General features: G+C 63.3%; 48 protein-coding genes (2 of these 48 running past the window's edge). 23 read left to right on the top strand and 25 right to left on the bottom strand.

Annotation, left to right across the window (positions count from 1 at the left end; all coding sequences use genetic code 11):
* From GA615_RS03440 to GA615_RS03430, 3 genes are all read left to right on the top strand, one after another.
* A protein-coding gene (locus tag GA615_RS03440) for a cyanophycinase (protein ID WP_161602147.1) crosses the window boundary here: on the top strand, positions 1–575 show its final stretch. Its footprint begins 1,078 nt before the window's first position; only the last 575 of its 1,653 coding nucleotides appear in the window; its start codon lies off the left edge, out of view; it ends in the stop codon at positions 573–575.
* 11 nt (positions 576–586) lie between these two features.
* Entirely contained in the window at positions 587–1,042 is a 456-nt protein-coding gene (locus tag GA615_RS03435; RefSeq protein WP_152049865.1) for a hypothetical protein, read from the top strand.
* 237 nt (positions 1,043–1,279) lie between these two features.
* Positions 1,280–2,590 (top strand): hypothetical protein, encoded by a 1,311-nt coding sequence (locus GA615_RS03430; RefSeq protein WP_152049864.1) that lies wholly within the window; start codon positions 1,280–1,282, stop codon positions 2,588–2,590.
* 53 nt (positions 2,591–2,643) lie between these two features.
* Here GA615_RS03430 and GA615_RS03425 read toward each other — a convergent pair whose 3' ends face one another.
* The 5 genes from GA615_RS03425 to GA615_RS03400 form a co-directional block, all read right to left on the bottom strand.
* Positions 2,644–4,080: a sigma-54-dependent transcriptional regulator gene (locus GA615_RS03425; RefSeq protein WP_152049863.1), complete on the bottom strand. Its 1,437-nt coding sequence runs from the start codon at positions 4,078–4,080 to the stop codon at positions 2,644–2,646.
* Between the two features lie 145 nt (positions 4,081–4,225).
* Positions 4,226–5,779, bottom strand: a complete 1,554-nt coding sequence (locus tag GA615_RS03420; RefSeq protein WP_152049862.1) for a trypsin-like peptidase domain-containing protein — start codon at positions 5,777–5,779, stop codon at positions 4,226–4,228.
* 215 nt (positions 5,780–5,994) lie between these two features.
* The gene (locus tag GA615_RS03415) at positions 5,995–7,227 is read right to left on the bottom strand and encodes a hypothetical protein (RefSeq protein WP_152049861.1); all 1,233 of its coding nucleotides are present in this window, start codon (positions 7,225–7,227) and stop codon (positions 5,995–5,997) included.
* 125 nt (positions 7,228–7,352) lie between these two features.
* Positions 7,353–8,972 (bottom strand): tetratricopeptide repeat protein, encoded by a 1,620-nt coding sequence (locus GA615_RS03410; RefSeq protein WP_152049860.1) that lies wholly within the window; start codon positions 8,970–8,972, stop codon positions 7,353–7,355.
* Between the two features lie 986 nt (positions 8,973–9,958).
* Positions 9,959–10,672, bottom strand: a complete 714-nt coding sequence (locus tag GA615_RS03400; RefSeq protein WP_152049859.1) for a hypothetical protein — start codon at positions 10,670–10,672, stop codon at positions 9,959–9,961.
* Between the two features lie 284 nt (positions 10,673–10,956).
* Here GA615_RS03400 and GA615_RS03395 point away from each other — a divergent pair, with 284 nt between their 5' ends.
* The 5 genes from GA615_RS03395 to GA615_RS03375 all read left to right on the top strand — a co-directional run bounded on the left by GA615_RS03395 (position 10,957) and on the right by GA615_RS03375 (position 17,256).
* The gene (locus GA615_RS03395) at positions 10,957–11,940 is read left to right on the top strand and encodes an SDR family NAD(P)-dependent oxidoreductase (RefSeq protein ID WP_152049858.1); all 984 of its coding nucleotides are present in this window, start codon (positions 10,957–10,959) and stop codon (positions 11,938–11,940) included.
* 99 nt (positions 11,941–12,039) lie between these two features.
* Complete coding sequence (locus GA615_RS03390) at positions 12,040–13,038, top strand: DHH family phosphoesterase (protein WP_152049857.1); 999 nt, start codon at positions 12,040–12,042, stop codon at positions 13,036–13,038.
* Positions 13,039–13,312: 274 nt separating this feature from the next.
* On the top strand, positions 13,313–13,846 hold the full coding sequence (locus GA615_RS03385; protein ID WP_152049856.1) for a QcrA and Rieske domain-containing protein: 534 nt from the start codon (positions 13,313–13,315) through the stop codon (positions 13,844–13,846).
* On the top strand, positions 13,839–15,944 hold the full coding sequence (locus GA615_RS03380; RefSeq protein ID WP_161602146.1) for a cytochrome b N-terminal domain-containing protein: 2,106 nt from the start codon (positions 13,839–13,841) through the stop codon (positions 15,942–15,944). The genes GA615_RS03385 and GA615_RS03380 overlap by 8 nt, the downstream gene beginning before the upstream one ends.
* Before the next feature lie 541 nt (positions 15,945–16,485).
* A complete protein-coding gene (locus tag GA615_RS03375) occupies positions 16,486–17,256 on the top strand; it encodes a gamma-glutamyl-gamma-aminobutyrate hydrolase family protein (protein WP_152049854.1) in 771 nt (256 codons plus the stop codon).
* A gap of 187 nt (positions 17,257–17,443) precedes the next feature.
* Here the strand turns inward: GA615_RS03375 and GA615_RS03370 are convergent, their stop codons facing one another.
* Complete coding sequence (locus tag GA615_RS03370; protein WP_152049853.1) at positions 17,444–17,650, bottom strand: hypothetical protein; 207 nt, start codon at positions 17,648–17,650, stop codon at positions 17,444–17,446.
* 212 nt (positions 17,651–17,862) lie between these two features.
* A complete protein-coding gene (thiC, locus tag GA615_RS03365) occupies positions 17,863–19,206 on the bottom strand; it encodes a phosphomethylpyrimidine synthase ThiC (RefSeq protein WP_315851640.1) in 1,344 nt (447 codons plus the stop codon).
* Positions 19,207–19,655: 449 nt separating this feature from the next.
* On the opposite strand from thiC, the gene GA615_RS03360 reads away from it, so the two are divergent.
* Entirely contained in the window at positions 19,656–20,513 is an 858-nt protein-coding gene (locus tag GA615_RS03360) for a DUF1571 domain-containing protein (RefSeq protein ID WP_161602145.1), read from the top strand.
* A gap of 37 nt (positions 20,514–20,550) precedes the next feature.
* On the opposite strand, the gene GA615_RS03355 is transcribed toward GA615_RS03360, so the two are convergent.
* Positions 20,551–20,964 carry a DUF1499 domain-containing protein gene (locus tag GA615_RS03355; RefSeq protein ID WP_201750097.1) on the bottom strand — a complete coding sequence of 138 codons (414 nt, stop codon included), beginning with the start codon at positions 20,962–20,964 and terminating at the stop codon, positions 20,551–20,553.
* A 155-nt stretch (positions 20,965–21,119) separates the two neighbouring features.
* Here GA615_RS03355 and GA615_RS03350 point away from each other — a divergent pair, with 155 nt between their 5' ends.
* The 3 genes from GA615_RS03350 (at position 21,120) to csrA (ending at position 23,731) form a co-directional block, all read left to right on the top strand.
* A complete protein-coding gene (locus tag GA615_RS03350; protein WP_152049849.1) occupies positions 21,120–22,454 on the top strand; it encodes a DUF6807 domain-containing protein in 1,335 nt (444 codons plus the stop codon).
* A gap of 378 nt (positions 22,455–22,832) precedes the next feature.
* Positions 22,833–23,303 (top strand): flagellar assembly protein FliW, encoded by a 471-nt coding sequence (gene fliW, locus GA615_RS03345; RefSeq protein WP_152049848.1) that lies wholly within the window; start codon positions 22,833–22,835, stop codon positions 23,301–23,303.
* Between the two features lie 158 nt (positions 23,304–23,461).
* Positions 23,462–23,731 (top strand): carbon storage regulator CsrA, encoded by a 270-nt coding sequence (csrA, locus tag GA615_RS03340; RefSeq protein WP_152049847.1) that lies wholly within the window; start codon positions 23,462–23,464, stop codon positions 23,729–23,731.
* Positions 23,732–23,889: 158 nt separating this feature from the next.
* Here csrA and GA615_RS03335 read toward each other — a convergent pair whose 3' ends face one another.
* Positions 23,890–24,417 (bottom strand): FHA domain-containing protein, encoded by a 528-nt coding sequence (locus GA615_RS03335; RefSeq protein ID WP_152049846.1) that lies wholly within the window; start codon positions 24,415–24,417, stop codon positions 23,890–23,892.
* 310 nt (positions 24,418–24,727) lie between these two features.
* On the opposite strand from GA615_RS03335, the gene GA615_RS03330 reads away from it, so the two are divergent.
* From GA615_RS03330 to GA615_RS03315, 4 genes are all read left to right on the top strand, one after another.
* Positions 24,728–26,515 (top strand): hypothetical protein, encoded by a 1,788-nt coding sequence (locus GA615_RS03330; RefSeq protein ID WP_152049845.1) that lies wholly within the window; start codon positions 24,728–24,730, stop codon positions 26,513–26,515.
* 109 nt (positions 26,516–26,624) lie between these two features.
* On the top strand, positions 26,625–27,971 hold the full coding sequence (locus GA615_RS03325) for a DUF1800 domain-containing protein (RefSeq protein ID WP_152049844.1): 1,347 nt from the start codon (positions 26,625–26,627) through the stop codon (positions 27,969–27,971).
* A 62-nt stretch (positions 27,972–28,033) separates the two neighbouring features.
* The gene (locus GA615_RS03320) at positions 28,034–29,290 is read left to right on the top strand and encodes a DUF1501 domain-containing protein (RefSeq protein WP_152049843.1); all 1,257 of its coding nucleotides are present in this window, start codon (positions 28,034–28,036) and stop codon (positions 29,288–29,290) included.
* 63 nt (positions 29,291–29,353) lie between these two features.
* Entirely contained in the window at positions 29,354–30,163 is an 810-nt protein-coding gene (locus GA615_RS03315; protein WP_152049842.1) for a ZIP family metal transporter, read from the top strand.
* A 45-nt stretch (positions 30,164–30,208) separates the two neighbouring features.
* Here GA615_RS03315 and purH read toward each other — a convergent pair whose 3' ends face one another.
* From purH to GA615_RS03295, 4 genes are all read right to left on the bottom strand, one after another.
* Positions 30,209–31,807: a bifunctional phosphoribosylaminoimidazolecarboxamide formyltransferase/IMP cyclohydrolase gene (gene purH / locus GA615_RS03310; protein WP_152049841.1), complete on the bottom strand. Its 1,599-nt coding sequence runs from the start codon at positions 31,805–31,807 to the stop codon at positions 30,209–30,211.
* A 173-nt stretch (positions 31,808–31,980) separates the two neighbouring features.
* Positions 31,981–33,639, bottom strand: a complete 1,659-nt coding sequence (locus GA615_RS03305) for an outer membrane protein assembly factor BamB family protein (protein WP_161602144.1) — start codon at positions 33,637–33,639, stop codon at positions 31,981–31,983.
* Between the two features lie 216 nt (positions 33,640–33,855).
* On the bottom strand, positions 33,856–35,016 hold the full coding sequence (locus tag GA615_RS03300) for a hypothetical protein (RefSeq protein ID WP_152049839.1): 1,161 nt from the start codon (positions 35,014–35,016) through the stop codon (positions 33,856–33,858).
* Positions 35,013–36,002, bottom strand: coding sequence for a hypothetical protein (locus tag GA615_RS03295; RefSeq protein WP_152049838.1), 990 nt, complete (start codon positions 36,000–36,002; stop codon positions 35,013–35,015). Before GA615_RS03295 ends, GA615_RS03300 begins: the two co-directional genes overlap by 4 nt.
* A 769-nt stretch (positions 36,003–36,771) precedes the next feature.
* Between GA615_RS03295 and GA615_RS03290 the strand changes: the two genes are divergently transcribed.
* From GA615_RS03290 to GA615_RS03275, 5 genes are all read left to right on the top strand, one after another.
* Positions 36,772–39,189 (top strand): DUF1549 and DUF1553 domain-containing protein, encoded by a 2,418-nt coding sequence (locus GA615_RS03290; RefSeq protein WP_161602143.1) that lies wholly within the window; start codon positions 36,772–36,774, stop codon positions 39,187–39,189.
* Positions 39,190–39,216: 27 nt separating this feature from the next.
* Complete coding sequence (locus GA615_RS27340; RefSeq protein WP_161602142.1) at positions 39,217–39,381, top strand: hypothetical protein; 165 nt, start codon at positions 39,217–39,219, stop codon at positions 39,379–39,381.
* A gap of 54 nt (positions 39,382–39,435) precedes the next feature.
* Positions 39,436–40,899: a DUF1501 domain-containing protein gene (locus tag GA615_RS03285; RefSeq protein WP_152049836.1), complete on the top strand. Its 1,464-nt coding sequence runs from the start codon at positions 39,436–39,438 to the stop codon at positions 40,897–40,899.
* 205 nt (positions 40,900–41,104) lie between these two features.
* Positions 41,105–41,749: an RNA polymerase sigma factor gene (locus tag GA615_RS03280; protein ID WP_152049835.1), complete on the top strand. Its 645-nt coding sequence runs from the start codon at positions 41,105–41,107 to the stop codon at positions 41,747–41,749.
* A complete protein-coding gene (locus GA615_RS03275; protein ID WP_152049834.1) occupies positions 41,746–42,723 on the top strand; it encodes a DUF1559 family PulG-like putative transporter in 978 nt (325 codons plus the stop codon). The genes GA615_RS03280 and GA615_RS03275 overlap by 4 nt, the downstream gene beginning before the upstream one ends.
* Positions 42,724–42,857: 134 nt before the next feature.
* Here the strand turns inward: GA615_RS03275 and GA615_RS03270 are convergent, their stop codons facing one another.
* The 7 genes from GA615_RS03270 to lysS form a co-directional block, all read right to left on the bottom strand.
* Positions 42,858–43,403: an NUDIX hydrolase gene (locus GA615_RS03270; RefSeq protein ID WP_152049833.1), complete on the bottom strand. Its 546-nt coding sequence runs from the start codon at positions 43,401–43,403 to the stop codon at positions 42,858–42,860.
* Positions 43,400–44,578 carry a pyridoxal phosphate-dependent aminotransferase gene (locus GA615_RS03265; protein ID WP_161602141.1) on the bottom strand — a complete coding sequence of 393 codons (1,179 nt, stop codon included), beginning with the start codon at positions 44,576–44,578 and terminating at the stop codon, positions 43,400–43,402. Before GA615_RS03265 ends, GA615_RS03270 begins: the two co-directional genes overlap by 4 nt.
* A gap of 57 nt (positions 44,579–44,635) precedes the next feature.
* Positions 44,636–45,094, bottom strand: coding sequence for a universal stress protein (locus tag GA615_RS03260; RefSeq protein ID WP_152049831.1), 459 nt, complete (start codon positions 45,092–45,094; stop codon positions 44,636–44,638).
* A 287-nt stretch (positions 45,095–45,381) separates the two neighbouring features.
* On the bottom strand, positions 45,382–46,251 hold the full coding sequence (ilvE, locus tag GA615_RS03255; protein WP_152049830.1) for a branched-chain-amino-acid transaminase: 870 nt from the start codon (positions 46,249–46,251) through the stop codon (positions 45,382–45,384).
* Positions 46,252–46,336: 85 nt separating this feature from the next.
* Positions 46,337–47,047, bottom strand: a complete 711-nt coding sequence (locus tag GA615_RS03250) for an ABC transporter ATP-binding protein (RefSeq protein WP_152049829.1) — start codon at positions 47,045–47,047, stop codon at positions 46,337–46,339.
* 87 nt (positions 47,048–47,134) lie between these two features.
* On the bottom strand, positions 47,135–48,541 hold the full coding sequence (locus GA615_RS03245) for an ABC transporter permease (RefSeq protein ID WP_152049828.1): 1,407 nt from the start codon (positions 48,539–48,541) through the stop codon (positions 47,135–47,137).
* Positions 48,542–48,622: 81 nt separating this feature from the next.
* Complete coding sequence (lysS, locus tag GA615_RS03240; RefSeq protein WP_152049827.1) at positions 48,623–50,137, bottom strand: lysine--tRNA ligase; 1,515 nt, start codon at positions 50,135–50,137, stop codon at positions 48,623–48,625.
* Between the two features lie 130 nt (positions 50,138–50,267).
* Here lysS and GA615_RS03235 point away from each other — a divergent pair, with 130 nt between their 5' ends.
* The gene (locus GA615_RS03235; RefSeq protein ID WP_152049826.1) at positions 50,268–50,627 is read left to right on the top strand and encodes a VOC family protein; all 360 of its coding nucleotides are present in this window, start codon (positions 50,268–50,270) and stop codon (positions 50,625–50,627) included.
* On the opposite strand, the gene GA615_RS03230 is transcribed toward GA615_RS03235, so the two are convergent.
* From GA615_RS03230 to GA615_RS03215, 4 genes are all read right to left on the bottom strand, one after another.
* A complete protein-coding gene (locus GA615_RS03230; protein WP_161602140.1) occupies positions 50,628–51,134 on the bottom strand; it encodes a DUF1569 domain-containing protein in 507 nt (168 codons plus the stop codon). It lies immediately after the preceding gene.
* Between the two features lie 123 nt (positions 51,135–51,257).
* Complete coding sequence (gene larA / locus GA615_RS03225; RefSeq protein WP_152049824.1) at positions 51,258–52,532, bottom strand: nickel-dependent lactate racemase; 1,275 nt, start codon at positions 52,530–52,532, stop codon at positions 51,258–51,260.
* Positions 52,533–52,714: 182 nt separating this feature from the next.
* A complete protein-coding gene (locus tag GA615_RS03220) occupies positions 52,715–54,643 on the bottom strand; it encodes an AI-2E family transporter (RefSeq protein WP_152049823.1) in 1,929 nt (642 codons plus the stop codon).
* A gap of 135 nt (positions 54,644–54,778) precedes the next feature.
* Positions 54,779–55,477: a hypothetical protein gene (locus tag GA615_RS03215; RefSeq protein WP_152049822.1), complete on the bottom strand. Its 699-nt coding sequence runs from the start codon at positions 55,475–55,477 to the stop codon at positions 54,779–54,781.
* Between the two features lie 270 nt (positions 55,478–55,747).
* Here GA615_RS03215 and GA615_RS03210 point away from each other — a divergent pair, with 270 nt between their 5' ends.
* Positions 55,748–56,791, top strand: a complete 1,044-nt coding sequence (locus GA615_RS03210) for an aldo/keto reductase (protein ID WP_152049821.1) — start codon at positions 55,748–55,750, stop codon at positions 56,789–56,791.
* Between the two features lie 118 nt (positions 56,792–56,909).
* Here GA615_RS03210 and GA615_RS03205 read toward each other — a convergent pair whose 3' ends face one another.
* Positions 56,910–57,671, bottom strand: the 3' portion of a protein-coding gene (locus GA615_RS03205) for an HAD-IIA family hydrolase (protein ID WP_152049820.1). 33 nt of this gene lie beyond the right edge of the window; only the last 762 of its 795 coding nucleotides appear in the window; its start codon lies beyond the right edge, outside the window; the stop codon is at positions 56,910–56,912.

Genomic DNA, 57,671 nt, shown 5'->3' with positions numbered 1-57,671 from the left:
TCCTTTATGGGCGACAGCCCGAGGAAATCGAAACGCCCGAGCAACTGGCCATGCTTCGAGAAGCCACGGGCATCTGGTTCGGTGGGGGGCGGCAATGGCGTTTTGTGGATTGCTACGAGGGAACCTCAATTGTTCCCTTGTTCCATGAGGTGTTGCGTCGAGGCGGGGTGATCGGCGGTAGCTCGGCAGGAGCAACGATCCAGGGAGAGTATCTTGTTCGAGGCAATCCGCTGGGCAACTGGGACATGATGGCCGAAGGCTACGAGCGAGGCTTCGCGTTTCTCCCCGGCGTGGCGATTGACCAGCACTTCAGCCAGCGCAATCGATTCCCGGATCTTGCGGAGGTTGTGAATCGCTTTCCCCAGATCCTGGGGCTTGGAATTGATGAGGGAACGGCGTTCATCGTTGAGGGAAAGACCGGAGAGGTGGTCGGTCGAGGGGCGGTCCACGTCCTTTCCCGAAGTGAGCGCGCGGACGATGATTCGCCCCGCACCGAAATCCTCGACGCTGGCAGCCGATTCGATCTGGTCGATCGTGTTCGAGTCGAGCCGGTCCTCGCGGACGAACGGCAATGAGGACGCCAAGGGTGAGGGCAGCCCCAGAGTCCGACCTCCTGAGCCGACTCATCCGCAATCGCCCCGAAACGCTCGCTCGGATCGCGATCATCTCGTGGTTCGTCACGGGAATTGTGGCCGCAGCATTCGTCAGGACCCGTGCATGGGCGATGTTCTGGCCGCTGATGATCCTTCCGATCGGGCTGACGATGGTCGCCTCGATGGCCTTGGTTCAGCGCGATCCGGAACGGGCGGGAATGGACGCGTTTCGGTTGGGAATGCTGGCGATGATCCCTTCCGCCCTTCTGGTCGGATGCGCGGTCCTGCGACGGTTTGAACAACCAATGACCGGTCACGTTGCGACCGCTTGCATGGCCGGCGCGGCAGTCGGCTCGGTGCTCGGTGCGCTCTGCGGGCCGATTGTGGGGTGGCTCGTGCGGGGGATTTTCCGTTCGGTCTGGGGATTGATCCCACGCAGCTCGCGCTGAAGAAGTTCGCGACGGAAACAGCCGTCAATACGACCCGCCTGCGTTTTCGGCCCGATCCGATTCGTCGAGTCCTTGGATCAGCTGGAGTGGCTCGATCCCTCACCTCGATCGCGGACCCTGGCCACCACGTGCGGAAGCCGATATGATTCGGACTGACCAGGAGCCGGCCGACGCGATCTGGGACGCGGTCTTGGATCGGCTCCTTCTGAAGCCGATGCTCGCGATCAGGAGGCGACGATGACGACCCCAATCGGGCCAGTGGCGTTCTCCTTGGTGATTCTCGGGACCCTGACATCGTTTGGAGTGGCCCAGGAGGTGAGCGCGGCGCTCCGCGACCGGGTGGCGCAGCTCGTCGAGCAACTGGGAGAGGAAGGAACCGAGACGCGCGACAATGCCGAACAGGCGTTGACGAAGCTTGGCGCTCGCATTCTGCCGTTGCTGCCCGATCCCGCCGAGGTTGACGAAGCAGACCTTCGGGACCGTCTCGCGCGCATTCGCTCGGCCCTGGAGGTCGCGAGCACCGAGAACGTCTCCGAGGCCTCTCGAATCACGATCCAGGGGGATGGAATTCGATTGTCTGAGGTCCTTCGGGAGTTGCAACGTCAGTCGGGAAACCGCATCTCCGACCTCCGGGAACTGTACGGTCAGGATGCAACCAACCCCGCCTTGGACCTGCAAATCAACGACCTTCCCTTTCTGGAGGCGTTTGATCTGATCGCCGAAAAGGCCGGGCTTGAACCGGTCTTCTACACCGGAGACGGAACCATCGGCCTGCTCACGCAAGGGGCAATGGAGTACGGAGAGGGAGAGGGAACTGGGTCGGCTCCGACGATCTACACCGGCCCTTTTCGAGTGTCGCTCAATCAGATCGCCGCACAACACGACCTGACGACCGGAGCCCGATCGACCAACGCCCAGGTGATGGTCGTCTGGGAGCCGCGCTTGCGTCCCATGTTGATGAACCTTGATGTGTCGAATGTCGAAATCGTTGATGATCGTGGTCAGGAGGTCATGCCCAGTGTTTCCGAGGAGGCTGGGACGGTGGTCCTTCGGCCTGAAAATCCCACTGCGGAATTGAATCTGAACATGGCCTCGCCCGATCGCAAGGCCCAGCAAATCGACCGTCTGAAGGTTCGGGCGACCTTGACCGTCCCGTCGGGCAACGAGGTCTTTCGGCTCGACCTGGGAACCCCGACCCCTTCTCAGGAACAAGGAGACGTGACCGTTTCCGTGGGACGGGTTGAGGTCGACGGGTTCGTCTGGAAGGTCGATGTTCGCGTCACGTACGAGGGGCAATCCGAGGCGTTTGAGACGTACCGTCAGGGCTTGTTCAACAATCGCCTCTGGCTTCAACGGCCCGATGGTTCGCGTTTTGAACAGAACGGCGGGTTCAATCAGATCGGTGCATCTGCCAATTCGATGGCGTTTCAATACCTGTTCGTGGATGCGCCGGGCAAGCCTTCGGATTATCAGCTTGTTTATGAAACCCCGGGAGCCGTGCTGGAACTCCCGTTGGAGTTTGAATTTACCGACGTGCCGTTGCCCTGATCGTTCGCAGGTGGAATGGAGTCGCCTTCGATCCGAGGATCTCGAAACTCGGATCAGTCATCCAGGATCGCAGCCGACGATCCTTCCTTGAATTGCGTCCGATCAAGCCCGTACTTGGCGAGCTTCTGGGTCACGCAACGCCGAGAAAGTCCGCTGTGGCGGGCGCATCGGGCGACGTTTCCCTTGTAGAGGGCCAGAAGTTCGGCAAAATAATCGCGCTCAACGCGAGAGATGATCGTCTCGGTCAACTCGGGCAACGGCCGGTCGAGATCAAGGAGCGTCTCGGCCGACGGGTGGAGCGTTGAGTGACGATCGGCCCGGGGGACGATCGACGGCGGAAGATTCGAGCGGTGGATCATGGTCCCGTCGGCCAGGGCCACGGCGGCCTTGATGGCATTTTCCAGTTCTCGAATGTTGCCCGGCCAGTCGTAGGTGTAAAGCGCGTGCATGGCCTCGGGGTCGATTTCCGTGACCGGAGGAGTGCTCCTCGCGGCCAGCTTGTTGAGAAAATGCATGGCCAGGAGCGGGATGTCCTCGCGACGATCGCGGAGCGGCGGCAGGTCGATCGGGACGACGCGAAGCCGGTAGTAGAGGTCGGAACGAAAGACCCCCTGACGGACCAGTTCGTCCAGTCGCTTGTTGCTCGCGGCGACGATCCGGACATCAACCTTCAGCGTTTCGGTTCCGCCGACGCGTTCGAAGTTACCGGTTTGAAGCACCCGGAGCAGCTTCGCTTGCATGGCAGGGCTCACGTCCCCGATCTCGTCGAGGAACAGCGTGCCTCCGTCGGCGGCTTCGAACCGCCCGATCCGCCGTCGATCGGCTCCGGTGAAGGCCCCTCGTTCGTGGCCGAACAGCTCGCTTTCGAGCAGTGAGTCACTCAGGGCCGCGCAGTTGACGGGAACCCATCGTTGGTCGCGTCGACCACTGGCGGCGTGGATAGCCTGGGCAACCAGTTCCTTTCCCGTCCCCGTTTCGCCGTGGATCAGGACCGTCGAGCCGAGGGGGCCGACCTGCTCGATGAGGTCAAACACCTGGCGCATGCGGTCGTTCTTCGAGACCATGTTCAGGAAGCTGTAGTCCTCACGCATTTGCTGGCGGAGGTGTTCCAGCTCATCCCGCAACTGGCGTCGTTCCAGGGTTCGGTTGACGAGAAGACGAAGCCGATCGGGTTCGAACGGCTTGGTCACAAAATCGTCGGCCCCGGCTTTCATCGCTGTCAGGGCGATCTGAGGGTCACCGTAGGCCGTCACCACGATGACCCCGAACGGCAGTCGTTCGGAACGGACCCGAGAAAGTAGGTCCATTCCTCCCGTCTCGGGCATGTAGAGGTCGGTGATCAGCAGGTGGATCGGGCGTGATCGAGCGATCTCGAGCGCCTCGGCGGCTCCTGGAACGGCCTCGACTTCGTGACCGTCCATCGTCAGTAAGAGGCTGAGGTACTCTCGGGTAGATTCCTCGTCATCAACGACCAGGATACGGCTTTTCATGCGGGGGCACTCCTTGCCGGGTGGACCGATTGGGATTCGGCCGTTCCCGAGTCCGATCGTCTGGTTGAGCAACGAGCCAAGGGAGTTGACAACGACAAGGCCGAAAGACGGCTCGCCGGGAATCTCCGGGATTCAAAAAAAAGGGTCAATTCAGCGTTCCGTCACTCCCGGAAGGAGAAGGATCTGGCGAGCGGTCTGGCACGGAGCCGAGATTGCGAAGAATCACCCGGAATTCCGATCGCCCGCGATGCTGGATGCGGAGGATCAGATCCCGGTCGACCGGGACAAGGGCCACCGCTTTTCGAAAATCGGCCAGGGATCGAATGCGGTGATCGAGGACGTCTGTCACGACCATTCCCGGCTCCAGTCCCCCGAGATCCGCGGGGCCTCCGGGGGTGATTCCCACGATCACCATTCCCGAGACTTCCGGTTCCAACCCAAAGCGTTGGGTCAGAGCTGAGGAAGGCTCCTCGAGACGGAGGCCGAGGCTGGGAAACCGGGTCGGATCACGCGAGGTGGCCGGTTCCGGGAGTCGAAGGCGAGGTGTCGGATCATCGATACGAGGCGGATTCGGCTCGACCGGAGCCGGGACGCTCCCCATTGGGCCTGAGCCTCGATCAAGGGCTGTGAGTACCGGTTCCGGCTGGACGTTCAACGTCATGCGTTGCTCGTCTCGGAGGACTCCGAGAACCAACGGTTGATCGTCCGAGGCGAATTCGACGCTTGCAATGAGATCGGCAGGGGATCCAATGGGCTGTTCATCCACAGAGAGGATCAGGTCGCCAGCAAGCAATCCGGCCCGGTCTGCGGGGCCATCAACCACCACTGTGTCGATCCGAACCGCGCCGGTGGGTTCCAGCATTGCGGCCTGCTCCTGATCGATCCCGGCGACCCGCACCCCGATCGCCATGCGGCGAACCTGGCCTCGGTCGGTCAGGTCCGATGCAATTCGTCGGGCCCGATCACTCGGAACCGCGAACCCGATCCGGTCGAAACGATCCGAGACGCCGGGAACGACCAGCGTGATTCCCACCAGTCGGCCCTGTCCATCAACGAGGGCGCCGCCTGCGCTTCCTGGAGCGATCAGAGCGTCGGTCTGGATCAGATCACGGTGGACGCTCGAACCGGACGAGCGTCGCAGACCGCTGACGACCCCGAGGCTGACCGTGCCAGAAAATCCCCATGCCTGGCCGACGCTCAGAACCAGGTCGCCCGGCTCCAGCGTCTCGGAAGATCCCCACTCCAGGGCGAGCAGATCCAGACCCGTCGGATCAATCTCGATCAGGGCCAGATCGCTGGCCGGATCTTGCCGCAGGTCAACAACCGGCCGCGAGCGGCCATCGGGCAAGGTCACCCGAAGGGTCTGCCCCGGGCGAGTGCTCGCTTCCTCGACGACCGAATTGGCCGTGAGGATCAGACCACGACCCGCGTCGATGACCACACCCGATCCTCCCGAAACGGTAGGCATCGAGCGTTCCAGGCTGAGCTGGCTGACAGGATGGTGTCCACCCACGACCACAACACCTGGCAAGACCCGAGCGGCTGCGTGTCGGAACTCGGATGCAATGGATGCCAGGTCCGGTGCATCCTGTCCTGGCATGCTCGGAGTGATGAGCAGGACGATCAGACCCACGGAGACCGTTCGGGCGATCCCTGAGCTACCGATCCGGTCGCGTCGGGGGTCGTCGGCTCGTCGCATCGTTGGGAATCCTTCCGACTCAGGGTCGATCGTCCTGGTCGATCGCGACTCAGCCCGATCCTCGGGCAAGGGCGAGACACCAGAGGTGAGAACCGGCAAGGCTCACATCTGGTTCGAATTCTCACTATAGCGGAGCCTTCCGGCTGATCCAAGAGTCTGCCCGAGCGACCGGAGAGAGGCTGCCGGTCAGAACCTTCCGTGTCGGGGGTGGAGCCTCAGCGAGGCTCCGAGGGTTCCGGGGTCGAGCCTTCGGGAGGAGTGCCCGAGGTCAAGGGTTCTTCCGGATCCTCCACAATCATTACCTTGGGAACCACGTAGGGTAAGACCTCCGTTCGTCGCCCCCCTTCGAGGATGACCTCCACGGGCATCGGGTTGCTTGGATTGATGGCGAAGGTCTGCACCCGCTCCTCGGCCCCTCCTTCGTGAGTGATGATCTCAAGCGTGGCCGCGGTGATGGGCTCATCAGGGTCACTGACGATTGTTTCGACCCGGAAGCGGTAGGTGCCGTCGAAGCCTCGGGGACAGACGTAAATCTCCTCGGCGTCGGACCCTCGGCCGTTCTTGATCAAGGCGCCACCGAAGACGGTTCGAGGGGTCGAGAGGCGGGCCGTGGCTCCCAGGGGTTCATCGACGAGCAGATCCAGATCACCGAAGCCGTTCCAGCTCAGTCGAGCGTAAAGATCACGAGGTTCAGCAGCTTCGAGACGAGCGATGAGCATGTCGGCGTCCGAGGTTCGACCAGCCTCCCGGAGCCGCCTGGCCAGCGCGATGGCCCGGAGTCGGCATTCGTTGCGCCAGGCGTCATCGACGCCGGGCCAGCCGAGTTCCATCAAGCCCTCGACCGCTCGGGCCATGCGGTCGGCATCGAGTTGCCGCTCGGCCAGATCAAGCGACTTGATCCACGGATCGGCTCGGCCTGGCAAGCGTTCGGCGGCGTGGTCAAGCAGTTCCGCGACCCGGATCGTCCGGCTTCGGCCGTTTCCGAGCGGCACCTCGATCTCGAACACGTCTCGGGCGGCCATCAGATCCACAATCGTCAGAAGGCTCTCCGGGGTTCCCTCTTCCCCGGGACGATCGGCCACCATTGCCGCATAGCCAAGCGCCTGCTGGACGAAGGCGGGGTCCGCCTGGTTGTAGTCGAAGATGACCGCGAGCATTTGATACATCCAGGCTTCCTTCGGCACATCCGGCCGATCCAGGTAGCCCCTCAAGGCGGCTTCGACCTCCGCCATCTGCCCTTTGCTCTTGAGACGAACGACCGTCTCAAGCAGGTCCCTTGCCGATGTCTCCCGGTTCTTGAAATGGGCGGCCCAGGTCGCCAGCTCCTGGTCGGTCGGCTGGCGGCGGATCAGCGGAGCCTCCTCCTCGGCAGCCTTCTCGGATCGTGACGAGACTTTCGGACCCTCGGCCCCCGATCGGCGTCCCGGAGAGTCCCGTTCCTGGACCATCGCAACACGAAGCAGGCCGAGTCCGCCTCGGTCTTGACGACCATAGGCGGCTCGGCCTGCTTGAAGATCCTGAAACTGGGCGGTCTGGGTCGGATTAGAATCGTCCGACCCAGACTTCAGCGGGTTCAGTTGCTTTTTTTTTCCTGGGGAGCAAGTGCATCTCCGGTCGACTCGGGAGCGACGGGAATGGACATCATGCCACCTCCCATCATGCCGCCCATGCCGCCGCCCATGCCGCCCATGCCGCCGCCCATACCGCCCATGCCCATGCCACCCATGCCGCCGCCCATACCGCCCATGCCCATGCCGCCCATGCCGCCGCCCATACCCATGCCGCCGCCACCGCCGCCCATCATCAGGGACATGGGGATGATCGCCAGGTCGGCCACGGGGTAGACGCGGATGAGGGTGCCACGACGTTCGGAGCCCTTCGCGGTAATCTCCAGGAGGTCGTCGTAGACGGTGTAGGAGAGGTCAAGCTGGTCGAGCATGAGCCGCAGGGTCGTCTTGAGCGGAATGCCGTCCAGGTTCATCTTGATCGGGGACTGGAGGCTTTGCTCAGCTTCCTGAAGGCCGATCTCGTCAACATAGATCGGAATGCCGTTGATCAGCTTCTCGTCGGCGGTCGCCTGGCGAATGTATTCCAGGGCGTCCGACAGCGGGGTATCGGTATCAAACGGCATCGAAATCGGTTGTTCGAGCCGACGCTGAATTTCCAGCGTCAGTTCCGAACGCTCGGCCAGGTCCGCGACCTCGTATCGGGCGATTCGCTTTTCCGAGATTTCGCGGAAGACATCGGCAGGCGGATACTCGATGGTGATCAGGTCGGGGAAGGGAACCGAGGCCCGGTCGACGTCGAGCATGGTCGCCATGTAGCGGAATTCCTTCAATTCCTCGTAGGCACGAGTTTGTGAAAGGAATCCGAGAGAGGTCGAGACGAACATCCCGGCCCTCGGCGCCGTCTCGCGAGGCAGCAGGGCGTTTGCCGACTGTGCCAGCAGACGAGCATCGAAGAACGGCTGAGAGTTCTCGACAATGTTTCCGGTTCCCCGGTTGTCGAGGACGGCAAAGACGCCCTCGTTCATCAGGGTGTTGAACTGGATCATCAGTTCCCGGACGGTCGCCTGAGTCCGAAGGAGAGCCGAGACGGCATCCATCTCTCGCTGAGCGGCGGATTCCAGGCGGATCAGCTCCGCTTGCCGCTGAGCGAGTTCTTCGGAACGTCGGATCGTTTGAAGCAACTCGATCCGGAGTTCACGACCTAACTGGTCGACGACCGAATCCGGAACCTGATCGGCGGTTTCCAGGGCGGTCAGGGCCAGACGGAGGGTGGTTTCCGCGGCCTCCGGCTGGTTCTGGCGGAGCAGGGCTCGGGCTCGGTTGATCCGACCTCGGATATCGGCATTGAGCTGATCGACCAGGACTTGCTGAAGTCCCTGGGCTCGTTCAATGCTGGCTCCGGCTTCGTCACCCAGTTGCGGAGCGACCGCATCCTGGAGACGAAGGGCCACAAGCTTGACGCCCTCATTGGCCTGGGTGCTGGTCGGGTCCAGTTCCAGGGCCTTACGGAAAAAGCGGTCGGCCTGGTCGAGCTGGCCCTGGGCTTCGGCCTGATGACCCAGATCGATCAATTGACGGGAGAGGCCCTCGGGCGAGGTTCCACCCAGAGCCATCGAACCAGTCAGCAGGCAGCCGAGCAGGGTCGCGGGCCCGGCCCCTTTCCACGATCGCGCGGTTCGGGACATGAGTCTAAAATTCTCCGGTGCTTGAGATGCCGGTGTGTTCGGGACCGGTAGGGGCGCGATGGGACCATCCTGAAGAATTCGGGATCACCGAGATTCGAGCCACGCCGGGACCTTGGAAACCCGAGCGGCCTTCTCGGCAGAATCGAGCGAAGGGCGACCCCGGCCCGACTCGCACCGCCGTCGCGCCACGCTCCGTCGGGGGTCGCCGCTCGTCTGTTGACCATTATGCCACACGGGTCAGAACCTCGCGCGTTGCTTCAGCTCACCAATCCGGTTTCCGGGTCAATCGTGTCGGTTTGACAGGTGTCGCCGATCGACCTAGATCTCCCTCAGAGGACAAAACACCAAGGAATCATCTCCGAAGTCGGATGATGCAAGCCGGTCGTGGTCCAGGAGAAAAAATTCCTTGCCCACGGTCGACGCGACTGGATTCGGCGGTGTCCGTCCGAACGTAGGGGAGGCTCGCGGCCAATGGCCGACAATCGATCGACGTTGGGAGGAGGGTCCGAATTCGATTTCGAGAACTTTCCTCCCAATAGCTGCTTTCACGAACGTCGTGAGGTCCCGGAACAAGCCCGTCCCGCTCGGAAGGAGCGAAGGAGGAGAATTGATCCGACAACCTTCGAGAAACAATATACTCCCGAAGAGTTGGAATTCATGAACGCGATGCAGCAATTCAAGGTGCGAAGCGGCAAAACCTTCCCCTCGTTCGGCGAGGTCCTCGACGTGGCACGTTCACTGGGGTACGAGAAGTCCAGATCAGTCCCGGGGGAGTCCGGCACGGTCGATTCTCCGGATCGTTCCTGATCTCCAGCGCACGAGGAGGCTCATACTCATCGTGTCATTCCCAATTCCTTCGTGAACCACGAGAAACGGCCCGAGCGACAAGGAGTCGCTCGGGCCGTTTCCTCTAGGTTCGGGGCGATCCGATTCCGGCGGGCTCAACAGCGTGCCGGATCCGTCGCGATCGCGGATGAAGCCCCCATTCAGGAGGCCGGCACCGCCGCGGGACTGGCGGGTTGAATCAACGAGAACCAGGCCTGAAGGGCCTGACCCGTCAACTGAACCGCCTTGACCAATCGCGGCTCGCCAGTCGCTGTGGATTCGATCGTCTCCGGTTCCTCACCATCCCCAACGACCAGGGTCGTTGAGGCGATCAGGTCAGAGGCGTTTTCCTCCTCATCGACTGAAGACGCAAACGCCGAACCGGCCACACCGGAAATCGACGCGGTCATCAGATCGTCCCCGAATTCCAAGGCACTGTCACTCGCCTCGGCGACGAGTGTTGCCGGATCCTCCGGCTCGGACAGCCCGTCGGCCCAGCGGTTCAGGGCATCGGCAAACTCAGGACCGTAGGCGGCATCGTCAACACCCGCGACGAGTTGCGACGACGTCTCCGGTTCCCCTCGTTCCTCGATTGGCCCATCGGCCGCGAAGGCCGCGACAACATCCTCGATCACCGTGGCGAAGGCCGCATCAGCGTCCGGGACAACAGCTTCGGGCTCAACGACAGCAGCCGGGCTGGTCGAGGACGAATCCTCAAGCCCGGCCAGCGTGATCCCGTGCCTTGCCTCGAACTCCGCGGCTCTCGCGTGCCACCAAGCTCGTCCCGATTGGGCCCAGGCCTCCACGTCGATGCCTTGCGGCAAATCGAACCCAAGAGCAGCCACAGCACCCACCAGGAGGAAGCGGAAGGCCATTCAGGAATCTCCCTGTCACGGTTTAGGCCGTCGATCGTGACGATACCCTCGATTGTACCGCTCCACCCGAGAGCGGAGCGTCTCGGTATCGCATCAACTTCATCGGTCAGCATCGGCTTGGGGCTTCAGTGAATTATTGCCGATTGGGCCGAGATTCGGATTCGCGTTGGCCGTTTCGGCAATCCGCCGTAGGATGTTGCGAACTTCAGGCTCAGGACAATTCCGTCGAATTCGCTTCCGAGAGGATGCGCCCCGGTCGGCTCGGGGCAGGGGAGTGCCTAGGGATGGGAAGGACGGTCCTCGTCACCGGTGCCGGCGGATTCATCGGCAGTCATCTCGTCGAGCGGCTGGTCAGAGACGGACACACCGTGCGTGCCTTCGTCCGATACAATGGCCGGGACGATCGCGGGCATCTCGACGCATTACCTGATGAAATCAAGAGTTCCGTTGAGGTTCGCCGAGGCGATCTCAAGGACCCCGAGGCCATCCGCCGCGCCGTTCAGGGGCAATCCTGGGTCTTTCACCTCGGAGCGTCGATCGCCATCCCGTACTCGTACGAGAACCCGCTCGACGTGGTGCAAACGAATGTCACGGGCACGGCCCATGTCCTCGATGCCTGTCGGGCCAGCGAAGCACTCGACCGAGTGGTGTTGACCTCCACCTCCGAGGTCTACGGCACGGCCCAGCGAGTCCCGATCGATGAGACGCATCCCTTGCAGCCGCAATCCCCTTACGCGGCGAGCAAGGTCGGAGCCGATGCCCTGGGACTCAGCTATCACCGATCCTTTGAGCTGCCGGTGGCGATTCTCCGTCCATTCAACACGTTCGGACCCCGGCAATCGGCCCGAGCGATCATCCCGACGATTATCAGCCAGGCGCTCACCCGGCCGTCGATTCGGCTTGGAAGCCTGGAGCCGAGACGGGATCTCACGTATGTCAAGGATACCGCCGCCGGTTTTGTCTCGATCGCCTCGTGCGATCGGGCGATCGGACAGGTGGTGAACATCGGCCGGGGAGACGACGTTTCGATCGGCGAGCTGGTCGATCGCATCGGCCAGCGGCTTGGCACGCCGCTCCAGGTGGAGACCGACCCGCAACGCATCCGGCCGCCGGCCAGCGAGGTTCTCCGACTCCTCGCCGGAACCGCTCTGGCAACGGAACTCTGGGGATGGACGCCCCAGTACTCGCTCGATGAGGGTCTCGACGAGACCATCGCCTGGGTTCGAGAGAACCTCCACCGCTTCCGGGTGAATGAGTACACCACCTGATGCCGTCTCGGTGGTTCGGATGAAACGGCCGTCATTGCGAGAGCGAGGCGAGTCGTCTTACAATGCCGATTTGATCGTGGCCTGCCCCGGAGCATCGTGATGGAACTGGACTGGTCTTCCCTGGCAACGTTGATTGACACCCACCAGCGGTTCCTTCTCACCACGCATGTTCGGCCCGACGGCGACGCACTCGGCTCTGAGGTGGGGCTGGCCGGACTTCTGGAGCAGCGAGGCAAGGATGTTCGGGTGGTCAACGCCAGTCCGCTTCCCCCTCGCTACGAGTTTTTGGCTCCTCGCCCCAGGTTCTTTGAGCGTTTTGCAGAGATTCGACCGGAATCGCTGGCCGACCGCGAGGTCCTCATCATCCTTGACCTCTCCAGTTGGTCGCAGCTCGGTGAGATGGCCGAGTTCGTCCGAGGATTCAAGGGAACGAAGGTGGTGATCGACCACCATCTCAGCGAGGACGATCTCGGGGCCCTGGTCTTCAAGGATGTCTCGGCCGAATCGACCGGAACGTTGGTTCTCCGAGCCATTCGGGCCCTTGGCGCGTCCCCTTCGCCGACAATGGCGAACGGATTATTGACCGCCATCGCGATGGACACCGGCTGGTTTCGGCATTCCAATGTCACCCCCGAAACCATGAGAGACGCCGCCGAACTGGCAGAGGCCGGCGCTCCCATCCATGAGCTTTATCGAGCGCTCTTCGAACGCAACACGGCCGCCCGCATGCGGCTGGTTGGCCGGGTCCTTTCGGGGCTGACCCTGGCCCTCGATGGTCGGGTCGCGCATGCGAGTGTCACCAAGGACGACCTGGCCAAGACCGGGGCAATTCCCTCGGACACCGAGGATCTGATCGACCAGCTCGCGGCCATCAACGGCGTGGAGGTGGCCATGCTCCTCATTGAACAGCTCCGAGGAGGAGTGAAGGTTAGCCTGCGATCCCGAAGCGCCATCGACGTGGCTGAACTCGCGGGACGGTTCGGAGGCGGGGGACACCGGGCCGCCGCAGGGGTCCTGATGCCCGATCCTCTCTCGGATTCCCGAGAGCGGGTCCTCCGGGCGCTTCGACCGATGATGGGTCTTGAGGTTCGCTCCTGAGCCTCCTTGCCCGATCGTGCGCTGAATCAAAGGTTGCAGTAACCCCTGGCGGCGCCCCATCTGCCACCGTTACGATAGCGTTTACTTGAAGTCTTCGCGTGGGGAGGCGTTCGATAACCCGCCGCGCCTCGAACCCCCCGCCCGGCCGCGATCCTTACATCAGATCGTGGCCACCCGCCCCGCTCCGGCGTCGACGCCGGCTCGACTGGTCCGACCGCCCCACGCGATCCCCCCGCCTTGTCCCTCCCCGCTCGACCGGAGAGACCGCGAACCGATGAATCGTCGTCAATGGTTCCAGTTTGGGGCCGCCGCGATCGGCGCCCTGATCGGCCTGGTCCTGGCCGTGCCGGGCGTGGCCTACCTGCTTTCGCCCCTCCTGAAACGCCGAACGGATGACTCCGACTTCCGCACCCTGGCCAGGCTGGGTGATCTGGTCGAAGGGCAGCCGCGCTCGTTCTCGATTATCGAGGAACAACGCGACGCCTGGGTCAGCTATCCTGCCACGCCGGTCGGGACCGTATGGCTGGTTCGCCAGCCCGAGGGAGCTTCCGAACCGGTTCTTGCCCTGTCGGCCGAGTGTCCGCACCTGGCCTGCAAGATCAAGGTTTCGGGCGATGGCAAAGGCTTCCTCTGCCCTTGCCATGCCAGCTTCTTCGAACTTGACGGTTCGAGGGTGAACCGGATCTCTCCCCGAGGGATGGACACCCTGGAGGTCGAGCCGATCGACCCCAACGACCCCAATGCCGAGATCCGGGTCAAGTTCCACCGCTTCCGGACCGGGACCGAGGAGAAGATTCCCCTTGCGTAACCGAAGCCAGTTCTCAGAGTGGATCGATGCCCGGACCGGACTCGTCTCGCGCGTCTCCGGCCTTTCCGAGGAGCCGGTCCGAGGCGGTGCCGGGCTGCGACACGTCTTCGGCTCGGCACTGGCCGGAGCGTTCCTGATTCAGCTCATCACCGGCCTATTGCTCATGACCTCGTATGTGCCGTCCTCCTCCCACGCCTGGGGGAGCGTCTGGTTCATCGAGCGCGAGATGATGCTGGGCTGGGTCATTCGGGGCTTGCACCACTTCGGCTCCTCGGCCGTGGTCATATTGCTGGCCCTGCACCTGGTGCAAACGATCGTGCGGGCGTCCTACCGAGCCCCCCGAGAGTTCAACTGGTGGCTTGGCCTGATCATGATGTTCGCCGTCCTTGGCCTGGCCCTGACCGGCTACCTCTTGCCGTGGGACCAGAAGGGCTACTGGGCCACCCGAGTCGCCACGAATATCGCCGGCACGACTCCCGTGATCGGCCCGCTTGCGCAGCAGGTCCTCGTCGGCGGGATCGAGTACGGCAATCAGACGCTCACCCGACTGTATGGTTTGCACGTCGGCGTCCTGCCGCTGGTCATTGTCCTCGCCTTGCTTGGACACTGGGCCCTGGCTCGTCGTCATGGGTTGAACGGCAAGGATCGACCCGAGCGGACCGACACCTACTGGCCCTCCCAGGCGTTTTACAACCTGGCGGCCATCGGCCTCGTCCTCGCGATCTTGCTTGGCGTGGTGATCTATGAGGGTGGCGCAGGGCTTGAAGCCCCGGCCGATCCGACCGGGACCGATTACCCCGCTCGTCCTGAGTGGTACTTCCTCGCGCTCTACCAACTTCTCAATGAGTTCGAGAGCGATACCGAGATCATCGGCACGATGGTCATTCCGGGCGCGATCGTCACGATCCTGTTTCTGTTGCCGATCCTCGACCGACTCTTTCCGAAACGATTGATCCATTTCGGGGCCTGTGCCCTGATTTTCGGGGTGCTGGGCGGTGCTGGTTACTTGATGACCAAGGCCCTGGTGGCTGACTGGAACGACGCGGCCTTCATCCTTGCCCGCCAGGAGGCCGACGAGCAGCGCGATCGGGCCGACCAACTCGCCTCGGCCCACGGTCTTCCTCCGGAAGGAGCAGGCTACCTCATGGCCCGCGATCCCTTATCTCGGGGCATGAACCTTCTGGAAGCGAACTGCCTGAGCTGCCATGCCTACGGTGGCAAGGTTCGGGTCCAGATGCAGGTCGCGCAGCCCTCGGCGGAGGATCTCGCCGCGGCCGATCCGTCTCGCTTCGCCGACCTCGGCGAACCGCTCTCCGATTCCGTCCTCCGGGCGCTGGCGTTCGCCTTACCCGAGGACTTCGACGCCGAAGAAATCACGCGAGACGCGAGCGATGTCACCCAGACCACGGTCGTTCTCAAGGGTCGGAATGCTGGTGGTGAACGGGTCGAGGCCGAACTGGTCGAGGGCCGTTCCCATGTGATCGTCCAGACCGAGGCTATCCAGTCGGCCTCCGACCTGGAAGGCTTCGGCACGCGCGACTGGATTCGGGGCTTGCTGGAAGACCCGTCGTCTCCCAAATACTTCGGCCTCGTCCCGCAATGCTCGGGCATGACCGAATGGAAGGCCGAGTCTCAGCTCACCCCCGAGCAACTCGACGCGGTGGCCGACTTCTTCGTCGAGTACGTCATTCCGTACCGTGAAGGCATTTCGGCGGCAGCCTGGGAGCTTCAGTTCGAGGACCCCGAGAACCAGCACCCCGGCTACGAGCACTACATGAACGAGTGCGCGAACTGCCACTTCTGGGGGCTCGGCGGGGCGGACGGCACCGGTGTCGATGCCCCGAACCTGTACGGATGGGGCTCGGACACCTGGACCCGCCGCATGATTGAGGAACCCGGCGCCCGTGATCTTTATGGCTACCTGGCCGATCACGAGCAGATGCCCGGATTCGAGGGGCAGCTGACCCAGGAAGACCTGGACGTTGTCATCCGATTGCTGAAGGGAGACTTCCTCCCCCTTCGGGCCTCGGAGAACGCCTCTGCCGCGGAACCGGAAGCCGCTGCGATCGCCGTGGACGCCCCGGAACAGACCGACTGATCTCGCGATTGTTCGGTTGATCACGACCCGCTGGACCCGGTGGCCCGCTCGCTTGCGAACGAGGCCGCCGGGTCCTTCTCGTTTTGATCGGACGCAAAGAAACCCTCCGTGCGAGCGCGCTCTCCGATTCAACTCGGGGTGCGCGGTGCGGCCCGATCGGGACAAGGTCCGGGGTCGATGACCTCACCGGGAAGGGTAGACCGCGCACCTCGCTTCCCGAATTGGGGTCAGGTGCGCAATCTTCCTCAAGTGCAAGAAAAAGCGTTGGTATCGCTCGGATCGGAGCGATAGACTCCCCCTCGCTCGATCGGGCCGGTCGAGACTGATGGAACAACCCGGGACCGGCTCGTTTCCCCCGTTGCGGCTTTCTCGCGTATCTCGAACGTCGGCACGGTTTGCCCTGAGAACCTGCTCCCAACCTTGAGTCCAGGACGCAAGCTCTCGTCGCAAGCCATCGTGACAACCGTTTGGCCCACGGCCGCTCGATCGTCACGACCAGCAGGGTGCCGGCAACACCACTCCGTCATCAAGGAAGGATGCCATGACGAAGGAGAAGGATCGGCCGCTGATTGGGATCAACATGGACCTTCAAGGCACTGGCCGAGGCCAGCTGCCGCACTCCATCGTCCAGACCGGCTACTACGACGCCATTCTGACCGCGGGTGGAATCCCGGTCTTGATTCCCCCGATGTTCCGAGAGCCCGAGGTCGCTCCGATCCTCGATCGGCTCGATGGTCTGGTCCTCACCGGTGGTGACGACATGGACCCCCGCAAGCAAAATGTGGCCCCGCACCAGTCGGTCAAGGTCATGTCCGAACGTCGGGAGGCCTCCGACCGCCTGCTCTGCCGCCTCGCCGCCAAGCGACACCTGCCGACTCTGGCCATCGGCCTCGGCATGCAAGAAATGAACGTCGAGCACGGCGGCGGCCTGTACGTCCACGTCCCCGAAGACTTGCCTCGCGCCATTCCGCACCGCGATCCTCACGGCGGCGCCCATCGGCACATCGTGGTCATGGAACCGGGAACCCTGCTCGAAGAAATTTACGGCGAGGGGGAAATCCGGGTCAACAGCTACCATCACCAGGGAATTCGCAAGCTCGCCGCCATGTTCCGGCCCGCGGCCCACGCGCCGGATGGCTTGATCGAAGCCTACGAATATCACGACATGGACGAGTGGTGGTGCGTCGGCGTGCAGTGGCACCCTGAGAATGAAGGCCACATTTCGCTCGACACGCAACTCCTCGAAGCGTTCATTCAGGCGTCTGACCGTGGCTTCCGCCGGGTCCTCCCGACGAAGGTCAAAGCGGCCTGAGCCTGGTTCAACATCCTTGCCCGATCGGGGCCGCACCATCTCCCGCGGCCAGTTCGGGTGCCCTGTACTGAGGGGTTCGGCTCGGGTCGGATGCGCAAGGAGGCGCGTCTCGACCCGAGGCCGGCCCGCCTATTGAAGTCCTTCTGACCTCCGTCAGCACGGCCGATGGTCGGGCATCGACCGCCGTTCACTTCGCTCGGCCTGAATCACCTCGATTGACGATCATCAAGCCGATGCCCGAGAGGATCAGACCGGCTCCGCCGAGCATTCCATAGGCTGGGATCGGGAGTTGGACGTTCATCCACGAACTGACCATCCCCAGACTGAATGCCACCAGGCCCAGCGCAATAAACGCCAGGCCGGTCGCCGAAAGGACCTTGCGATGGTCCGACACAAGAAGACTCCGTCAAGGGTGTTCTCAACTCGGTTCAAGCACGCCGCGCGGCCATTGGCAACCGTTCGCACTCGACCTTGCGTGCCTAACCGCGCCTGAAGCCTGTTGGGGGGCTTGAGTGAGTCCGCGAATCGTGCCTTCGCGGACCCAAACTTACACGAGGAAGGCTCCTTCTCTCTCGGTTCGAGAGGTCAGGAGACCGAGCCGTCCGCTCAGGATGCGGCTGCTGCCGGTTCAGCCGTCAGTTCGATCAGGCCGGCGGCCTGTTGAGCGTGCCGGCGGATGTCTTCGCTAATCCGCATCGAGCAGAACTTCGGCCCGCACATCGAGCAGAAGGCCGCCGACTTGAACGCTTCTTGAGGAAGGGTTTCGTCGTGCATCCTTCGGGCGGTCTCGGGGTCGAGCGAAAGCTCGAACTGCCGGTTCCAATCGAACGAATAGCGGGCCCGGCTCAAGGCGTCGTCCCGGTCGCGGGCTCCCTTGCGATGGCGAGCCACATCGGCGGCGTGGGCGGCGATCTTGTAGGCGATGACCCCCTGGCGGACATCCTCCACTTCGGGCAAGCCGAGGTGTTCCTTGGGCGTGACGTAGCAGAGCATGCTCGCCCCGTACCAGCCGGCCATTGCGGCCCCAATCGCCGAGGTGATGTGGTCGTATCCCGGGGCGATGTCAGTCACGAGCGGGCCGAGCACGTAAAAAGGCGCCTCATCACACTCGTAGGCCTGTTTTTCCATGTTCATGGCGATCTGGTCCATCGGCACGTGGCCGGGACCTTCCACCATGACCTGACAACCTCGTTCCTTGGCCCTTCGGGTCAGCTCGCCAAGGGTTTTCAGCTCGGCAAACTGGGCTGGGTCGCTGGCGTCGGCCAGGCATCCGGGCCGAAGGCTGTCGCCCAGGCTCCAGGTGACATCATATTCCCGCATGATGTCGCAGAGATCGTCGAACCGGGAATAAAAGGGATTTTCCTTGTTGTGGGCCATCATCCACTGGGCCATCAAGGAGCCGCCCCGAGAGACGATCCCCGTGATCCGGTGCGCCGTCATCGCAACGTAATCGCGGAGGATGCCGGCGTGGATCGTCATGTAATCCACGCCTTGCTTGGCCTGATGCTCGATCACGTCGAGCAAACCTTGCTCGGTGATGTCTTCAGGCTTCTTGACTTGCTGAATCGCCTGGTAGATCGGCACGGTGCCGATCGGAACCGGGCTGGCGGCGATGATCGCCCGGCGGATCTCGTCGATCTTGCCGCCGGTCGAGAGGTCCATCACCGTGTCGGCCCCCAATGCGACGGACGTCCGAAGCTTTTCCAGCTCGTTGTCCACGTCGGAGGTCACGGCCGAGTTGCCGATGTTTGCGTTGATCTTGCACGCGGCCTTGATGCCGATGCCCATCGGCTGCAGGCCGAGTTTCAGGTGCTCCCGATTGGCCGGGATGACCATCCGCCCGCGAGCGACTTCCTCGCGCACGACCTCGGGTTCGAGCCCCTCTCGCCGGGCAACGAACTCCATTTCAGGACTGATGATTCCTCGACGCGCCTGTTCGATCTGAGTCATGATGCAAACATCCGGCAGCGGAACGTGTCTCGGGTCAGGACGAAGGCAAAGACGGGAGGTAAGGGGGGAGACCGTCATGGGGTTGATGATGACTCAACTCATCGTAGCCGTCTCAGGGGTGGCGGGTCAATTCAGCCGATTGGGACTCACGAATCCGGCGTGCGCTACCCCGCACGATCCGGCTGATCCGAACAATTCTCCACAAGAGTCCAGAGACTTGCAGGTCCCCTTCACCGTATGATAAAGCCGTGGACGACCAAGAGATGATCAGGACGTCATGGCCGAGTGGTTCTGACCCCCTCTCAGGATGCCGAGGTATCGGCACCGGCTTCGAGGAGCTTCGCATGGTCGCGAATCGGGCCTCCGCCTGTCTCACAACTCGCCGATGGTGGGTCGCGGTTCCGAGTCTTATGGTGCCGATGGGCCTCGTGGCAGGAGTCTGTTGGTGGTTGACTCCTTCGCTTGAGTCGCTTGAGCCAGACGTCGCTCGACGGGCGGTTCTCAAGCAATCCCCCGAGCCCTCCCTGGTGGGCCTCAACGCCGAGCCCGAGGCCTCAGACCAGCCCGATCTCCTGCCCGACTGGCCCGAGCAACGGATCGAAGGTCAGGAAGCCAAGCAGTATTTGCTCGACTTCATGGAGCACGCCGTTCGCAAGCTCGATCAGGTGGATGGGTATTCGGCCAGCTTGAAGCGCCAGGAACGGATCAAGGGTGAGCTGGGGCCCGAGCAGTCGCTTCAAATCAAGGTGAAGCACGACCCTTTTGCCGTCTATCTTCGCTTCGAAGCTCCCAAGCCCGGCAAGGAAGCGCTCTACCATGAGGGGCGTTTTGACAATCACCTGCTCGCCCACAATGGTGACTGGACCCGGCGGTTCTTTCCTCGCCTCAAGGTTGATCCGCACGGGCCGATCGCCCTGGCGGAAAATCGGCATCCGATCACCGAGGCCGGTCTGGAACACCTCGCTCGCAAGCTGCTGCACTACCGCCAACTCGACCTGAACGACCCGTTGGCGGAAACCATTCTCGACCGAGAAATCGACGAGAACGGTAAACTCTGGTACTCCTCAACGCACTCGCATGCGTCCTATGCCGACGATCGCCCGTTCGCCTACGTCGAGATCCGCTACTGCCCCGAGTTGCTCATCCCCCTCCACATTGTGAGCTACGACTGGCCGCAGCCGGGATGTGACGACGGCGAACTGCAACTGGCCGAGCGCTATCATTACGAGAACGTCGACTTCGATGTCACCTTCTCGTCGCTTGACTTCGATCCGACCAATCCCGATTACGGATTTCAGCGCTACTGACCAACCAGGACGGGAGGGGGAACGAGCGACCTCGATCTCACGACGAGGTATTGATCTCTGCCCCCTCGGCCAATCGAGCTCGGCGGTGCTGATCTTCTTTCTGAAGTCCTCGGACGAGGGCTCTGAGATTTCTCGCGTTCTGCCCCAGGTCTCCCTTGCCGATCCGGGACTGGCTTTTGGCCATCAGCAGCGATCCCCGGGAATCCGGCTCGAACACCAGATGCACATCGTCCACGAAGCGCAACAGGCGAGTCGTGTGGGTGGCGTGGATCATCGCGCGATCCTCGTAAACCGCCTCGACCTTCCAGCGCGGCCATCCGGCAATGATGCGCTGAGCCCAGGTCACCGCGTGGACCGGAGGCAACGACAGGGCGAGCGGTCTGAGATCATCATCTGAGGCATCTGGCCGAAGTTCGGCCTGGTTCTTCGTCAAGCCTTCGAGGAGGGCCATCGTAATCCTTTCGTGGTTCAGTCCCATTCACGAGCAACAAGCAAGGCTCTCCCGCCGTCGCTTCCGTCATCGTATCCTCATCGAGTGCGGCCCGTCAGGCAACCGACCGGGCGGAACCATTCCTTCTCAGATCGACCGCGGCGACGAGGACAGCCATGGAACAATTCGGACGACTGCGATCGGATTTCGGCGGGCTTGTGACCGCCCTTGCGCTTGGTCTTGGTTCCTGGAATCTGGTCCGAGCAGACGCTCCGACGTCGCGTCTCGAATTGACGGTCGATGCGGGCCGGTTCGATCGCGTACAGACTCCGGTGCAAATCTCGATCCAGAAAGACGAAATTCCTCAGGATTGGGCCGATTGGCTTGACCCGATCGCCACCAAAGGAGGGCAGGTCACGTTCAAGGACCTCGACAATCCCGGCCAGACCGTGGTTGCGCAGGTCGATCGGCCGGAAGCTCAGATCGACCATGTGCGACTGCTCTGGATTCTCCCCGCCCGTACTTCGGCCGGTGCCCGTCGGACGTTCCGTCTTGAACCAGGGACTCCGCCAACCGATCCCCCGGTTGTCTGGAGGTTCGAGACGACCTCGGAAGGACACCTGGAGCTGTTCCGAAGCGACGATCCCGTCTTCCGCTACAACATGGCGCCGGTGAGGCATCCCGATCACCCCAATCCAAACCAGCCGCGATCGGCTTACATTCATCCCGCCTTCGCCCCCTCGGGAGCACTTGTCACGGGAGACTACTCGGCCGAGTCGCACCCCCATCACCGAGGCTTCTTTCTCGCCTACACGAAGACCTCGGTCGGCGATCTCCAGCCAGACTTCTGGAATATCCAGAACGGCTCGGGCAAGATCCATTTCGATCGGCTCGGCCCCGTCACCACCGGCCCCGTCTCCGCCCGGTTCTCGACCTTCCATCGCTGGGAAGCCAGCCGCCCCGACAACGATCCCGTCGTCGTGCTTCGGGAGCGCTGGGATGTGGAGGTCTTCGACATTCCAGGTACTCCCTACCGCCTGTTCGACCTGACCAGCACCCAGCAGGCGACCGAGACCCCTTTGGTCCTGCCTCCGTACCGATACGGGGGGATGGCCTATCGCGGCCCCGATTCATTCTTGCCCCAAGGGGTCCTCGACGTGTTGACCAGCGAGGGCCTCGACCGGGTGGCAGGAGATCAGCAGCCGGCCCGCTGGGTCGACCTGACCGGCCCTGTCACCGAGGGCTCCGACCGATACGCCGGGGCTGCCATGTTCGACCACCCGACGAACCTGCACCACCCGACCCCCGCCCGGATTCATCCGACCCGGATTCCCTTCTTCTGCTTCGTGCCCAGCCACGATGAGTCAGTCACCATTGGAACGGAATCGCCGGTCGTCTTCCGATACCGTGTCCTGATTCACGATGGGCATCCCAACGAAGCGCTCAATGAACGGGGCTGGCGCGATTTTGCCGAGTCCCCAACCGTCTCTCTCACGATCCGATCCTCCTGATCCTCTCGACCGGACCCAGGTTTCTCCCGATCCGGTGGCGAACTGCGCCATGACCCGGGGGGCTCGACCGACCGTTACGACCGGGCCGATCGTCGCGGCCTTCTCAGGTGGTCGATGGTCGGCAAAAACCCCGATTCGGCGGTGGGCCGCCCGAGCCTTCAGGGTCGATAACACCGGCGGTCAGTCCCGTCATCCGACTTCGGCAGGAGCCGAGCGAGGTGCGGGCCCGTCTCCGCGGCAAGGCGTCGTGGCCGTCCGCGATCACCGACCGGACCGATCACTCTTGGGGATCGGACCTCGGACCGGCTCGATCGGGGGCGTGCCAGGATCGGATCGGGCCGGATCGCCGGGCCGTCCGACCAGGGAGGGAAACAGGAAGTGAACATCGTCACGACACGCTTCGGACCCATTCAGGTACGGGAACTGGACATCGTTCAGATTCCCGAGGGCCTGGTCGGATTCCGAGGCACCACGCAGTTTGTGCTCTGGCCCGATTCGGAGGTGGATGGGCTGGTCTGGCTCCAGTCCACCGCCGACCCGGACCTGGCCTTTGCGATGGTGATGCCGCAGGTGGCCGTCGCGGATTACCGGGTCGAGCTTCGTCCCGGCGATCGGACAGCCTTGGAGCTGGATGAAGCGGGCGAACCGCTCGTCTACGTCATCCTGAACCACGGTGAACAGGGGCTGACCGTCAACCTCCAGGGGCCCCTGGTATTCAACCTGGCTCGCCGGCTCGGCCGGCAACTGGTGTTGACCTCAAGTCGCTACGCCGTCCGGTTCCCGCTGGGGGAGCCGGAAGATTCGCCGACCCTGCTGCCCGGACCCACGGCACTTCGCGCCACTGCGTGACGCGGAGGTATCCGCCGGGCAACTGGCAAAGGGGGCATGCTCTGAAGGTGTGCCCACGGCGGGTCCGCCCGGCGGCCCCGTTGAAGTCTGCCGACAATACGGACGACGTGGCCAGGGATGGGCACGTCCGTCGCTGGCAGGAGGAAGGAGCCTAGTCCATGCTGGTCCTGTCCCGACACCGCGACGAAAGCATCATCATCGGCGATGACATCGTCATCACCGTGGTGGATATACGGGGCGATAAGGTCCGGTTGGGGATCGCGGCCCCGATCGAGATCTCCGTACACCGTCAGGAGGTGTACGAGGCCATCCAGCGCGAGAATCGGCAAGCCAGCCGCCTGGATCCCCAGGAGGCCCGCCGGATCGACCGCCTGAACGGTCCACCGCTGCGGCGAGAGTCGCGACGGCCACGACCCGAAGGGCCTTGATCCCGCCGAAACTCACGCCAGTCGGCCGCTCTCCTCGTCGTTAACCCCTCTCAGAGATGCAGCAGCGCGGGCGAGCCCCGGTTTGTACCGAGGGCTCGCCTGACCCGAAGTCGCCCGTGAGATTCCTTGATGCTCGGCACCTCCGCCGGCATCTCGGTTCATTCGAGTTCGATGAAGAACTGATTGCCGCCCGACGGCGTGGGGAGCTTTTCCCACTGTCCGTCGTCGTCTCCCATAAGCGGATGGTCATTCTGACCGTCCTCGTCGTCCACCGGAAGTTCCGGGGCATCGGGATTCGGCAGATCGGAAACCGCCTGTGCGATCGGCGGCGTGGGCGGAGCAAATCCGGTCATGATCGGTTCCGGCGCTCGGAACTGAAGCTCCGACGGGCTTGGAGCATCATCCGGCCCCAGGTAAATCCGGAACTTGTAACTTCCCAGACTTACCTTGTCTCCCGGAAGCAGCGCGGCCCATCGAACACGCTGGCCCTTAACCTTCGTGCCGTTGGTCGAGGCCAGATCGCGCAAGATCAGCAGCCCCGAGGTTCTCACCAGCACGCAATGCCGCTTCGAGATCGACGGGTGGTCGATCCAGAGATCGCATCCGTTCCGGCGGCCAACGACCGTGATGTCTCGTGTGACCGGGATCGGAGGATCGCCGTTCTCCGGGATCAATTCGGCTTTCATCGCATCCTGGGGTTCGCGGAACACAACGTTCTGGAACGCGAGGAGGTCTGCTGCCCTCCTCAAAGGACCGACACCCGATTGTGGGTCTGCTCAACGAGAAGGAACGCAAGAATTCTAACCTGATCTCAACAATCGAGCAAGGTTTATGGGTGCGTTTGCGAAACGTCCCTCATGAGAGGCTCCGGGACGCTTCCGATTGGTGTTCTTGAAACTTCCGAAGCGCCGGCCCGGTATCGATCGCCGAACATCTCGCGTTGCCCGATCCCGGCCTGGGGTCGGAGGTCAGGCTCGCACCGGGGAACGAAGCACCATGACTTCCATCATCAAACACCTCGTCGTTGGAGTGGTGGCGTCGGCCTCACTCGTCTTGGCCAATGGCGCTCCTGGGTTCGCCCGAGACGATCACGACACATCCGGCGCCGCGTTTCTTCCTCCAAACCCGCTCGTCTACCTGGAGGTTCCTCAGCCTGAGCGGCTTTTTGACCGGATTACCTCCGACCGGGTGCAAGCCTTCCTCGGCACGATTCCCGGCTATGCCGATGCGCTCGACAATCCGCAATTGAATGAGCTGCGTCAGGTTGCCACCTTCGTCGCTGGACAGCTCGGCACCACCTGGGAGGAAGGGTTACGAACTCTCATCGGTGGCGGAGTGGTTCTGGGGATCGAGGAGGCCGACCCGCCTCGGCTGGTCCTCGTCGTCACGCCGTCAGACGCCGCGTTTCTCGAAAAGGCCCATTCGACGCTCGTCTCGCTTGCCCGCGAAGACGCCAAGGGAAAAGGGGCTCCCGATCCGATCGCCGAGTTCGATCACCGAGGAATGACCGGCTACAGTCTCTCGAATGAAGAAGCCCACGCCATCGTTGATGGCCGCTTGATCCTTTCCAATAGCCGATCCGGATTGCAGGCGATCCTCGACCGCCACCTCGATGACCAGGATCGACTGACCGATTCCCCCGCCTTCGCCGATTCGAGGCCCGAGCCTGACCCCTTGGCCTGGGCCTTTGCTCGAGTCGATCGCCTCCGGGAGCTCGACCCCGATCGCTTCTCCGGCGATGAGCCCGACGCCGGTGCCATGCTCCTATTCGGCGCCTGGATCGACCTGATTCGCCAGACCCCGTTCGCCTCGGCAACCCTCGACTGGACCGACGATCTCCTGGCCCTGAATCTGACCCTCGACACCCCCGAGGACGGCCGATCGGAGGCAATGGCCCGCTTCCTCCCCCCTCAGGGCGCTGGTGCCCCGGCTCCGCTGAAGGTCGATGGACTTCTCGCCACCATTAACCTCTGGCGCGATCAGTCGGCGCTCTGGGAGGTTCGAGAGGAGTTGCTGCCCCCGGAAGCCCTTCAAAACCTCGCCCAGCTCGATTCCTTCGCCGGGACCTTTTTCGGCGGCCGAGAGTTTGGCGACTCGGTCCTCGAACCGCTTGGCCACCATTGGCAGCTCGTCGCGGCGGTCCAGGACTACGAGGCGATGGACCCCTTACCCGAATTGAAGCTTCCGGCCTTCGCCCTGGTCGTTGAGCTCGACCCCGATCGACCGGAATTCGCCCAGCGGTTGCGGGTCGCGTTTCAGTCGTTCCTGGGGCTTGTTAACCTCGGCGCCTCGGAAACCGGAGCCCCGCCGTTAATGCTCGGATCGGAGACCTACAAGAATCAGTCCATCTCCCTGGCGACCTTCATGCCTCCTCCCCCCGCCGCCGACGACGACCAGGCGGAACCGGCCGAAGTCCACTACCGGCACAACTTCAGCCCGTCCATCGCCGAGCTGAACGGCCGCTTCATTCTCAGTTCGAGCGTCGGATTGACCCGATCCCTGATCGACGCAATTCAGGCCGAACCCGATCCCGAGACGATCGACGCCACCCTCCTCATGACGGCCGACGGTCCCGCCCTGGCCGATCTGGTTCAGGTGAACCGGGAACGCCTGATCCTTCAGAATATGCTCGAACGCGGCAATGATCGCTCCACCGCCGAGCGCGATGTGACCGTTCTGGCCGCCCTGCTTCGATACCTCGGCCAGGGGGAAATGCGTCTCGTGGACACCCCCGAGCATTCCTCACTGTCCCTGCAATTCCAGCTCGGTGAGCTTGACGACTGATCGACGGTCGAAGGCGGGCTCGCGGTTGTCGATCAGCATCAGACAGCAACCGCGAGGCTCGCACCGGTTCTATCCAAGCGTTCGGTTCTGAGAGTTTGGTGGAGTCATCATGCGTCTGCGAACCTTGCAGGACGATCCCCGTCATGCCTGGACACCATTCCAGGCGTCAGACACCGATCCCTGGGACCTCGATCGGGTCGCTCATCTGCACCGGCGGGCCGGATTTTCCCCTTCCTGGGAGGTCCTTCAGCGCGATCTTGAGGAGGGGCCCGAGGCCAGCATCGACCGCTTGCTTCACGGTGAGCCGGAAGCCCTCGACGGCTCGCCCGCCGCATCGTTTGACAACCTCATGGACGCGCTGGCCAGAGGGCCGGGAGCCGCGGCTGGGCCGACCGGTTTGCAAGCTTCCTGGCTCTACCGAATGATTCACACGCCCTTTCCCCTTCGGGAACGGATGACTTTGTTCTGGCATGATCATTTTGCCACCTCCGTTGAAAAGGTGAACGAACCGTCCTTGATGCGTCAGCAAAACGAATTGCTTCGGCGGCACGCACTCGGTTCATTTGCGGACTTGCTCCGCTCGATGGCGAAAGATCCGGCCATGCTGCTCTGGCTCGACGCCACCGCCAGTAAGAAAGAGCATCCGAACGAGAACTACGCTCGGGAGGTCATGGAACTGTTCACGCTCGGACGGGGTCACTACAGCGAGCGAGATGTGCAGGAGGCCGCCCGAGCCTTCACCGGCACCTTCGTCGTTCAAGGGCGATACCGCCACGATTCCCGCGAATTCGACGCCGGTGAAAAATCCATTCTAGGTCAGACCGGGTCGTTCGATGGCGATGCGGTGGCCTCAATTCTCCTGGACCAACCGGCCTGTGCCCGGTTCCTCTGCCGGAAACTGTTCGCGCTCTTGCTCAGCGAGGTTGACGAGCCGTCCGACGCCTTGATCGACCCCTTGGCGGACGCCTATCGCAACTCCGGCTACGACACGATGGTCCCCGTGTCCATGATCCTCCATTCCCGCCTGTTCTTCGATCCCTCGATGCGACGCAAGCGGGTCAAGAGTCCGGTCGAGTTCGCCGTCGGCACCATCCGCGCTCTGGAAATTGTCTCGCCGACGGTTTCCACCAACGAACTTGCCGAAGCTTGCTCGCGAATGGGACAGCGATTGTTTGCCCCTCCCAGCGTCGCCGGCTGGGATGGCGGTCCGGCCTGGATCAATACCACGACCACGCTCGCTCGATCGAACACCATCCTTGCTCTGATGAACGACCGGCGGCGGTTCGATCCTGAAGCTCTTCCTGCCCGCCACGGTCAGGCCGATGACCCTGCGGCCTTTTACACCAAGCTGCTCGTCCAGGAGACGTTGTCTTCCGAGGTTCGCAACCGCATCAAGGGATCGGCCCGCGAGGTGGCGACCCTCGTGCTCACTTCCCCCGAATATCAGCTCGCCTGATCGAAACAGAACGCGGGCCTGCCTCGAATGTCCGAAACTCAAATCGCTCCAAGGATCAAACTATGAGCCTCCATCGCCGCCAGTTCCTTCGCTCCTCCCTGGCTGCCTCCTCCTTGGTTTCGATGGGAGGCGTCACGATTCCTGGTTTCCTGGCACAATCGGCCCGAGCCGCCCGGGGCGCGGCAAAGTCGAACGACCGGATTTTGGTCGTCGTTCAGCTGGTCGGAGGGAATGACGGGTTGAATACAGTCGTTCCGCATGGCATCGACGGCTACGTTCGCAATCGTCGCCGACTCCGCCTGCCGACCGGGCAACTCCATCGAGTTACCGACGACATCAGTTTGCACCCGAGCATGGGGCAAATGGCCAAGCTCCTCGAAGACGGGCGATTGGCCATCGTGCAGGGCGTGGGTTACCCGAACCCCGATCGCTCCCATTTCCGATCCATGGAGATCTGGGAAACCGCCCGGACGGACTCTCACCCCGAGGCGCTCGAAACCGGATGGCTTGGCCGGGTCCTCGACGCCGATCCTCCCAGCCCCGGCTCCGATTCCCCCGCGCTTCATGTCGGTGGCGGCCGACTTCCCCTCGCCCTCCGAGCCCGGAGGGTCGAGGTCCCTTCAATGGAGCAAATCGACCAGTTCCGTCTCCAGGCAAACGGTTCCTCGGCCGAGCAGGATTCGACCCGATCCGCTTTGAATGAGGTCGCCGGAGTCGATCGAAGCGACGACCCGTTGCTCGGGTTCCTCCGTCGCAGCACGCTGGCGGCTTACGAGGCGAGTGCCCGGCTCGAAGAGGTCGCCGCGGGGCAGGGGGGGGAGACCAATTATCCCAACTTCAACCTGGCTCGCCGGCTCGAACAGATCGCCCGAATCATCAAGGCCGGCTTCGGAACCCGGATCTATTACACCCGGCAAGACGGTTACGACACGCACGCCAATCAGCTAGCCACCCATGCCGCGCTCCTCAACGAACTGGCCGATTCCCTCGCCGCCTTCCACGAGGATCTTGCCCAGGACGGCCAGGCCGGTCGGGTCGCGGTGCTCGTCTTTAGCGAGTTCGGGCGTCGGGTTGCCGAGAATGCCTCGAACGGGACCGACCACGGGGCCGCCGCTCCGGTGTTCGTGGTTGGCCCTGTTGCTCAGGTAGGTTTGATCGGAGAGCATCCGAGCCTCGACGATCTCGACGAGGGGGATCTCAAGTACCAGACCGATTTCCGGAGCCTCTATGCCTCCCTTCTCGACGAGTGGCTTGGGGTGCCTTCAGCTCCGATCATTGGTGAGGGCTTCGCGCCCGTCTCTCTGCTCTCGACCTCTTGAGGGCATCACCCCTCGCCGCATCGGGGTGTTGCTGATTCCGCTTCGTGCGGGTACAACCCAGCCATGAACGCGTTTGCCGACTTCAATCCCATCGTTCAATCGCTGATGGCCGGAGGGTTGACCTGGGGGGTGACCGCCCTTGGGGCCTCGCTCGTCTTGCTCACTCGGTCGATGGATCGTCGAGTCCTCGATGCGATGCTCGGCTTTGCGTCCGGGGTGATGATCGCTGCAAGCGTTTGGTCACTCCTCATCCCGGCGATTGACCTGTCCCGCGATCTCGGAGGTTCGGGGTGGGGACCGGCAGCCCTCGGGTTCCTGCTCGGTGGTCTGGTGCTTCGGCTGGCCGACCAATGGCTCCCGCATCTTCATCCCGGTCTGAAGCGGGATCGTGCCGAGGGAATCAAGACTCATTGGCAACGGTCAACCTTGCTTGTCCTGGCGATCACCTTGCACAACATTCCCGAGGGGCTGGCGATCGGCGTCGCTTTCGGCGCCACCGAACACGGAACCATCGAGGGCTCACTCGGCCGGGCCATTGCCCTGGCCATCGGCATCGGACTTCAGAATCTTCCGGAAGGAGTTGCCGTTGCGCTTCCCCTTCGGGGCGAAGGGGTCGGTCGGTTCAAGGCATTCTGGTACGGCCAGCTTTCCGCAGTGGTCGAGCCGATCGCCGCGGTCATCGGCGCGGCGGCGGTTTTGTTCGTCAGGCCCTTGCTTCCCTACACACTGGCCTTTGCGGCTGGGGCGATGATCTACGTGGTGGTCGAGGAACTGGTGCCCGAAAGTCAGCAGCAAGGCAACACCGACCTCGCTACGCTGGGGACGATGGCCGGTTTTGCCGTCATGATGGTGCTGGACGTCTCGCTCGGCTGATGCGCTTTCCGAGTCCCCGCTGGACAGACTGCGCCGACAGGGCAATCAGTGCCGGAAGTGGCGGCGGCCGGTGAAGATCAGGGCGATGCCGTGCTCGTCGCAGGCGGCGATGACTTCCTCGTCCCGCCGGGAACCTCCCGGTTGGATGATCGCGGTAATGCCGGCGGCTGCGGCCGCATCGGGACCGTCTCGGAACGGGAAGAAGGCATCAGACGCAAGGACCGCACCGGCCGCCCGGGGCCCCGCCTTCTTGACGGCGATCTCGACCGAGTCGAGGCGGCTCATTTGCCCGGCCCCGACGCCAACAATCTGCCCGTCACTGGCCAGCACAATGGCGTTCGACTTGACCGACTGGCAGACCTTCCAGCCGAAGGCCAGGTCGATCGCTTCGCGATCGTTCGGTGGGCGTTTGCTGACGACCCGACCCTCGGCCAGCGGATCGGCCTGCATCGTGTCCCAGTCCTGAACGAGCAAGCCTCCTTCGATGCGTCGAAGGTCGAGACCTGCAGCCGGACCTGCTCCGGGGCCAATCGGCACGCCCAGCTCAACCAGGCGAACGCTGTTCTTCCAGGTCGGCCGAGTGGTCAGGACTTCGAAGGCATCGGGCTCAAAGCCCGGGGCGACAATGCACTCAATGAAACGGCCGGGGCTGACCATTCGTTCGGCCGTCGCCAGATCGACCGGGCGATTCAGGCCGACGATCCCTCCGAATGCGCTGACCGGGTCACCGTCGTAGGCCCGCTCAAACGCCTCGGCCAGGGTCGAGCCAATCGCCGAACCGCAGGGGTTGTTGTGCTTCAAGACACAGGCGGCGGGCTCCTCGAAGCATCGAATCAACCGGAGAGCGCTGTCGAGGTCGAGGATATTGTTATACGAAAGTTCTTTTCCGTGCCTGATGGTTGCCGAGGCCAGGTTTGGTCCGGCCGTTTGCGGTTCGACGTAGAAGGCGGCCCGCTGATGAGGGTTCTCGCCGTATCGCAAGGAGGTCCGCAGCACAAACCGGGGAGCGAGCGTGTCCGGAAACCCTTTCGGGTCAGCGTCGGAGGAGGGACCGGCCAGGTACGAGGAGATCGCCTGATCGTAGTGTGCGGTTTTCTGGAACGCATCCAGCGCACGGGCTCGACGGAACTCCTGAGTGGTGCCGTCGTGCTGGGCCAGGTGTTCCAGGAAAGCGGGGTACTGGTCTGGGTCGGTCAGGACGACGACATGCGCATGATTCTTGGCCGCCCCCCGAATCAAGCTCGGGCCGCCGATGTCGATTTTCTCGATCGCCTCGTCGTCCGTGACGCCCGGCCTGGCGATGGTTGCTTCAAACGGATAAAGGTTGACCACCACGAGGTCGATCGGCTCGATTCCGTGAGCCGTCAGGGTCGTCAGGTCGTCAGGCAAGTCCCGACGCGCGAGAATCCCTCCATGAATCTTTGGGTGAAGGGTCTTGACCCGGCCTCCGAGGATTTCAGGGCTGCCGGTGTAGGCTGAGACTTCCTCGGCCTCAAGCCCGGCATCGAGCAAGGCGGTTCGGGTGCCACCGCTGGCTAGCAAGGCGACCCCTCGATCGGCGAGGGCCCGGGCCAGTTCAAGAAGTCCCCGCTTGTCTGAGACGCTCAGGAGGGCTCGGCGGATCGGGGTGTTGGTGTCAGACATCGCGGTTCGGGGCCTCATTCATCAGGGTCGATCCGCTGCCGGTCGCGTGATCTTGCTCGGTCCAGGGATCGAACGCGCAAAAGGATTCGGGGAGCCTGCTGCAACAGGCGCCCCGAATCCGAGGAACTCGAAGAAACGTCAGTGGAGGCGAAACGTGAGGGAGCGGCGAACGCTTAGCGTCGCTGCGTGGTGATATTCCGAGGCAAGGGGCGAGCCCCAAAGCCGACGTCGAACGGATTGTCCGCGTCGGCGGGTTGGTTATCGTCCGGAGCCAGATCGTTGCCGAACGGTGCCGACGGAACAGGAGGTGGGGTGGCGCCGGTGGACCCTTCCTCGTCTCGAAGATAGCCGAACGGGGAGGTTGATTCCGCCCGCAACGGAACCGGGGAGGTCGAGCCGAACTCTCGAAGGCAAACGATCGACCCGTGAGGGCTGGCCAGGTACATGCGATCATGAGAATCGTTGGTCGTCGTGATCGCGTACCGACGCAGATCAACACCGGCCCGCTGGAATGTCGCGGAAGGACCGGCCACGAGTTCTCCGGATTCACGATCGACGATCGCCAGATCGCCGTACTGAGTCCTGAGATACACCCGAGACGGAGAGAGCGCGAGAATCTGCTCGGCCCCGGTCCGGACACCCCGGGCCTGCGTCACCGGTTCACCGGTGGATGCGTTGGTCACCAGTTGGGCCGTGCCGGGGATGACCACGGTACGACCGGTTCGAGGATCGACCCGTTCCTGCTCGGTTCCGGGAATCGGAACCACGGAAGTCCAGCGCGACTCGCCCGTGTCTGGGTTTACGGCGTACAGGTCGCCATCATCGCTGAGGACGTAGACCGTCGGAGGCATCGGCAATACCTCGTCTTGCTCGACGACCTCCGTGTATTCCTGTTCATAGGGTTTCAGGTCGGTTCCAATGATGGTCTGGGTCCGACGCTCAGGAACGCGGCGGGTGATCGTCACATCACCGCCTCCGACGAGCGGCTGAGCAGAGATTGGCGATCGCGTGGAGAAGACCCACTTCTGCTCTCCGGTAAAGAGATTGATCCCGTAGAGATTCCGATTCATTGAAGGAACGACCAGGAGACTTTCCGGGCCGGACCCGTAGGTTCCCATCGAGGCAGTCAGGGGCCCGATGTCCTGAGAACGGTGCAGGATCGACGGCGGGTCATACCGAGTGACGTAGAGCTTGCCCCCGGTTGAGGCGAACGCCACCACGAACTGCGTGGCGACCGGCTCGGCCGTGATCGGCCCGTTGGTCGAAAAATTCCAGGCGAAGCCGCCCGGAGCGCCCGTTTCCTTCTGGAATCGCGGGTCCTCGGCCGGCTTCAACGAGAAGGCCAGCAACTTGCCATTGTCCTCACCGATAAACACAAGTTCGTCGGTCGCCACGATCGGAGAGGAGGCATTGGCTTCCATCCGCTCCACCCAGACCTGCCGGCCGGTCGCCCGGTCGAGGGCGAAGATGTAGTTGCCGTTGGTGGCGAATGCAAGTGTTGAATTCGTGCCCACATCCTGAGCCAGGCCACTGGCAGGTCCAAGGTTGGCCTTCCAGAGCATCCGACCGGTTTCCGAGTCGTAGCAGTACAGGTTGGCTTCGGTCGTCTGGGCGAAGATTTGCGTCCCGTCGGTCGTGAGACTCAGATGGTCGACCTGCTCCAGCCCGGATTGCAGGGGGACGGTGGCAAACCATGAGCGTTCCAGACCCACCCGCCCCAAAGCGGTTCGGTCGGGAAGAATCCGATGGGTTTCGATGGGCTGGCCATCGGCAGTTACGGCCAGGGCCAGGGTGCCGAGGGCCGCCCAGGCCAGCGCGAGTCGGCGAATCATGGGGACGAGTCCTCTGCGGCAATCGGGTCGGGTGAGGTGGCAACAGGTCCAACGGAACGACTGAGAGGAGGCGAGCCAGGGGAGTCCCAAGGCGTTGCAACCTCGAAACATGACAAAGGATTCGTAGCCGACGACTTGGGGTCGGTCAAGTTTTCGAACCTGCCGAAGTGACCGATTGCTACCGGTCGTCCCCGCCATTCCGGTCTCGACGGCGGATCAAGGGCCCTCCTCGAGTCCGGGCGAGCGATATGGTTCGGTGGAATCGGTCGGAGGAGCGGGGTCTTCTCGGCGAGCCGAAACGACCTTCCAGCCGGTGTCGATGGCATCGAGCCGAAATCGAGCCAGGCCGAGCCGTAACCGCCGAGGTGTGTCGCCCGGCGAGGCCAACCGATCCTGAATCGTCGCGACCGCCTCGGCTCGATCGAGGACGAAGGGACCGTCGGCCTTGATCGTGAAGAAGGGCCGATCCAGCAACTCTTCCCACGTCGCCGTCTCCTCACCAAAGGTCAGTGCGAGGGCTTCGGCCTCGGGGGGGAGCGGTGGGTCGGCGTCCTCGACGAGCTGGGCGTAAGTCGGCACCAGTTCCTTACGAGGCAAGGCGTTCTGCGTCAGCTTGGCGAATTGCTCGGCGAACTCGACCGCCGCGTCAAGCTGCTCATCGGCCGTGCCGCCGGCGATCCGGGAATAGATGTCTGCCGCCTCGTTCTCCTGCCGGAGCTGCTCGGCGTCATCCATGAAGTCAGCCGCGACGCCGAGCGGGTTGGCATTGCGGAAGCGGTCGATCGCGGGATCGTAGGTGTAGTTCGAGGCAATCTGACGGTTCAACTCGGCCAATGGGGCGAACGATCCTCGGATCGTCTCGTCTTCGCTCGGATCGCGCTGGACATCCTCGAACGAGGCGATCGCCGGAGGATCGGTCAGGACCGCGAGTCGATCGATGGTCTCCGCGTCCTGGGCAACGAGCGCGTCGAGGAACGTCCGGGCCGTCCGCTCGACCGGGTCGATCGGGCGGGGAGCATCGGGCAGATCCGCGAGATCCCGCGCATCCGGGGCCGACCAGCGGAAGATCGGCCAGAAGATCAAGGCCGCGACCAGCAGGCCGCCGATGGCTCCCAGCAGGAAGGGGATCAGCCGTTTTCGGCGTCGGGCGGTCGAGGGTTCGGTCTCCTCGGCCTCAAGCTCAGCCGGGCCGATCAGGACCGAGGGAGTCGGGGACGCTTCGGGATCACTCTGGGGGGAAGTTTGAGTGAGCTCGCCGAGGGTTGCGGGCAATCTCGACTCCTGGCCGCACTTCGGGCAGGTGACGAGCTGGCCAAGACGTTCCTCCGTGACGAGGAAGGTGCCTTGGCAGTGGGTACACGTCCGTCGAAACTTCATGGAGCGTTCTCCGGGGCGGGGGACCCGATCGAGGGGGAACCCGCGGCTCGACTCGGAACCGCTCGGAGGCACTCGGGGCATGCATCTTCGGTGCCGGTATAGGCTCGGGAGCACTTCGGGCAGAGGCCCGCGCTGCGGCGAAGGGTAGGCAGCGAGGCCCGCAGGCTGGCACCCTCGGGGGTATCTCCGAAGCTCTCGGCGGTTCGAGTGGCAAGCTCGACCACCTCGGCCTGAACGCCACCGGCCCGAAGCCGTTTCTGGATGAGCATGATCAGCCAGCCGACGACCTGGCGATCAAGCTGCTTCAGCTCCTCGCCTCGAAGATGCAGCGTCAGCTCGTCGCGATAGGTGAGAACCTGATCAGGGTCGTTCACGGTTCGAGCGGCATCGAGACGACCCTTGAGGAGGTCGATGGTCTGCTGGCGGCCTTGAGTCACTTCCTCAGCCAGTTCGTCGGCCTCGGGAGTCTGGGGGAAGTCTCTCCGAAGGCTTGCGATGAGACGATCGGCCCGCTCCCAACGACCCTCGTCGATGGCCTGACGGACCCCGGCGACGGCGATCGCTTGCCGCTGCTCAAGGGCCTGATCCGCTCCCGGAGCCGGGTTCGATGAAAGCCGCTCAACGGCCAGAGCAATCCGGGCGAGGCTCGGCGCGACCTCTCGTTCGAGCAGGCGAGCGGTGACGGCGGAGGACTCGGCCTGATCGACCATCAGGCCGATGAGTTCAGCCAGGGCCTTGAGCAACCGATCCGCCACCCAGCCGGCCAGGGCGAATCCACCACCGTAGGCGACCAGGGCGATCCCCATGACCACCCGCTCTCCCCAGGTGAGCTGCATGTCTGACAGCAAGGTCTGCGTGCGGTCGAGGACCAATCCCAGACCCACGGCCATCAGGCCCAGCCGGACCACGGTCGAGAGCATCAGGAGCGCGCGTCGGGTCGCCAGGAGCGAAGCCGGTCCGGTCTCGGATCGGGAGAAGTTAGCCATCAGTGGCGGTTGGATCAGAAGAGATGAAGCGACAAAGGTTACCGGATCATGAAATCTTACGGGGGAGCTAACCCGGTTGCCACCGCTCCTCCCCGGGATTGCCTGGAAGACCGGCCTGACTCGACATCGAGGACACGATCACCCCGGTCGTTCCACGTCCGGAACGCCTGGGATCGCTCGATGTCATGGTCGTAAACCCTTGAATCTTAAAAAGGTTTTGTCGATCGGTTTGGCTTCGTTCCGTTTATTGAATCACCACGGAATCCCCTGCCGAGGACGTGGTGACCAGCAGAGAACGGTTGACCACGCAAGCGGTGGTGTTGCGATCGGATTGTTTTGCGTAAGTTTTCTTTCAAATTGGGTTTGTGTCGATATTGCCTGGTGTGTTCTTGTTTGCGAACTTGGAGGGTCGGCCGGTTCGGTTTCAGGGCGAGATGAGGCCAGTTTTTTTGTTTTGCGGGAGAACCGGTGCCAGGACAATCGAAAGGAACACAGAAGGCAGGTTGAGGAGGGGAGGGGCCTCAATCGTCGAGGAGGCCAAACCTTGCGCCTCGTTCAAGGAACGGGACCGACCGATCCCCGGCGTTGCGAACGAGGCGAGGCAATTGGGGGCTCGTCCGAACTCGGCGCTTGGCGAGAGGGGAATTGGTCGTCACAATAGAGAGATCACGAATCCTGCCCGTTCTGCATTGAGACTCCTTCCGGCCGGGCGATGCCCCTCCCCATTCGCCTGAGCACTTCCCGCCCGTCACGCTCTCGGAGATGGCCCATGCGCCTCGATCGCCACCCCTGGCGAGGGGATCGAATCGGTCTGGGTTCGATCCTGGTTGGATTGCTCGGTGTGTCTGTGTCTGTTGCTCTCGGAGCGACCGCAAGCGATTCGGAGAGCTCACTCGCTCCTGCGGAGTCCTTCTCCGAGGAACAGCGAACGCACTGGGCCTACCTCCCGGTCGAGCGGCCCGAGCCGCCGGACGTGAGCGACCCCTCCTGGATCCGCAACCCGATCGACCGCTTCATCCTCTCTGAGATCGAGGCGCTGGAGTTCGAGCCCGCGCCGGAAGCCGACCGGATCACCTTGATCCGTCGCCTGACGTTCGACCTGACCGGCTTGCCGCCGACTCCCGAGGAGGTGGAGGCGTTCCTCCAGGACGATCGACCTGATGCATACGAGCGGCTGGTCGAATCCCTGCTCGAACGTCCGAGCTTCGGCGAACGATGGGCGCAGCACTGGCTCGACCTGGCCCACTATGCCGATTCGAACGGCTTCGAACTCGATGCCGACCGTCCCGACGCCTGGCGCTATCGGGACTGGGTTGTGAAGGCCCTCAACGATGACTTGCCGTACGACCGGTTTCTCTCCCTGCAACTTGCCGGCGATGAGCTGGCTCCGGAGGACGAATCGGCCCTGATTGCGACCGGGTTCGGCCGATGCGGACCTCGGGAGGTCGTGGGAGGAAACATTGACCCGAAAGTTCGCAGGCAGTCGGAATTGTCGGGAGTGACCGGGACCGTCGGTTCGGTCTTCATGGGTCTGACGATCGGGTGCGCGAAATGTCATGACCACAAGTTCGACGCGATCCCGACGACCGACTACTACCGGCTCCAGGCCTTTTTTGAGGCCGCCGAGATGGTCGAGCTTCCGATTTCGACCGACGAGGAACGGGCCGCCTACAAGGCGGCCGAGGAGGAGGTGGCGGCCCGGACCAAGCCCTTGAAGGAGGCCAAGGCGGCACTGGAGGCCCCGTATCGGGCCGCTCTGCTCGCCCAGAAGGAATCGGGTCTGACGGACGAGGAACGGGCCGTGCTGGCCATTCCGGACGAGGATCGCACGCCGATTCAGAAGAAGATGGCCGCCGGAGCCCAGCGGGCGCTGAGAATTCCCTGGGAAGAACTGGCCGAGGCTGTTGCTGAGAATCCGGAAGATCATGCCGAACGAGAACGGCTGAAGCGGGCGATCTTCGAGATCGAGCAAACGCTGCCACCGCCCCCGGCCAAGGTCATGGCCCTTGCCGAATCGAAGGCGGACGGCGCGGTGGAAGCGCCCGAGACCTTCGTGTATCGCCGAGGCGATCCGTACAACCTGGGCCCGAAGGTCGAGCCGAGGCCCCTGGGGGTCGTCCTGGCGAACATGGGAGCGGACGCCTTTGACGAAGGGGTCGAGCCGATCGACGGCCGAACCGGCCGACGAGCAGCACTAGCCGAGTGGATGACCCGTCCTGAGAATCCGCTGACGGCTCGGGTGATCGTGAACCGGCTCTGGCAGCATCACCTCGGCCGGGGGATCGTGGCCTCGCCGAGCGACTTTGGGGTCCGAGGGGAATTCCCGTCTCACCCGGAGCTGCTGGACTGGCTTGCCTCGGAACTGATCGTCAACGGCTGGCGGCTCAAGCCGATCCACCGCCTGATCGTCACCTCGACCACCTACCGGCAAGCCTCCGACCCGAGACGGTCGGTGGTGGAGGATCCGGCGGAGATCGCCCGGTTGGGAGACGTGTTCCGGAGCCAGGCGGAGGACGACCCCGACAATCTCCTGTTCGCTCGGGTCGATCGCCGCAGGCTGGAAGCCGAGTCGTTGCGCGATCACTTGCTCGCCGTCACCGGAGAGCTGAACCCGCAGATGGGAGGACCCGGCATTCGCGCCCCGATCCCGCCCGAGGTTGAGGAACTGATCTTCACCGAGGCGGAGGAAGTGGACCTCTGGCCGGAGCATCCCGACCCCTCGCAGCACGTTCGTCGATCGCTCTACCTGCATCGGAAGCGGAACGTGCGGCTTCCGCTGTTTGATGCCTTCGACTCGCCCGACACGCAGACCTCGTGCGCCATTCGGGACGTCAGCACTCACCCGCTCCAGTCCCTCATCCTGCTCAACAGCAGTTTCGCCATTGATCGGGCCAAGGCCCTGGCCGGCCGTGTCTTCCGCGAGGAGCCGAATGATGCCACCGCCCGGGTCGAGCGAACGTATCGCCTGGTCCTGGCCCGATCCCCAAGTGCGGCGGAGGTGACGCAGGCGCTCGACTTCATCGCCTCTCAGGCCGAGATGTTGAGGGATCGTCAGGATCGGGACGGAGATGCCCCCCTGGCGGCTCCGACTCCGGAGCCTTCGGGGGTTGATTCGGCCGAGGCGGCGGCCTGGGTCGATTTCGCCGTGGCGATGCTGAACCGGAATGAGTTTGTCTATGTTCCTTGAGACGCTCTGGTTTGGTCGAGCGAGGCGTTGAGGAGCATTGATCCGAAATGGCGGACGGTGCGGGTCATCCGTAAGGACCGAGACGATCTTCTGCTCGGCGAGACGGACACGCTCGATGGAGAACTGGTCCTGCCAGGTTTTTCACTGGCGCTACGCGATCTTTTCAGCAAACTCGATCAGGTCCAAGACTGATCTGCTTCGACGACCCCGATCCACGCGAACCCCGAATCCCTTGAGTGCTTTCCCATGTCCCGACCGACCCGCCGATGCCCTGGACCGCAACCGTTGCCGCCGATTGACCGACGGGCGTTCTTAAAATCGACCGGGGCGGGCTTTGGGATGCTCGCGCTCGCGGATCTGTTGCAGCGTGACGCGAAGGCGTCGGACGGAGCGAGGGCAAGCCTCAACCCGTTGGCGGAGAAGGTGCCGCACTTCGCACCGAAGGCGAAGCGGTGCATCTTCCTGTTCATGGTCGGCGGGCCGAGCCACATCGACATGTTCGACCCGAAGCCGGAACTGAACCGCCTGCACGGTCAGCCCTTGCCGCCGAGCTTCGGGAAGCTGGAAAGTCAGTTTCTCGAAGCGGACCCGATTTGCCTGGGAAGCACCCGGAAATGGGGGAAGTACGGCGAGTCGGGGATGGACATGTCGGACCTTGTGCCGCACATGAGAGAACACGCCGATTCGATCGCTCTGATCCGATCGTGTCAGGTCGATAGCGTGATTCACGCTCCGGCACATTATCAAATGAACTGCGGTCGGGTGTTCATGGGGTTCCCGAGCCTTGGAAGCTGGGTCGGTTACGGTCTGGGGACCGAGAATGAGAACCTGCCGGCCTATGTGGTGATGGCTCAGCCGGAGGGAACCCCCGAAGGTGGGGCCCCGTGCTGGGGGGCCGGATTCCTGCCGGCCGCGTATCAAGGGACGCTCTTCCGTCCGGGACCGAAGCCGATTCTCGACCTGCAACCGGCGACCGGAGAATTTTCGAGAGGCCAGCAGCGCAGGACGCTCGACCTGCTCCGAGAAATGAACGAGGCCGACCTCGACCCGGCCGATACCGAACTGTCGGCCCGGATCGCCTCGTACGAACTGGCGTTCCGGATGCAAGCCGAGGCACCCGAGGCGGTCGATCTCTCGACCGAGACCGAGGAGACGCGACGGCTTTATGGGCTCGACCACCCGAGGACGAATGATTTCGGGACGCGGTGTTTGCTGGCCCGCCGGTTGGTCGAGCGCGGTGTCCGGTTCGTGCAGGTTTACTCGGGGGGTGGTCCCGTGGCGATGCAGTGGGATGCCCACAGTGACGTGAATGAAAATCATGAAAAAATGTGCGGCCTGACCGATCAGCCCGTCTCGGCCCTGCTGACCGATTTGAAGCGTCGGGGGATGCTCGACGAAACGCTCGTAATCTGGGGGGGCGAATTCGGCCGGACCCCGGTAAGCGAGGGCGGTAGCCGAGGACGCGATCACAACGCCAAGGGGTTCACGATGTGGATGGCCGGGGGCGGGATCCAGGGAGGGACGACGTTCGGCAGCACCGACGAGATTGGGATGAACGCCGTCGAGGAGCCTGCCCACATCAACGACCTGCACGCGACGATTCTGCATCTGATGGGGCTCGACCACATGCGCCTGACCTTCCTGCATAGTGGTCGAGACGAACGCCTGACCGACGTGGGGGGCCGAGTCCTCTCGGGGCTCTTCGCGTGATGGCCTGATTGGGTCTCGATCCGCGATTGGGCCGCTGGGATGGGGGTGATCCGCGGGTGGGTCTGACTTGACGGTGCCGCGGGTCTCCCGGAACAATATGAACGCTTCAACGGTCGCCATCGGCCGGGCCGATCGCGGCCGTTTCTTGCGATTCTCACACTTTCGGGCGGCGGGAGCGAACTCCCCCCCGGGATTGATCGTAATCATGGTGAAGGCCACTGGACCTGCAATCGCCGACGCCCTCACCGAGCAATCGGATGAGATGCTCATGAGTCGGTATCGTGAGCAGGCTCAGACTGAGGACTTCAACGAGTTGGTTCGACGTTACGAGCGCGAATTGTACCGCTATCTTGCGCGGTACATGGGCGATCGGGCGCTTGCCGACGACGTTTTTCAGAACACGTTTCTCCAGTTGCATTTGAAGCGAGGGCTTTACGAGGACGGGCGACCCTTGCGTCCCTGGCTATATGCCATTGCGACGCATCAGGCGGTCGATGCGTTGCGCAAGGCAGGCCGTCATCCGACGGTGAGCCTTGATCAGCGGATCGAAGGGGCGGATCGCGACCCGGGAGCGCTGATCGATCTGCTGACGGGTGACGAGCCCGGCCCGCTGGTCGAGATGCAGAGTGAAGAGCGCCGGGAATGGGTTCGCCAGAGCATCGCCAAGCTCCCCGAGGGCCTTCGCCAGACGTTGATCCTGGCGTACTACCAGGATCTCAAGTACCGAGAAATCGCCGAAATCCTCAAGATTCCGGTGGGCACGGTCAAATCTCGCCTGCACGCCGCGGTGGCCAAACTCGCAGAAATGGCCAAAGCGGCTGGTCCCACTGAGAACGGTTCGGTCCCATGAACGACGCCGCCCTCTTTGACGAGGCCTTCGGCCAGCTCGATGACGACCGTCGAGAGCAGCTCGACCTGGCCGCGGCTTCCGACCCCTCCCTGTCCGATCGGCGTGCTCGGCTCCGACGCGCCGTCTCCTTGCTGCTCGAAACGGACGATCCCGAGCCTCCCTCCGATCTTGCGGCTCGGACGACGGCCCGGATGCTCCGCCATGCGGACGAACCCCGCATCCTGGAGTTTGCCCCCTCGCGCCCTCGGATGCGATGGGTGGACGTGGGAGTGGCCGCGGCCGTCATGCTGATTGGCATGATGTCGCTGGTTCCCGCGGTTCGTCATCAGCAACAGAGTGTTGACAAGCTGATCTGCACGGATAATCTCCGCCAGATCGGACTGGCCATGAATCAGTACGCTGCCACGCACCAGAGCTTTCCCTACGTCGATCCGGCCTGCCCTGCCTCGTACGTTGGCTCGGCCTACGTGCTTCTGAATGAAGTCGGCCTGCTGCACGATCACCGCACACTGGACTGCCCGTGCGACGGAGAACCGATTCCGACTCGGGGACTTCCTCGGTTCGCCGAATTGCTCGACCAGGAGCAGCACGGGCCTGGATCCTGCCGGGAAGACCTCCGGGTGGATTATGCGTATCACCTTGGGAATCTTCACCCGGAGACCAAACGGTTGATTCCCCTGCCGTTCAATGTCGAAAACCGCGTCCCTCTGGTGGCCGATCAGCCTCCGTTCCGGCTCGACACGGCCAAGGGTTCGGCGTCCAACGGCGGCGTTATCCTGGTGGGGAACAGCCCCAACCACGCGGGGGCCGGTCAGAATGTGCTGTTCACCGATGGGCGGGTCGAGTGGCGACGGACCCGATGGGTGAGTTCGTCTGATTATGATATCTATCTCAACCAATGTGACCGAACGGGGCCGGGAGTGCACCTTCAGGACGCCGTGTTGACTCCCTGTGTGATGCGGTTTCGGGACTGACGGCCCCGGCATCGGCCCGTCGCAGTCGGTCCCCCTTCGATTCCCAGCAACCAACCAAGGCCGATGGCTCGCGACGAAACGGTCGTGAGTCATCGGTTTTGTTGATGGGGGCGACCACCGTGCCGGGGGGCGGTTCAGCGGGATTCGGAGTTTCGGAGGCGGTCCCAGTAGAGAATGGCGAGCATCGATTTCGCGTCTTCGATTCGGCCGTCGAGGGCCATGCTGACGGCCTGCTGCCAGGGAACGACGACCGGCTCGATCTGCTCGTCCAGCTCAGGGGCGTGGTGACCTTCGCGCAGGTCATCGCAGCGAAACAGATACATGCGTTCGGTGAACAGACCGGGAGAGACCCACCACTCGGTCAGCAGGGTGATGCGGCCGGCGACGTAGCCGGTTTCCTCTCGGAGTTCGCGGGCGGCGCAGGCGTCGGGGGGCTCTCCGGGGTCGATGGTGCCGGCGGGAATTTCGAGCAAGGTTTTGCCGATCGCATAGCGCCGGTTGCGGATCAGGCAAATGCGGTCGCCGTCGAGCAGCGGAAGGAGGGCGACGGCTCCTCGATGTAGAACGACCTCGCGCTCGGCGGTGGAGCCGTCGGCGAGCGCAATGGGGCGGAGGGCCAGATCGATTTTCTGGCCTCGGTAGAGAATCCGGTCATCCTGTCCGATCGGGTGGTCGCTCATGAGGGTGATCCCCGGTCTCGAAAGGTGAGCCAACCGGCTTCGAAGCGATCGAGCCCATCGAGCAAGGTTGATTCATCGACGGCGAAGCAGATGCGGACATGACCTTTTCCCCCTTCGCCGAAGGCCGAGCCTGGGGCGACGCCGACCCGGTGATCTCGGACGAGGGACTCGCAGAGGGGGACCGAATCGCGCAGACCGTCGAGTTTCGGGAAGACGTAGAAGGCTCCCTCAGGGACAGGAACCTGGACCCCGTCGATTTGCCGGAGACGATCGACGGCGAGGTCGCGATGCCGGGCGTATCGGGCCTGGGCGTCGGCGAGAAAGGCGTCGCCGTCTCGGATGGCGACCCGGGCGGCCTCCTGAGCGACCCCGAAGGCGTGGCTGACGGCATATTCCTGGAGGAAGGCGAGCGTCGGGGCGACCTCAGGAGGAGCGATGGCATAGCCGATCCGCCATCCGGTCATTCGGTAGGCTTTCGAACAGCTTTGCGCAATGATGGTGCGAGGGCGGGCTGCTTCGAGTTCGATCGGGCTGGGAGCGACGCTCGATCCGCTGCCAAAGACGATACGCTCGTAGACGCCATCGGCCAGCAGCCAGAGGTCGTGCCGCTCGCAGAAGGCCACGAGTGTTCGCCAGTCGTCAAGTGACGCGGTCCAGCCGGTCGGGTTGCCGGGGCTGGCGAGGGCAAGCATTCGCGTGTTGGGGCGGAGCGCCGACTCAAGCCGGTCAAGATCGAGGTGGAAGCCGTCGACATTGAGGGAGAGGGGCACTTCGATGGCCTCGGCTCCCGCAACCTGAATCGCGCCGACGAAATTCGGCCAGAGGGGCGTGACGACCAGTGCCGAGTCGCCGGGACCGACCGTGGCTTCGACGGCCAGGTGGATCGCCATCATGCCGCTGGCGGTCACGACTACCTGATCGCGCTCGATGGGTACGCGGTGCAACTGATGGTACTGATGGGCGATGGTGTCTCGAAGTTCAGGATATCCGGGGTTGGGGGTGTAGTAGGTGCGGTCAGCGTCGATCGCGGCGTGAGCGGCCTGCTTGATGAAGTCGGGGGTGGGCAGGGTGTCTTCGCCGTAAAAGAGGCGGAGGGTGCCGGGGAACTCATCGGCCAGGGCGGCGATGGCTCGAATCTTGGAGGGAGCAATGGAAGCGGCGGGCGCGAGTCGCAAGGGCGGGCCCTCGGAGCGGGTCAGGGGAGGATCGGGGAGGGAGCCTTGACTCGTCGATCAGGAGGGTTTTTTGTCTCGGATCGTCAGGACGGGGCAGGGGGCTTCGCGGACGATTCGTTCGGCGACCGAGCCGAGCAGGACGTGGGCCAGCCCGGTTCGGCCGTGGGTGGCGACCACGATCATGTCGATCCCCTTTTCGGTGGCGTAGGCGTTGATCTCATCGACCGGATCACCCCAGCGCACCTCAGTCACGATCTGAGCAGGGCGAGGCCAGTCGGGGGCGCAGAGGGAATCGAGCGTCTGGCGCGATTGATCTTCGATTTCCCGATAGTACTCCGGCGGCATGCTGGAGATGAGCATCGGGTCGGGCCCAGCGGGCACGACGACATCGGAGAGGACGTGGATCAGATGCAGCTCGGCTCCGAGGCGTTCGGCCAGTTCGCAGGCAAAGCGAACCGAGCCCTCGGAGTGGGAGCTAAAATCCGTCGGGGCGAGAATTCGATCAATCTGAAGCATGGGACCACCGAGGGCCGGGGAGTCTCGGCCTCCACCTCCGATTCCGAACGGCGCGATGCCGGGACCTGGCATCTAAGATGCGGCCAAGTCCCGGCGGAATCAAGAGCCCCGCCTGTTCGGATCGGGGCCGAGGTGACTCTGTTGAAATAGGGAGGAAGCTCATGGCCTGGCAATGGCTCATGATCGGCCTGGGAGCGATTCTGATCGCGATGGGCCCCGTCGTCTTGTTTCTGATTGCGTCATGGATGAGACGATCGGGGCAGGGAGACAGTCGACGAAGCGGATGATCAGGCTTCGGCCTCGCCCCGGACGAGGGCGTGGAAGCGGTGGTGCAGATCCTTGGTGATCGGCCCGGGGTGGCCGTCGCCGATGGGGCGGGCGTCGCAATCGATGACGGGAATCACCTCGGCGGCGGTGCCGGTGAGGAAGCACTCGTCGGCGGTGTAGATGTCGTGCCGGTCCATTGTCCGCTCGATGACGGTCAGGCCGATCTCGCGAGCCAGGTCGATGACCGCTTGGCGGGTGATTCCCTCCAGGATCCCGGAATCGACCGAAGGGGTGTGGATGACCCCCTTGAGGACGATGAAGATGTTGTCGCCGGTGCATTCGGCCACGTGCCCCTGATGGTTCAGCATCAGGGCTTCGAGGCATCCGGCATTCGTGCCCTCGATCTTGGCCAGGATGTTGTTCAGGTAGTTCAGCGACTTGATCCGGGGGTTCAAGGCCGCCGGGTGGTTGCGGATCGTCCCGGAGGTGATGATCTTCAGGCCGTGTTCGTACAGCTCGTCGGGATACAACGAGATCGTGTCGGTGATGATGATGACTTGAGGGTCGGACGTCCGGCGGGGATCGAGCCCGAGGCTGCCGGCCCCCCGGGTGACGACGAGCCGGATGTAGGCGTCGGTCAGGTCGTTGACCTTCAAGGTCTCGATGACCGCCTCGGCCAGCTCGGAGCGGGCCATCGGAATTTCGAGATGAATGGCGCGGGCCGAGGCATAGAGCCGGTCTATGTGGTCTTCGAGGCGGAAGACCCGGCCGTTGTAGGAGCGGAGCCCCTCGAAGACGCCGTCGCCGTAAAGCAAGCCGTGGTCGTAGACGCTGATCTTGGCGTCGGCCTTGTCGAAGAGCTTGCCGTTGATGGAAACCTTCAGGCTCATGGCGGGGCTCCTCGACGAGCGGGCAGGGGGGCCAGGGTCGGACCAAGGCCCCGCGGTGGACGTCAATCAAATGTGGGGAGGGATATCAGGCGAGGACCGGGGACCATTCTTCCAGCCGTCCCTCGGCCAGCCGCACAACCCGGTCGGCCTTCGAGGCGATCCCAAGGTCGTGGGTGACGAGTATCATAGTGAGCGCCCGTTCGCGGTTCAAGTCGCGGAGCAGGTCGAGGACCTCTCGGCCGGTGTTGGCGTCGAGGTTGCCGGTCGGTTCGTCGGCGAGCAGGACGGACGGGCCCCCCACGAGCGCCCGGGCGATGGCGACCCGCTGCATCTCGCCGCCGGAGAGTTCGTTCGGCTTGTGGGTGATCCGATGGCTCAGGCCGACGCGGTCGAGCATCGCCTCGGCCTCGATCCGGAAACTCCGGCGTTTGGCCAGATATTCGAGCGGCCCGTAGCGGATCGTTAACGGAATGAGGACGTTCTCCAGGGCAGTCAGCTCGGGCAGGAGGTGGTAGAACTGGAAGATGAAGCCGAACGTGCGGTTGCGCAGGGCATCGCGGCGACGGTTGGGCAGGTTGTCGATCCGCTCGCCGTTGAGTTCGATCTGGCCGCCGTCGGCGCCGTCGATCAGGCCGATCAGGTGGAGCAGGGTACTCTTGCCCGATCCGCTCGCTCCCACGATGGCGAGCAACTCTCCCTGGTCGATCTCCAGATCGACCTCGTCGAGCACCGGGACTGACTCGCGCCCCTTGCGGTACGACTTGGACAGGCCGAGCGTCGAGAGATGGGGGACCATCGGGGCCTCCGGAGGAAGGGGATGCGATGCGCTCGCCGCACCGCGGGCACACAACAGGTCGTGCAGAAGCGGGGGGGATGGAACCGATCACTCGTACCGAAGGGCCTTCACCGGATGCATCCGAGAGGCCCGCTGGGCCGGCCAGACACTGGCGGCCACGGCGATGACCAGGGCGCCGACGACGATCCAGGCCACGGTCAACGGTTCGACCAGGGTCGGGATCTCGGGGAAGTAGTAAATCGAATCGTCGAAGACCTTCCGGCCGGTGATCGTGCTTAACCCTTTCTCGATCTCGTTGATGTACTTCACGAACAGCAGGCCGCCGGTCATGCCGACGAGGCTACCGACCATTCCGAGCGTCAGGCCGTAGCCGAGGAAGATGCCGCGAACGCCCGAATCGGACGCGCCGAGCGCCTTGAGGATGCCGATGTCTCGCGTCTTTTCCACCACGATCATCGAGAAGATGCCGAGGATGCCGAACCCGGCCACGGCGATGATGAAGAAGAGCAGGATGTTGAGGATGTTCTGCTCGACCTGTACGGCGGCGAGCAGGGGGCCTTGCTTCTGCTCCCAGGTGGAGACGAGGAAGCGGGTCGGCCACTTGCCTTCCATCGCCAGGCGGATGTCTCGGGCCAGGGTGTCGAGGTCGGTCCCCGGCTTCGCCTTCACCTGAATCTGGTTGACGAAGCCATCCTGGCCGCGGAGGAACTGGATGCGGTCGATCGGGACGTAGACCTGCATCGAGTCGTATTCGCTCATCCCGCTTTTGAAGTAGCTGACAACGGTGAATTCGCCCGTCTTCGCCTCGGGGGTGCGGCCGGCCGAGGGGAAGTGGAGGATGACCTTCGACCCTTGGGGGGCGATGAACATGTCCTCGCCCGTCTCGGGCCGGTGGACGGTGCCGATGGCGTAGCCGAGGATCATGCCGTCGGCCGGGACGAGCGATTCCATGTCCTGCTCGAGGAGGCCGATGAAAGGGTCATCGGGGTCGGTTTGCTGGTAGACCTGTCCGGCGTAAGTGTTCAGGCGGTATTCGTCGGGGACGTGGAAGGTCGGCTCGGCCCTGGGAAGTTCGTCTTGCCCGGGGCGCGATTGGTGGACCAGGTACTGGGCGAAGTCGCCGACCTTGGCGCGGTCCTCGGGGCGGACGCCGATGATCTGCACCTCGCGCGTCAGGTGCTCGCCGCCGCCGACGGGGATCATGGCGTAGCCGAACAGTTGCAGGGAGGGTGCCATGGCGTCGACGCGGTCGCCGACGGCCTCCTGGATGGCGGCCATCACCTCGTCGGGGTTGTCGAAGCCGTTGAGGCTGAAGGACTCGATGATGATGTCGGAGAGCGTGCCGTGCAGGCGCTCCTGCATCATCGTCGAGAAGCCGGCCATGACCGAGTTCACCACGATCATCGTCGCCACGCCGAGCATGACGCTGATGATGCTCGCCAGCGCGATGTACCGGGTGCGCAGATAGCGCCAGCAGAGCAGGTACTTGTACATGGTCGGGCGTCTCCTTACGCCAGCCTGTCAATCAAGGCGTCCACGATCGGTCATCCGCCCGATCATTGTCGAACAGGACACTCAGCCGCCGCCGCTTCCCGAGCTTTGGGGGCGGAGCAAGGGGAAGAGGATCACGTCCCGGATGCTCGGCCTGTCGAGCAGGAGCATGCAGAGGCGATCAATCCCGATCCCGAGTCCCCCGGCGGGGGGCATGGCGTGCTTGAGGGCCTTGATGAAGTCGTCGTCCATCTTGGCCATCGACTCGTCCTCGGCAAGCCCGGCGAGCTGCGAGCGGAAGAGATCTTCCTGCAAGTTCGGGTCGTTCAGCTCGGTGTAGGCGTTGGCCAGCTCCATGCCGAGGACGAACAGCTCGAAGCGTTCGGCGATCTCGGGGTGCCCGGCCTTCCGCTTGGTCAACGGGCAGAGGGGGGCGGGGTAGTCGATGACGAAGACGGGGCCGGTCAGATTGTCCTCAACGGCCTCCTCGAACAGCTCGCCGAGGATGACGACGGGATCTTTCCCCTTGGTTTCGAGGCCGAGGGATTCGGCCTTGGCCTTTACGGCATCGGCGTCGGTCGGATCGACACCGGCATGTTCTTGGACAAGCTCGTTGTAGGTTTTGCGAGGCCAGGGGGGGGTGAAGTCAACGGTCGTGGGGGCGATCTCCCCTTCGGAGCCGACGTGGATGGTGCGCTGGTAGTTGCCGTCGATGGCGTCGATGGCACCGCAGATGAGGGCCTCGGTCAGGTCCATCATGCTGTGGTAGTCTCCATAGGCTTGGTAGGCCTCCAGCATGGTGAACTCGGGGTTGTGCTTGCGGCTGATCCCCTCGTTCCGGTAGACACGGCCGAGTTCGAAGACCCGTTCCATGCCGCCGACGAGCAGGCGCTTGAGGGGCAGTTCGAGGGCGATGCGGAGGAACAGGTCGAGGTCGAGCGCATTGTGATGCGAGACGAAGGGCCGGGCGGCGGCTCCTCCGGCGATCGACTGCATGGTCGGCCCTTCGACCTCGACGAACCCGCGTTGTTCGAGCACTCGGCGGATGGTCGAGACGATCTTGGAGCGGCCGAGGAAGGTCTGCAGGCTCTCGGGGTTGCTGAACAGGTCGAGGTAGCGCATTCGGCTGCGCGCCTCGACGTCGGTCAGGCCGTGCCACTTCTCGGGAGGTGGGAGGAGGCTCTTTCCGAGGAAGGTGATCGACTCGGCGAAGACGGTCAGCTCGCCGGTCTTGGTGAAGCCGAGGGTGCCATCGACACCGATCAGGTCGGAGAGGTCGAGTTCCTTGGCGAGCTGCCAGGCGTCGGGGCCGACCTGCTTCTTGCCGAGGAAGACCTGGATACGCCCGGTCCAGTCGCGGAGGTCGAGGAAGTGGACGTTCCCTTGCACCCGGCGGAGCATGATCCGGCCGGCGATCCGGACGCGGGGGCCGGGGGTTTCGTCCCCTGGCTGGGCGGCCTCGGGCTCTCGGGCGCGGACCTGGGAGATGGCCAGGTGGTCGTCGAACCGCTGACCCCAGGGGTCGATTCCCAGCGCCTCGATCCGCCGGAGCTTCTCCAGGCGGACGGCTTCCAGGTCGTCTTGCTTCTCCTCGGACATCCTCGGACCTTCGGGTGCGGCGGATCGATCAGTTGATTGCGTAAGATGAGGCAGATTTTAGCTATCCTGCCCGGACGGTCAACGGCAACCGATGGGGCGGGGGGAATCGGAGTGCAGTCACGAGGGGCCGATGACGTTGTTCATGACCGAGTTGCACACGGCTGACCCCGATCGGATCGCTCGGTGGTATGCCGAGGTGCTGGGCCTTCGGATTCTCTTGCGAGACGAGCCGAAGGGATTTGTGTTGCTGGAGGCTCCCGGCGGGGGGCGCCTGGCGTTGAAGCGATCGGAGGAGGGACGCCGAGGCTGTCGCCTGGTTTTCCAGGTAGACGACCCGGACGCCGATCGGGTTCGGTTGCAGAGGCTCGGCGTGTCGGTCAGCGAGCCGAGCGACAACACCGAGGAACAATACCGAGAGGTTCGCCTGGTTGATCCGGAAGGGACGCCCATCACCTTGTTTGCCTGGTCGAGTCGCTCCGAGACAGATTGATCAAGGGGGGCCGGAGGCGGTTTCGATGCCGGACGGGGCTTCCGCAACGGGCTGGGCGTGTGGGATGAGGAAGCCCAGGTGGTGGGCGCAGTGAATCCAGTTCAACTGCTTCCACTGATCGACCGTGAGATCGGCCACTGGATGCTTGGGAAGCGGGCCGGAGGCGTCCCGAGCCTCCTGCAAGGTGGCAATGCAGGCATCGATGGCGGCGGGATCGTCGGGGCCGTCGGGGCTGGTGGGAACCAGTTCTTTGGGAACGGGAATCCCGGACTTCATTCGTCGCGTCTTGATGACACGGCGGAAGATTGGCCCGGTGACCAGGGTGCGGACAACCCAGGGCAAGCGGCGATCGGAGCCGTCGAGGCCCATGCGAAGTGTCTGGCGGAGGTGGTCGCACATCTGGGCGAGGTTCCACTTCCCGAGCTTCGTGTAACCGCCGTGTTGCAAGTGGCGGATCTCGGCGATCACGGCGTCGGCGTCGCGGAAATCGAGCGAGCGGTGCTGCATGGGAAGGAGGCTCCGGGATGCCCTCGACGTTTTGAGACGAATCGAGCGATCGGACCTGGACCAGGGGCTCATCGAGACGATCGACGGGTGGGTCTCGCTGCGCGGACCCACCCGTGGAGACGGTCATTCTCCGACCGTGGCGAGCACGTACGGCCCCTTCGGAATGACGGCGACGCGGGCGTCGGGGCCGTAGTCGGCGAGCGAGGAAGAGACGGCCGATTCGACCGACTCGGCGGGCTCGACGAACAGCTCGGAGAGGGTGGCGGCGGGAAGGCCGTCGGAGACGATCTTCACGCGGGCCTTGCGGCGGACCTTGGCGAGTTCTTCAAGCTGCCACTGGTCGAGCACGAAGTACTCCTTGCCGAGGACCTTTTGCATGAAAGCGTCGAGCGATTCGTGTTCGCGGAAAAGGCTCTGGAACTCGGGACTGCCGATCCCTTCGGTCAGGCTGGCGGCGATGATGATGGTGCCGCCTTGCTTGACGATCGGCAGGGCACCGGTCATCCCCTTGACCGCCTGGTAAAAGGTGGTGTCGAGCGGGTAGCCGGCCGAACTGGTGACGACCACGTCGACCGGTTCGCGGACCCTGGCCGTGACCACGTGCTCGATGAACCGGACCCCTTCGAGGAAGGCTTTCTCCATGTCTCCCGCGACGACCGACGTCACCCGGCGCTGCTTGTCGAGCGTGACGTTGACGATGAAGTCGCAGCCGGCCATGCGGGCGATTCGGGTGTTCTCCTCGTGGACGGGGTTTCCGTCGAGGAAGCCGCAATCGGCCTTCGGGTGTTCGAGGAAGTCGGGGCCGTGCCAGATCTTGACCGTCTCGAAGGCGGCGATGCCGGGGCAGATGAGCTTGCGACCGCCGGAGTAGCCGGCCATCAGGTGTGGCTCGATCAGCCCGGTGGCGATCTTCAGGTCGGCGTTGACGTAGCGGGAGTCGATCCAGGCGGGAACCCCCTTCGGAGTCGTGCCGAGGAAGGTGTGTTCTTCGAGCACGGTGCCGTGATGGTCTTCCACCCGATAATCACGGGCGATCTGCTCGCCGAGCATTTCGACCCGCTCGGCCTCGGTGCTGGGCCGGTGCAGGCCGGTGGCGACGAGGATTAGCACGTCTTCGCGGGCGATCCCGGCTTCGAGCAAGGTTTTGAGGGTCGGTCGAAGAATCAGCTCGTTCGGGACGGGTCGGGTAATGTCGCAGATGAGAATGCAGGCCGTCTTCTTCCCCCGGGCGACCTCGCGGAGCGGAGGGGAGCCGATGGGAACTTCAAGGCTCGCGACGACCGCGGCTTCGGGGTCGTCGAGCGGGGGAACGTCCTGGATTTCCAAAGGGCCGATGACCCGGTCGTCGGGCAGCTCGACCTCAAGGCCGGTGCGTCCGTAGTCGAGGGTCACGCGCATCGAATTCGCCTCCGGTCGGTCGGGTAGGGCTTGCCGAGTGACTCCGGGGCCGTCGAAAGGCGATGTCGTTCGGAGCCAGGCAAGGTTCCATCATAACCGATTCCGAAGGTTTGTTGCGTGGGGTTGATCGGAACCACGATTCGAAGGAACGAGCCTGCCCGGCTGGCCGGTAGGTTCACCGATCAGGGTAACGAGGTTGCCTCGGCGCTGGGCTTCGGGTCGCTCGGGGGGCGAGTTCGGAGCCCATCGATCGCTTTCGGCAGGTGCTCCTTGACCTCCGCGACACTGAACACGACGCGGTCGGCCCCCATCTTGGTGAGGCGGTTGCGGGCCTTCTCTCCCCCGGATTCTCCCCAACGGCCTGCCCAGAGGGGGAGCTTCGGGTCGAGGGCCTTGATCCGACGCACCAGATAGCGGGCCGAGGTTAGCCCAACCGGCGGAAGGTACGAGAGCAGGACGATCTGATTTTTTGATCCCGACAGGTGTTCGGACGCTTCCAGCGGAGAGCTGGACGCATTGATGATCTCGACCGGGATGCCGAGCGGTCGCAATGACAATTGAACCATCCGGAGGACCATCGTATCGGCGGCGTCGTTGGTGGCGATGCCCAGCACCTTGCCGCTTGCTCGGGATTTCGACGGAACCAGATCGGCCCGGTATTCCCCCTCCTCCCGAGCTTCGAGATCGTCGAGGATGGTGCGGGTGGTGGTCCAGATGAAAATCTCGTCCGATTCCTCAATGACGCTTCGGGCCAGATCGGACTCGGCGCGGGAGAGAGAGGGAATCAGGATCTCATCGAAGATTCGTTCCAGGGAGAACCCGTCATCGAGGGCTTCCTCGACGACCTCGTAGGCCGCGTCGGAGTCCTGTGCCAGGAGTCGCTGGTAATACTGAGCGTTGCGTTCCAGGACCACATCTTCGCCGAGCATCGTCGCAAAGACATTGAGCGCGGGGACATACTTGCCGAGGACGGCCAGGCAGACCGTGAGTGGGGTTGAGAGCAAGAGCCCGATCGGACCCCAGAGCCAGGTCCAGAACATGGCCATGACGAGCAATCCGACGGCGGTAATGCCGGCCGTGCGCCCGTAGATGATCGGCTCAAGGATGGAGTTGGAAATGATTTCGAGGGTGCCGAACAGGGCGATGACCAGGAGCGGTTCTTGCCAGCCGTCACCGACCTCACCGAGTGTGATCGAATAGGCCAGTGGCAAGACGAAGGCCGACCACGGCCCGACATAAGGAATGAAGCGAAGGACCGCCGCAAGGAACCCCCAGAGGACGGCATAGGGAATCCCGATCAGGTAGAGCCCCAGGCCGAGAATCGCGCCACAGGTGGCGTTGTAGAGGGAAAAGATCGTCAGGTAACGGCTGATCCGTTGGCCGGCTTCCTCAAGGGTTCGGGTGGTCAGGCTCACGTGACTGGTGCCGATGACCTGGATCAGGCGAGCATGCAGGTTGTCTCGGGTCAGGAGGATAAAGAGCGTGAGAATGAGGACCAGGAAGAAGATGGCCGCCGGTCCCAGCAACGGGCCGACCGCGTTCCGAAAGCGGTCCTGAATCGAGGGACGATCGACGACTTCGACCGGGATGATCGGATCGCCCTGAAGGGTGGATCGGCTGGTTTCGGGGAGTCTGAATCCAGGGGGAGCCGGCGTTTCGGAAAGGACGATCTCGCTCGGGGGGCCGTCCTCCGAGTCCTCGGGAATCTCCTCCTCCATGACTTCTCGGGTGACTTCCTCAACGACCTGACCGACCTGACCGACAGCGGAGGGAGATTGGCCCCGAAACAGGCTTCGGACCTTGAGCTTGATCTCATCGCTTTGAGCAACGACTTCTTCCGCGAGTTGTCCGAACTGCATGAAGACCATCGAACTGATTCCGCCGAGCGCACCCAGCACCACCAGGACGCACGCCGCGGTGGCCAGGGCTCGGGGGATTCCCCGGCGTTCGAGCCACGAGGCCATCGGGGCCAGAACCATACTGAACAGGACCGCCAGCGCCAGCGGACGAAGGACCTCGGCCGCGAGATACATGAAGGCGATGACCGCCAGGATCAGGACGATCACAATCACCGGATCGTTCATCCGGAGGCGAACAGTTCGATCTGCCAAGGGAGGGATCCTCAACACGTCGGAGAAGAACGTCGAGTCGTCAAGAAGTGACCAGGATGAGCGTTTCGATGCCACGCCCCGATCGACTCGGGGCGTGGCACAGAAGCCGCTGCTTCGGCAGCGATGGTCGAACCGTTAACGACGGGTGACCAGGGTGGTCCGTTTCACTCCGATCACCGGGACGGGAAGGGGAAGTTCTCCCGAGCCGACGAGTGATCCGAAGATCACTGCGGCGAGCGAGACAAAGACCCCCAGCAAGGACCACCAGGCCGCTTCCCGAGACACTCGGGTCACCTGCTCGCGATTCACCTCGTTGGCCGGGTCCTCGGCAAAGGTGCGGAACTGGCTGACCTGTTCGTCCGAGAATCCAGCTTGTTCCATCCAGCCGGCCATCCGGTCAATATTCGTGCCAGGCGCAGCGACCTGGCTGTCTGTGTAAGCACCCGTGGCGCCGCCGACCATTCCGCTAAAGCCGGCGCGGACGCCCGAGGCGAGCAGGGCCAGCATGCCGATGAAGAGCAATCCCCAAAGAATGAGGCCATACAGCACGGCCTCAAGCTTGCTCTCTCCCACGGCCAGGCGACTGGTGGCCCAACCGCCGAAGAAGAACGAGATCAGGAGCGTGATGGCCGTAAAGATGGCCGTACCGAAACCAATTTGCGTTCCTTGAGCATTGCGAGCAACCGCTTCGCCCAGCAGCGCGAGTCCGAGCAACATCAACACCACATAGAAGGTGACCGCGACCATTGCTCCCGCAAAGATGGCCTGCCAGCTCACCCGACTTCGAACCGCAAGAATATCGGTCGGATCGGGACGTCGCATTTCGTCTGACATGATTCATTCCTTTGTGAGTGTGTGTTGAGGCGCATCCGACTCACGATCTCCACCGATCGCTTGAGGACGCTTCCTCGAAGTCGCATCACCAGAACGCAACTCCCGCAACATTCCAAAATCATTGCAAGACCTGTGCCGCTGGCTCGGCATGGGCCTTGCGGCATCGGTTTTATGAGGACACCATGAGGGCAGCAACCGACAACGATCGGGTCGAGCCGGGCCGCTCGACCGGATCGCATGACATCACCGAGGAACAATTCAGGAATCGCCATGCAACCGAAGCCAAATCAGAACCGTCGTGCATTTCTTCAGGCAGGTGTCGTGGGGCTGACCACCGCAGGAATCGTTGGGGCGGCTCGCGACCAGAGTACGCCGAAAAACGACGGCGGAGTTCCCCTGCGACCCTTCGGCCGCCATGCCAACGAGCAGGTTAGCGCCATCTGCCTCGGTGGCCACCATGTTGGCCGAGCCAATGACGAGAAGGATGACATTCGCCTGATTCAGCAAGCGATTGATGAGGGGATCACCTTCCTCGACAACGCCTGGGATTACCACGACGGCGGCTCCGAGGAACGCATGGGCAAGGCCATTGCCGAAGGGGGACGCCGCGACAAGGCCTTCCTCATGACGAAGGTTTGCGCCCGAGACGCCAAGACCGCTCAGGAGCAACTCGAACAGAGTCTTCGACGCCTGAAGACCGACCGGATCGACCTGTGGCAATTTCACGAAATCAACTACGACAACGATCCTGATTGGATTTTTGCTCCCGGTGGCGCGATCGAAACCGCACGCAAGGCTCGGGAGCAGGGCAAGGTCCGTTACATCGGGTTCACCGGGCATAAGGACCCGTCGATCCATCTGAAGATGCTCGACATGGGCTTCGAGTGGGACTCTGTCCAGATGCCCCTGACGGTTCTCGACGGTCGCTACCGAAGCTTCCAGCATCAGGTCTTGCCCGTACTCCGCGAGCGAGGCATCGCGGCGATCGGCATGAAGAGCCTGGGCGGTGGTCCGAAGATCAAGGGGGGGATTATCCCTTCGAACACCGGCTTAACCGTCGATCAATGCCGCCGCTATGTCTGGTCGCTGCCGATCACCACGCTGGTTTGCGGGATCGACTCGCCGGAAATTCTCCAGCAAGATCTGGAGATGATCCGCAACTTCGTCCCCCTCGACCCGGCCGAGCGGCTGGCCCTGGAAGAGGAGTACGTCCAGGTTGCCGGGGACGGCCGCTTCGAACTCTACAAGTCGTCGAAGCAGTACGACGGTCCCTACCACCGCGAGCAACACGGCTTCGCGCTCGACGCGAGCTGAGAGGCGTCGACCAGAAGCTCTCAACCCGATTCCCCACACCACGGGGAATCGGGCCTCCGCCGGATGCATTGGGACTTGCAAGACCCTCTGGGGGCGATGTCCAGGGCTCCCGTCGGGGTTATTCGGACGATTCGCGCTGCTGCGCGACGAGCTGATCCACCGGGATGTGTCCCACGTACTCGAAGACGAAGGTTGGTCGATACGGAAACGACTCGATCTCATTCCGATCGGTGACGCCCGAGAGAACCAGGATCGTTTGCATCCCCGTCTCGGTGCCGCCGATGATGTCGGTGTCCATGCGATCGCCGACCATGAACGACTCGGACGAATGAGCGCCGAGCTTGCGCAGGGCGGTCCGCATCATCAACGGGTTCGGTTTGCCCACGTAATACGGTTTGCGTCCGGTTGCCAGTTCAATCGGAGCCACCAGGGCGCCGCAGGCCGGTTGCAGGCCGGCCTCGGAAGGGCCGGTCAGGTCGGGGTTCGTCGCAATGAACCTCGCTCCGCCGAGGATCAAGCGGATGGCATGCTCGATCGTTTCGTAGTCATAGCGGCGCGTATCGCCCACGACGACGTAATCTGGATCGCGCTCGGTGAGATGGTATCCCGCCTCGTACAGGGCATTGGTGAGCCCTGCTCCTCCGATCACAAAGGCGGAGCCGCCGGGCCGTTGGGTTTTGAGAAACTCGGCAGTGGCCAGCGCCGAGGTGTGGAAGGCCGAGTCCTCGACCCCGATGCCCAGTTGCTCCAATCGGTGCTTCAAATCGCGAGGGGTCCACTGGCTGTTGTTGGTGAGAAAGAGAAAGGGGTGCCCCCCGCTCCGAAGGCGATCGACGAACTCTCGGGCGCCGGGAATCAGGCGGTGGCCGTGATAGATCAC

Origin of the sequence: Tautonia marina (genome assembly GCF_009177065.1) — a bacterium.
GTDB lineage: Bacteria > Planctomycetota > Planctomycetia > Isosphaerales > Isosphaeraceae > Tautonia > Tautonia marina.
The sequence above is the reverse complement of the archived record's forward strand: the minus strand, read 5'-3'. Positions and strand labels throughout refer to the sequence as shown.

Bases quoted from the DNA above. Each gene is read 5' to 3' on its own strand.
- GA615_RS03215 (WP_152049822.1), bottom strand. From the start codon at position 55,477: ATGTCAGACGAAATGCGACGTCCCGATCCGACCGATATTCTTGCGGTT.
- GA615_RS03350 (WP_152049849.1), top strand. From the start codon at position 21,120: ATGGAACAATTCGGACGACTGCGATCGGATTTCGGCGGGCTTGTGACC.
- purH (WP_152049841.1), bottom strand. From the start codon at position 31,807: ATGTCTGACACCAACACCCCGATCCGCCGAGCCCTCCTGAGCGTCTCA.
- GA615_RS03430 (WP_152049864.1), top strand. From the start codon at position 1,280: ATGACGACCCCAATCGGGCCAGTGGCGTTCTCCTTGGTGATTCTCGGG.
- thiC (WP_315851640.1), bottom strand. From the start codon at position 19,206: ATGACTCAGATCGAACAGGCGCGTCGAGGAATCATCAGTCCTGAAATG.
- GA615_RS03210 (WP_152049821.1), top strand. From the start codon at position 55,748: ATGCAACCGAAGCCAAATCAGAACCGTCGTGCATTTCTTCAGGCAGGT.
- GA615_RS03280 (WP_152049835.1), top strand. From the start codon at position 41,105: ATGGTGAAGGCCACTGGACCTGCAATCGCCGACGCCCTCACCGAGCAA.
- GA615_RS03335 (WP_152049846.1), bottom strand. From the start codon at position 24,417: ATGAAAGCCGAATTGATCCCGGAGAACGGCGATCCTCCGATCCCGGTC.
- GA615_RS03245 (WP_152049828.1), bottom strand. From the start codon at position 48,541: ATGTACAAGTACCTGCTCTGCTGGCGCTATCTGCGCACCCGGTACATC.
- GA615_RS03330 (WP_152049845.1), top strand. From the start codon at position 24,728: ATGACTTCCATCATCAAACACCTCGTCGTTGGAGTGGTGGCGTCGGCC.
- GA615_RS03285 (WP_152049836.1), top strand. From the start codon at position 39,436: ATGTCCCGACCGACCCGCCGATGCCCTGGACCGCAACCGTTGCCGCCG.
- larA (WP_152049824.1), bottom strand. From the start codon at position 52,532: ATGCGCGTGACCCTCGACTACGGACGCACCGGCCTTGAGGTCGAGCTG.
- GA615_RS03250 (WP_152049829.1), bottom strand. From the start codon at position 47,047: ATGGTCCCCCATCTCTCGACGCTCGGCCTGTCCAAGTCGTACCGCAAG.
- GA615_RS03270 (WP_152049833.1), bottom strand. From the start codon at position 43,403: ATGAGCGACCACCCGATCGGACAGGATGACCGGATTCTCTACCGAGGC.
- GA615_RS03260 (WP_152049831.1), bottom strand. From the start codon at position 45,094: ATGCTTCAGATTGATCGAATTCTCGCCCCGACGGATTTTAGCTCCCAC.
- ilvE (WP_152049830.1), bottom strand. From the start codon at position 46,251: ATGAGCCTGAAGGTTTCCATCAACGGCAAGCTCTTCGACAAGGCCGAC.
- csrA (WP_152049847.1), top strand. From the start codon at position 23,462: ATGCTGGTCCTGTCCCGACACCGCGACGAAAGCATCATCATCGGCGAT.
- GA615_RS03395 (WP_152049858.1), top strand. From the start codon at position 10,957: ATGGGAAGGACGGTCCTCGTCACCGGTGCCGGCGGATTCATCGGCAGT.
- GA615_RS03315 (WP_152049842.1), top strand. From the start codon at position 29,354: ATGAACGCGTTTGCCGACTTCAATCCCATCGTTCAATCGCTGATGGCC.
- GA615_RS03230 (WP_161602140.1), bottom strand. From the start codon at position 51,134: ATGCAGCACCGCTCGCTCGATTTCCGCGACGCCGACGCCGTGATCGCC.
- lysS (WP_152049827.1), bottom strand. From the start codon at position 50,137: ATGTCCGAGGAGAAGCAAGACGACCTGGAAGCCGTCCGCCTGGAGAAG.
- GA615_RS03325 (WP_152049844.1), top strand. From the start codon at position 26,625: ATGCGTCTGCGAACCTTGCAGGACGATCCCCGTCATGCCTGGACACCA.
- GA615_RS03355 (WP_201750097.1), bottom strand. From the start codon at position 20,964: ATGGCCCTCCTCGAAGGCTTGACGAAGAACCAGGCCGAACTTCGGCCA.
- GA615_RS03300 (WP_152049839.1), bottom strand. From the start codon at position 35,016: ATGAAGTTTCGACGGACGTGTACCCACTGCCAAGGCACCTTCCTCGTC.
- GA615_RS03390 (WP_152049857.1), top strand. From the start codon at position 12,040: ATGGAACTGGACTGGTCTTCCCTGGCAACGTTGATTGACACCCACCAG.
- GA615_RS03235 (WP_152049826.1), top strand. From the start codon at position 50,268: ATGACGTTGTTCATGACCGAGTTGCACACGGCTGACCCCGATCGGATC.
- GA615_RS03295 (WP_152049838.1), bottom strand. From the start codon at position 36,002: ATGGCTAACTTCTCCCGATCCGAGACCGGACCGGCTTCGCTCCTGGCG.
- GA615_RS03385 (WP_152049856.1), top strand. From the start codon at position 13,313: ATGAATCGTCGTCAATGGTTCCAGTTTGGGGCCGCCGCGATCGGCGCC.
- GA615_RS03415 (WP_152049861.1), bottom strand. From the start codon at position 7,227: ATGGTCCAGGAACGGGACTCTCCGGGACGCCGATCGGGGGCCGAGGGT.
- GA615_RS03400 (WP_152049859.1), bottom strand. From the start codon at position 10,672: ATGGCCTTCCGCTTCCTCCTGGTGGGTGCTGTGGCTGCTCTTGGGTTC.
- GA615_RS03410 (WP_152049860.1), bottom strand. From the start codon at position 8,972: ATGTCCCGAACCGCGCGATCGTGGAAAGGGGCCGGGCCCGCGACCCTG.
- GA615_RS03420 (WP_152049862.1), bottom strand. From the start codon at position 5,779: ATGCGACGAGCCGACGACCCCCGACGCGACCGGATCGGTAGCTCAGGG.
- GA615_RS03275 (WP_152049834.1), top strand. From the start codon at position 41,746: ATGAACGACGCCGCCCTCTTTGACGAGGCCTTCGGCCAGCTCGATGAC.
- GA615_RS03320 (WP_152049843.1), top strand. From the start codon at position 28,034: ATGAGCCTCCATCGCCGCCAGTTCCTTCGCTCCTCCCTGGCTGCCTCC.
- GA615_RS03425 (WP_152049863.1), bottom strand. From the start codon at position 4,080: ATGAAAAGCCGTATCCTGGTCGTTGATGACGAGGAATCTACCCGAGAG.
- GA615_RS03290 (WP_161602143.1), top strand. From the start codon at position 36,772: ATGCGCCTCGATCGCCACCCCTGGCGAGGGGATCGAATCGGTCTGGGT.
- GA615_RS03375 (WP_152049854.1), top strand. From the start codon at position 16,486: ATGACGAAGGAGAAGGATCGGCCGCTGATTGGGATCAACATGGACCTT.
- GA615_RS03305 (WP_161602144.1), bottom strand. From the start codon at position 33,639: ATGATTCGCCGACTCGCGCTGGCCTGGGCGGCCCTCGGCACCCTGGCC.